The organism is Pedobacter sp. MR2016-19 (assembly GCF_014947265.1).
Taxonomy (GTDB): Bacteria; Bacteroidota; Bacteroidia; order Sphingobacteriales; family Sphingobacteriaceae; genus Pedobacter.
This window is the reverse complement of the sequence record NZ_JADCNK010000006.1, coordinates 1-57671: the sequence shown is the minus strand read 5'-3', so window position 1 is coordinate 57671 and position 57671 is coordinate 1. Positions and strand designations below refer to the sequence as shown.

58 protein-coding genes and 1 riboswitch (1 of these 59 running past the window's edge) are annotated in these 57671 nt (G+C 37.6%); of the genes, 26 read left to right on the top strand and 32 right to left on the bottom strand.

Annotated features, from left to right (window positions below; translation table 11 throughout):
- Window positions 1-459: the end of a glutaminyl-peptide cyclotransferase gene (locus tag IM793_RS10455; RefSeq protein ID WP_193421104.1), read on the top strand. 624 nt of this gene lie to the left of the window's left edge; 459 of the gene's 1083 nt are visible here — the last part of the coding sequence; its start codon lies off the left edge, out of view; it ends in the stop codon at window positions 457-459.
- Between the two features lie 105 nt (window positions 460-564).
- On the opposite strand, the gene IM793_RS10450 is transcribed toward IM793_RS10455, so the two are convergent.
- The 4 genes from IM793_RS10450 to IM793_RS10435 all read right to left on the bottom strand — a co-directional run bounded on the left by IM793_RS10450 (window position 565) and on the right by IM793_RS10435 (window position 2805).
- Window positions 565-1095, bottom strand: a complete 531-nt coding sequence (locus IM793_RS10450) for a DUF4251 domain-containing protein (RefSeq protein ID WP_193421102.1) — start codon at window positions 1093-1095, stop codon at window positions 565-567.
- A gap of 117 nt (window positions 1096-1212) precedes the next feature.
- Window positions 1213-1824: a carboxypeptidase-like regulatory domain-containing protein gene (locus IM793_RS10445; RefSeq protein WP_193421100.1), complete on the bottom strand. Its 612-nt coding sequence runs from the start codon at window positions 1822-1824 to the stop codon at window positions 1213-1215.
- A 91-nt stretch (window positions 1825-1915) separates the two neighbouring features.
- Window positions 1916-2257 (bottom strand): TfoX/Sxy family protein, encoded by a 342-nt coding sequence (locus IM793_RS10440; protein WP_193421098.1) that lies wholly within the window; start codon window positions 2255-2257, stop codon window positions 1916-1918.
- A complete protein-coding gene (locus IM793_RS10435; RefSeq protein WP_193421096.1) occupies window positions 2254-2805 on the bottom strand; it encodes a hypothetical protein in 552 nt (183 codons plus the stop codon). Before IM793_RS10435 ends, IM793_RS10440 begins: the two co-directional genes overlap by 4 nt.
- Before the next feature lie 138 nt (window positions 2806-2943).
- Between IM793_RS10435 and IM793_RS10430 the strand changes: the two genes are divergently transcribed.
- The 4 genes from IM793_RS10430 to IM793_RS10415 all read left to right on the top strand — a co-directional run bounded on the left by IM793_RS10430 (window position 2944) and on the right by IM793_RS10415 (window position 6909).
- Entirely contained in the window at window positions 2944-3552 is a 609-nt protein-coding gene (locus IM793_RS10430; RefSeq protein WP_193421095.1) for a ribonuclease HII, read from the top strand.
- 22 nt (window positions 3553-3574) lie between these two features.
- Entirely contained in the window at window positions 3575-4777 is a 1203-nt protein-coding gene (locus IM793_RS10425) for a glycosyltransferase family 4 protein (protein WP_193421093.1), read from the top strand.
- Window positions 4778-5036: 259 nt separating this feature from the next.
- Entirely contained in the window at window positions 5037-6116 is a 1080-nt protein-coding gene (gene gcvT, locus IM793_RS10420; protein ID WP_193421091.1) for a glycine cleavage system aminomethyltransferase GcvT, read from the top strand.
- A gap of 73 nt (window positions 6117-6189) precedes the next feature.
- Window positions 6190-6909, top strand: a complete 720-nt coding sequence (locus IM793_RS10415; protein ID WP_193421089.1) for a 2-phosphosulfolactate phosphatase — start codon at window positions 6190-6192, stop codon at window positions 6907-6909.
- Window positions 6910-7054: 145 nt separating this feature from the next.
- Here the strand turns inward: IM793_RS10415 and IM793_RS10410 are convergent, their stop codons facing one another.
- The 4 genes from IM793_RS10410 to gldB form a co-directional block, all read right to left on the bottom strand.
- On the bottom strand, window positions 7055-7972 hold the full coding sequence (locus IM793_RS10410; protein WP_193421086.1) for a hypothetical protein: 918 nt from the start codon (window positions 7970-7972) through the stop codon (window positions 7055-7057).
- A gap of 73 nt (window positions 7973-8045) precedes the next feature.
- The gene (locus IM793_RS10405; protein WP_193421085.1) at window positions 8046-8840 is read right to left on the bottom strand and encodes a M12 family metallopeptidase; all 795 of its coding nucleotides are present in this window, start codon (window positions 8838-8840) and stop codon (window positions 8046-8048) included.
- 314 nt (window positions 8841-9154) lie between these two features.
- Entirely contained in the window at window positions 9155-9925 is a 771-nt protein-coding gene (locus tag IM793_RS10400; RefSeq protein ID WP_108197491.1) for a patatin-like phospholipase family protein, read from the bottom strand.
- A gap of 109 nt (window positions 9926-10034) precedes the next feature.
- Window positions 10035-11069, bottom strand: a complete 1035-nt coding sequence (gldB, locus tag IM793_RS10395) for a gliding motility lipoprotein GldB (protein ID WP_193421083.1) — start codon at window positions 11067-11069, stop codon at window positions 10035-10037.
- A 30-nt stretch (window positions 11070-11099) separates the two neighbouring features.
- Here gldB and IM793_RS10390 point away from each other — a divergent pair, with 30 nt between their 5' ends.
- Both IM793_RS10390 and IM793_RS10385 read left to right on the top strand, forming a co-directional pair.
- A complete protein-coding gene (locus tag IM793_RS10390) occupies window positions 11100-11774 on the top strand; it encodes a porin family protein (protein WP_121284202.1) in 675 nt (224 codons plus the stop codon).
- Between the two features lie 48 nt (window positions 11775-11822).
- A complete protein-coding gene (locus tag IM793_RS10385; RefSeq protein WP_132398991.1) occupies window positions 11823-13463 on the top strand; it encodes an NAD+ synthase in 1641 nt (546 codons plus the stop codon).
- Window positions 13464-13677: 214 nt separating this feature from the next.
- On the opposite strand, the gene IM793_RS10380 is transcribed toward IM793_RS10385, so the two are convergent.
- From IM793_RS10380 to rsmI, 6 genes are all read right to left on the bottom strand, one after another.
- Window positions 13678-14094, bottom strand: a complete 417-nt coding sequence (locus IM793_RS10380; protein WP_132398993.1) for an OsmC family protein — start codon at window positions 14092-14094, stop codon at window positions 13678-13680.
- A gap of 88 nt (window positions 14095-14182) precedes the next feature.
- Window positions 14183-14701, bottom strand: a complete 519-nt coding sequence (gene lspA / locus IM793_RS10375) for a signal peptidase II (protein ID WP_193421081.1) — start codon at window positions 14699-14701, stop codon at window positions 14183-14185.
- Window positions 14702-14719: 18 nt separating this feature from the next.
- Complete coding sequence (locus IM793_RS10370) at window positions 14720-15232, bottom strand: hypothetical protein (protein ID WP_132398997.1); 513 nt, start codon at window positions 15230-15232, stop codon at window positions 14720-14722.
- Window positions 15217-16833: an apolipoprotein N-acyltransferase gene (gene lnt / locus IM793_RS10365; protein WP_193421079.1), complete on the bottom strand. Its 1617-nt coding sequence runs from the start codon at window positions 16831-16833 to the stop codon at window positions 15217-15219. Before lnt ends, IM793_RS10370 begins: the two co-directional genes overlap by 16 nt.
- 127 nt (window positions 16834-16960) lie before the next feature.
- A complete protein-coding gene (locus IM793_RS10360) occupies window positions 16961-17614 on the bottom strand; it encodes a PH domain-containing protein (protein WP_193421077.1) in 654 nt (217 codons plus the stop codon).
- A 35-nt stretch (window positions 17615-17649) separates the two neighbouring features.
- Complete coding sequence (gene rsmI, locus IM793_RS10355; protein ID WP_193421074.1) at window positions 17650-18363, bottom strand: 16S rRNA (cytidine(1402)-2'-O)-methyltransferase; 714 nt, start codon at window positions 18361-18363, stop codon at window positions 17650-17652.
- A 117-nt stretch (window positions 18364-18480) separates the two neighbouring features.
- Here rsmI and serS point away from each other — a divergent pair, with 117 nt between their 5' ends.
- Window positions 18481-19752: a serine--tRNA ligase gene (serS, locus tag IM793_RS10350; RefSeq protein ID WP_193421072.1), complete on the top strand. Its 1272-nt coding sequence runs from the start codon at window positions 18481-18483 to the stop codon at window positions 19750-19752.
- Between the two features lie 219 nt (window positions 19753-19971).
- On the opposite strand, the gene IM793_RS10345 is transcribed toward serS, so the two are convergent.
- The 5 genes from IM793_RS10345 to fabV form a co-directional block, all read right to left on the bottom strand.
- A complete protein-coding gene (locus IM793_RS10345) occupies window positions 19972-20286 on the bottom strand; it encodes a seryl-tRNA synthetase (RefSeq protein ID WP_029277363.1) in 315 nt (104 codons plus the stop codon).
- A 99-nt stretch (window positions 20287-20385) separates the two neighbouring features.
- Entirely contained in the window at window positions 20386-21072 is a 687-nt protein-coding gene (locus IM793_RS10340; protein ID WP_193421070.1) for an SIMPL domain-containing protein, read from the bottom strand.
- 432 nt (window positions 21073-21504) lie between these two features.
- Window positions 21505-21957 carry a cold-shock protein gene (locus IM793_RS10335; RefSeq protein ID WP_029277369.1) on the bottom strand — a complete coding sequence of 151 codons (453 nt, stop codon included), beginning with the start codon at window positions 21955-21957 and terminating at the stop codon, window positions 21505-21507.
- A gap of 392 nt (window positions 21958-22349) precedes the next feature.
- Entirely contained in the window at window positions 22350-22889 is a 540-nt protein-coding gene (locus tag IM793_RS10330; protein WP_193421068.1) for a GNAT family N-acetyltransferase, read from the bottom strand.
- A 153-nt stretch (window positions 22890-23042) separates the two neighbouring features.
- Window positions 23043-24236 carry an enoyl-ACP reductase FabV gene (fabV, locus tag IM793_RS10325; protein WP_193421066.1) on the bottom strand — a complete coding sequence of 398 codons (1194 nt, stop codon included), beginning with the start codon at window positions 24234-24236 and terminating at the stop codon, window positions 23043-23045.
- Between the two features lie 390 nt (window positions 24237-24626).
- Here fabV and IM793_RS10320 point away from each other — a divergent pair, with 390 nt between their 5' ends.
- Entirely contained in the window at window positions 24627-25334 is a 708-nt protein-coding gene (locus tag IM793_RS10320) for a DUF2490 domain-containing protein (protein ID WP_193421064.1), read from the top strand.
- Between the two features lie 85 nt (window positions 25335-25419).
- A complete protein-coding gene (locus tag IM793_RS10315; RefSeq protein WP_370629778.1) occupies window positions 25420-26310 on the top strand; it encodes a hypothetical protein in 891 nt (296 codons plus the stop codon).
- Between the two features lie 208 nt (window positions 26311-26518).
- On the opposite strand, the gene IM793_RS10310 is transcribed toward IM793_RS10315, so the two are convergent.
- From IM793_RS10310 to IM793_RS10285, 6 genes are all read right to left on the bottom strand, one after another.
- Window positions 26519-26965, bottom strand: a complete 447-nt coding sequence (locus IM793_RS10310) for a DinB family protein (RefSeq protein WP_193421061.1) — start codon at window positions 26963-26965, stop codon at window positions 26519-26521.
- Window positions 26966-26974: 9 nt separating this feature from the next.
- The gene (locus IM793_RS10305; RefSeq protein WP_193421059.1) at window positions 26975-27739 is read right to left on the bottom strand and encodes a hypothetical protein; all 765 of its coding nucleotides are present in this window, start codon (window positions 27737-27739) and stop codon (window positions 26975-26977) included.
- A gap of 589 nt (window positions 27740-28328) precedes the next feature.
- Window positions 28329-29060: a head GIN domain-containing protein gene (locus IM793_RS10300; RefSeq protein ID WP_193421057.1), complete on the bottom strand. Its 732-nt coding sequence runs from the start codon at window positions 29058-29060 to the stop codon at window positions 28329-28331.
- A 158-nt stretch (window positions 29061-29218) separates the two neighbouring features.
- The gene (locus tag IM793_RS10295; RefSeq protein WP_193421055.1) at window positions 29219-30871 is read right to left on the bottom strand and encodes a M1 family metallopeptidase; all 1653 of its coding nucleotides are present in this window, start codon (window positions 30869-30871) and stop codon (window positions 29219-29221) included.
- Between the two features lie 128 nt (window positions 30872-30999).
- The gene (locus IM793_RS10290; RefSeq protein ID WP_193421054.1) at window positions 31000-32865 is read right to left on the bottom strand and encodes a CocE/NonD family hydrolase; all 1866 of its coding nucleotides are present in this window, start codon (window positions 32863-32865) and stop codon (window positions 31000-31002) included.
- A gap of 130 nt (window positions 32866-32995) precedes the next feature.
- Window positions 32996-34867: a CocE/NonD family hydrolase gene (locus IM793_RS10285; RefSeq protein WP_193421052.1), complete on the bottom strand. Its 1872-nt coding sequence runs from the start codon at window positions 34865-34867 to the stop codon at window positions 32996-32998.
- A 458-nt stretch (window positions 34868-35325) separates the two neighbouring features.
- Here IM793_RS10285 and IM793_RS10280 point away from each other — a divergent pair, with 458 nt between their 5' ends.
- The 10 genes from IM793_RS10280 to IM793_RS10235 all read left to right on the top strand — a co-directional run bounded on the left by IM793_RS10280 (window position 35326) and on the right by IM793_RS10235 (window position 44850).
- A complete protein-coding gene (locus tag IM793_RS10280; protein ID WP_193421050.1) occupies window positions 35326-36159 on the top strand; it encodes a DUF6515 family protein in 834 nt (277 codons plus the stop codon).
- A 291-nt stretch (window positions 36160-36450) separates the two neighbouring features.
- Entirely contained in the window at window positions 36451-37611 is a 1161-nt protein-coding gene (locus tag IM793_RS10275; protein WP_193421048.1) for an esterase-like activity of phytase family protein, read from the top strand.
- A gap of 24 nt (window positions 37612-37635) precedes the next feature.
- The gene (locus tag IM793_RS10270) at window positions 37636-38301 is read left to right on the top strand and encodes an HAD family phosphatase (RefSeq protein WP_193421046.1); all 666 of its coding nucleotides are present in this window, start codon (window positions 37636-37638) and stop codon (window positions 38299-38301) included.
- 44 nt (window positions 38302-38345) lie between these two features.
- On the top strand, window positions 38346-38954 hold the full coding sequence (locus IM793_RS10265) for a DUF2306 domain-containing protein (RefSeq protein WP_193421044.1): 609 nt from the start codon (window positions 38346-38348) through the stop codon (window positions 38952-38954).
- Window positions 38955-38992: 38 nt separating this feature from the next.
- The gene (locus IM793_RS10260) at window positions 38993-39544 is read left to right on the top strand and encodes a Crp/Fnr family transcriptional regulator (RefSeq protein ID WP_193421042.1); all 552 of its coding nucleotides are present in this window, start codon (window positions 38993-38995) and stop codon (window positions 39542-39544) included.
- Between the two features lie 62 nt (window positions 39545-39606).
- On the top strand, window positions 39607-39963 hold the full coding sequence (locus tag IM793_RS10255; RefSeq protein ID WP_193421040.1) for a VOC family protein: 357 nt from the start codon (window positions 39607-39609) through the stop codon (window positions 39961-39963).
- 253 nt (window positions 39964-40216) lie between these two features.
- Window positions 40217-41623: a dihydrolipoyl dehydrogenase gene (gene lpdA, locus IM793_RS10250; protein WP_193421038.1), complete on the top strand. Its 1407-nt coding sequence runs from the start codon at window positions 40217-40219 to the stop codon at window positions 41621-41623.
- 199 nt (window positions 41624-41822) lie between these two features.
- Window positions 41823-41998, top strand: a riboswitch (TPP riboswitch).
- Between the two features lie 66 nt (window positions 41999-42064).
- A complete protein-coding gene (gene thiD, locus IM793_RS10245; protein WP_227256209.1) occupies window positions 42065-42883 on the top strand; it encodes a bifunctional hydroxymethylpyrimidine kinase/phosphomethylpyrimidine kinase in 819 nt (272 codons plus the stop codon).
- Window positions 42880-43533 carry a TenA family protein gene (locus tag IM793_RS10240; RefSeq protein ID WP_193421034.1) on the top strand — a complete coding sequence of 218 codons (654 nt, stop codon included), beginning with the start codon at window positions 42880-42882 and terminating at the stop codon, window positions 43531-43533. The genes thiD and IM793_RS10240 overlap by 4 nt, the downstream gene beginning before the upstream one ends.
- A 111-nt stretch (window positions 43534-43644) precedes the next feature.
- A complete protein-coding gene (locus tag IM793_RS10235) occupies window positions 43645-44850 on the top strand; it encodes an MFS transporter (RefSeq protein ID WP_227256208.1) in 1206 nt (401 codons plus the stop codon).
- 274 nt (window positions 44851-45124) lie between these two features.
- Here the strand turns inward: IM793_RS10235 and IM793_RS10230 are convergent, their stop codons facing one another.
- The 3 genes from IM793_RS10230 to IM793_RS10220 are packed head-to-tail and all read right to left on the bottom strand — an operon-like array spanning window position 45125 to window position 46389.
- A complete protein-coding gene (locus IM793_RS10230) occupies window positions 45125-45418 on the bottom strand; it encodes a type II toxin-antitoxin system RelE/ParE family toxin (protein WP_193421032.1) in 294 nt (97 codons plus the stop codon).
- Window positions 45418-45657, bottom strand: a complete 240-nt coding sequence (locus IM793_RS10225; RefSeq protein WP_193421030.1) for a hypothetical protein — start codon at window positions 45655-45657, stop codon at window positions 45418-45420. Before IM793_RS10225 ends, IM793_RS10230 begins: the two co-directional genes overlap by 1 nt.
- 45 nt (window positions 45658-45702) lie before the next feature.
- A complete protein-coding gene (locus IM793_RS10220) occupies window positions 45703-46389 on the bottom strand; it encodes a hypothetical protein (protein WP_227256207.1) in 687 nt (228 codons plus the stop codon).
- Window positions 46390-46816: 427 nt separating this feature from the next.
- Here IM793_RS10220 and IM793_RS10215 point away from each other — a divergent pair, with 427 nt between their 5' ends.
- Window positions 46817-48250: an ATP-binding protein gene (locus tag IM793_RS10215; RefSeq protein WP_193421026.1), complete on the top strand. Its 1434-nt coding sequence runs from the start codon at window positions 46817-46819 to the stop codon at window positions 48248-48250.
- Window positions 48251-48438: 188 nt separating this feature from the next.
- Here the strand turns inward: IM793_RS10215 and IM793_RS10210 are convergent, their stop codons facing one another.
- The 4 genes from IM793_RS10210 to IM793_RS10195 form a co-directional block, all read right to left on the bottom strand.
- The gene (locus tag IM793_RS10210) at window positions 48439-51633 is read right to left on the bottom strand and encodes an efflux RND transporter permease subunit (protein ID WP_132399049.1); all 3195 of its coding nucleotides are present in this window, start codon (window positions 51631-51633) and stop codon (window positions 48439-48441) included.
- Between the two features lie 64 nt (window positions 51634-51697).
- On the bottom strand, window positions 51698-52765 hold the full coding sequence (locus IM793_RS10205; RefSeq protein ID WP_132399051.1) for an efflux RND transporter periplasmic adaptor subunit: 1068 nt from the start codon (window positions 52763-52765) through the stop codon (window positions 51698-51700).
- Window positions 52766-52767: 2 nt separating this feature from the next.
- The gene (locus IM793_RS10200; RefSeq protein WP_193421024.1) at window positions 52768-54108 is read right to left on the bottom strand and encodes a TolC family protein; all 1341 of its coding nucleotides are present in this window, start codon (window positions 54106-54108) and stop codon (window positions 52768-52770) included.
- Between the two features lie 87 nt (window positions 54109-54195).
- Window positions 54196-54807, bottom strand: coding sequence for a TetR/AcrR family transcriptional regulator (locus IM793_RS10195; RefSeq protein WP_121284165.1), 612 nt, complete (start codon window positions 54805-54807; stop codon window positions 54196-54198).
- A 165-nt stretch (window positions 54808-54972) separates the two neighbouring features.
- Here IM793_RS10195 and IM793_RS10190 point away from each other — a divergent pair, with 165 nt between their 5' ends.
- The 5 genes from IM793_RS10190 to IM793_RS10170 all read left to right on the top strand — a co-directional run bounded on the left by IM793_RS10190 (window position 54973) and on the right by IM793_RS10170 (window position 57590).
- On the top strand, window positions 54973-55413 hold the full coding sequence (locus IM793_RS10190; RefSeq protein ID WP_370629777.1) for a sterol desaturase family protein: 441 nt from the start codon (window positions 54973-54975) through the stop codon (window positions 55411-55413).
- Between the two features lie 10 nt (window positions 55414-55423).
- Window positions 55424-55657: a hypothetical protein gene (locus tag IM793_RS10185; RefSeq protein WP_193420997.1), complete on the top strand. Its 234-nt coding sequence runs from the start codon at window positions 55424-55426 to the stop codon at window positions 55655-55657.
- Entirely contained in the window at window positions 55608-55874 is a 267-nt protein-coding gene (locus IM793_RS10180; RefSeq protein WP_193420995.1) for a hypothetical protein, read from the top strand. The genes IM793_RS10185 and IM793_RS10180 overlap by 50 nt, the downstream gene beginning before the upstream one ends.
- 41 nt (window positions 55875-55915) lie before the next feature.
- Window positions 55916-56932, top strand: a complete 1017-nt coding sequence (gene murB, locus IM793_RS10175; protein ID WP_193420993.1) for a UDP-N-acetylmuramate dehydrogenase — start codon at window positions 55916-55918, stop codon at window positions 56930-56932.
- Window positions 56933-57059: 127 nt separating this feature from the next.
- Entirely contained in the window at window positions 57060-57590 is a 531-nt protein-coding gene (locus IM793_RS10170) for an RNA polymerase sigma factor (RefSeq protein WP_121284155.1), read from the top strand.
- Window positions 57591-57671 lie beyond the last annotated feature (81 nt).

Sequence of the window (57671 nt, the reverse complement as noted above, 5' to 3'; positions counted from 1 at the left end):
GTTTATGATAAAGCTACGTTTAAAAAAATATCTGAATTTTCCTACACCACCGGCAGAGAAGGATGGGGCTTAGCTTTTGATGGCGATAAAGTATTGAATACGGATGGTTCCAACACGATCTTTTTTCTGAATAAGGATACCTATCAGAAAATTGGTTCGATTGATGTTTTTGATAATAAGGGGCCGATTCAAAATCTGAATGAACTTGAAATTATTGATGGTAAAATTTATGCAAACGTATACACAACCAATGAAATCATGATCATCAACCCAGAAACCGGCGCCGTTGAAAGCAAAATTGATTTATCTGGATTATTACCAGCTGATTACTTTAAAACTGAAGATGAAAAGGCCAATAATGTATTAAATGGAATTGCTTACGATAAGGCAGGTAAAAGGCTTTTTGTAGCCGGTAAAAAATGGCCACATATATTTCAGATCGAACTGATTAAGAAATAAGTATGGTCGTCATTGCGAGAAGGCTTTTTCAGCTGACGAAGCAATCTTTCTCGCCAGCATTGAAAGATTGCTTCGTCGTTCCTTCTCGCAATGACGATTTACGTATTAATCCTGTTTCTTCGGCTCGTCTAAATAACCATTAAAAATAATGGGCTGTTTATTCATGCTGCTGGCTGTTAGCGAAGCATAACCATTGGTCGAAATATTAATGGTAAATTGATAATTTTCTCTTGGTACATCCTTTGTATTAATCTGGATAATATAGGTTCCTTTTTTATTTTTCGATTCCTTGTAGGTGAAATTTTTTGAGGTAAATTTAATACCACCTTGTGTCGGATCCATCGGAGCAGAAAAAGATCTTCCAAAATAAGGAAGATAAGCAACAACACTGTCTTTAGTAACCTTTACATCGTATTGCGATCCCGACAGGTTTATTGAAGAGCCCCCCTGACTGCCTGGCATCATTGCTAATACTCTATTAACATCATTGTTTGACATCGGCAAGGCTGAGTTGGCAATAAAAGTATAATTTTTATCTGCAACGATTTTCACTGTAGTTTCTTTGTCAGTTTGGGCAAAAGAATGAAATCCTAACAAAAGAAATGCGATGCTCAATATTAAATTTAAACGTTTCATAATGTGTGTTTTAAATGTGTAACAATTTAAAGATGCACAAACTTGAAAGATTCCATAATAGTGCCAAAAAATGGAAAGTAGGGTGAATTTAACAATTTTAGTTTTTATATAAAGGATTTACCTTTTCAGATAACTTGATTTATACAAAGGATTACTTTTTTCAGTTTCCGAAGCACCCAGTATTGTGAATTTAAATAACCCTGCAGGAAGGTCATTCAGTTCTATTTCTCCGTTTTCGTTTGTCATTAACGTAATTAAACTTCCACCAGGATTTTTACCGCCTTTAACAATTATTCCTCCGATTGGCGATCCTGCCACCCTCGATTTGGGATTAGTTGAAGGTACTGAAATGATAAATTTATAATTCCCTATGCTGGCATTATTAAATTCTATTTCTCCATTTTGGTTGGTCACAAGTGTAATGGTGTTGCCCCCCGGGTTTTTGCCAGCTTTAACTACAATGCCGCCTATAGGTTGCCCTGCAACGAAACTTACCTCACCAGTAGTTACATCCAGTTTACCTTTAATAGCTTTCATAATGCAAGGGAAGTGAGATTCCGGGTAATTTAATTTACAGTAATCGCAATAATGTCCCTCTGGGGCCTGATTTCTTAAGGATTGCGTATTTGTTTCTTTCCTTTCTGTTGATGTACTGATTCTTTTAACCTGAGCCTGGATGGTGAATGAAATGCATAGCAGAAATGCTGCTATAATAGCTCGTTCTTTCATAATATTTGATTAGTTAATATAAAATTAATCAAAAAATATGGCTCTTGCTAGTTTTTGAACAGCGGGATTGGGCAATAGATTGTGTTTATGGTTATTTCTTTTTTGATGCTTTGGCATAGGGGTTGAAAGCCAGGGCACGGTCAACCCAGAAATCAAGCTCATCATTCCGGCTTAAAACATCTTCTGAAACCGAAATGTAGCCCTTCATAAGTATGCCGCCCATTACCATTTGTTGCCAACCGTCTTTATGCGATAGGTTTTCTAAAGTGGCTGGGTCAAGCCTCACCATGATGCTGTTCTTAGAAACACCAATGCACATTTTACCGTTCACCATAAAAATAAGTCCACCGAACATCTCTTTTTCCGTCACATCTTCTATGTGCATTAACCGTTCGGCCACTCGGAGTGTAAGGGCTTCGTTGTATATTCTCATAATTCATCTGTATGGTCTATTGAAACAAATTTGATTCCCTTTGAGATAAAGAAATCTTTAAGCATGCTAAATTTTTCCGTACAATTTTCACCTGTATTTATTTTTTTTGAGCTAAATTTCATACCCATGCAATCGAAGCAAATTTCGATATAAGCCATTACTTTTCTCTGATTGTTAAAGAATAAGATGGCATTGTGCGGATCATAGCAGGACATTCTTTCTACAATTACTCCATACTTTTTAGATCTGTAGCCATAGTTAAAAAGTAAATCTGTCAGTTTATTAATGCCTGCTTTGGATAGTCTGATTTCCTCCTTTACCATTCCGGCAGCTAAAATTCCTTTTTTAACTGGCAGATGGCTTGAAAATTCTGATATTGTATCTTGAAAAGATATTAAAGAAATGAGCGCTGTCTGGTTAAAAGGATAAAGCAGTTGCCTTTGGGAAGGACTATATTTATCTCTGTGTACACATTTAGAATTGTACTCCATTAACTTTGATTCCTCCTCTATTGAAAGATTTTTTAGAGGACCAAACTGTGCAATCACCGAATGACTGATAAATAACATCCATATTACGTTAAGAAATCTGAGCATATAGTAAGTATAAGGTGATGCAGGTTTAATTAAAACAATTTAATCTTTTAACATTCCTTTAGCAAAAAATAAATTAATTAAATTTGCAATATGCTATTAAACTGTTATCAGGAAGAACTGTTAGAGGCTGGATGTGATGAAGCTGGAAGAGGTTGCCTCGCAGGCCCTGTTTTTGCTGCAGCGGTTATTTTACCAAAAGGTTTTGTGTTAGAAGGATTAAATGATTCTAAGCAGTTATCGCATGAGCAAAGAGCGCTGTTAAGGCCAATTATTGAACAAGAGGCTTTGGCCTGGGCCGTAGCTTCTTGTGATCATGAAGAAATCGATCGCATTAACATTTTAAATGCATCATTTTTGGCCATGCACAGGGCGATTGAAAAATTACATACCCAGCCCCAATATCTGGTGATTGATGGCAATCGTTTCAAAACCTATCCGCAGATTCCGCATAGCTGTATTGTTAAGGGCGATGGTAAATATTTAAACATTGCGGCGGCTTCTATACTGGCAAAGACTCACCGCGATGAATACATGACCAATTTACATATCGATTATCCACATTATAACTGGATGCAGAATAAAGGCTATCCCACAATAGCACACCGTAAAGCCGTGATCGAAATCGGGTTATCGCCCTTTCACCGCAAAACTTTTAATGTAAGCGATCCTCAGTTGGATCTGTTTTCAAAAAACGCCTAAAATTTCGTAATTTCACAGCATTGTGAAAATTCTGTTGATTACCAAGCGGATTCCCTTTCCGCCAAATAGTGGTTACCCTATTGTGGTTTACAATACCATAAAAGGCTTACTACAACTTGGTGCAGATATCACTTTGTTTAGCCTCAACCCGACAAAAGGAAGGATTGATATCGAAGATATCTACGATCCTATTTTTGAACAGATTAAATACCATACCTGTGATTTAGATACCGATGTAAATGTATGGTCGGCATTTTTTAATATTTTCACCAACGAATCTTATAATGTTTCCAGGTATTATAGTGAAGATGCCGCAAGTCAGTTAGAAAACCTCTTACGCGAAAATGCATTCGATGTTATTCAATTTGAGGGACTTTTTGTTGTTCCTTATCTGGATGTGGTTAAGGCAAACAGTAATGCCAAGCTCATCTATCGGGCACACAATATCGAATTTACCCTTTGGGAACGTCTTTCTCATTCAGAAAAGTTTCTCATCCGGCGCAAGTATTTAGCTTTTCTAGCCCAGCGGCTCAAAGCATATGAGACCGATCAGATTAATCGTTTCCATCATATTTTTGCCATTAGTGAGCCCGATCGCCAAAGTATATTAAGGTTTGGTTGCGAAATTCCGATGTCGGTTTTTCCGGTTGCAATCGATTTAGAAAAATATAAAGTAGACAAAACCAAAACCAGTTTTCCTACGCTGTTTCATTTAGGTGCAATGGACTGGAGGCCAAATCAGGAAGGATTAGAATGGTTTTTAGATGATATCTGGCCCGATATTGAAAAACTGAATAAAGACCTTCGTTTTTATATCGCGGGGAAAAATATGCAGAAACATTTCTTCGAATATGATTCAGAAAACCTGATTGTAGAGGGAGAAGTTTTCGATGCGGTAGAATTTATGAATTCTAAAGCAATTATGATTGTTCCTTTAATTTCCGGCACCGGAATGCGGGTGAAGATTATTGAAGGCATGGCCATGAAAAAATGTATCATTGCCACCACTACTGCGGCTGAGGGAATTAATTGCAGGCACGGACATGATATTTTAATTGCCGATTCTGCAGATGAATTTTACCGGTCGATTTTACAGTGTATCATTAACCCAAAACGTTGGGTCGAAATAGGAGAGAACGCTCGTAAGACTGTCGAAAATGATCATGGTGTGCATTTAATCTCCAGTAAAATGCTGAAGATTTACGAAGAATTGGTGGGTGCATAGGTAGATTTATGAGTTGACAACTTTAATAGGCATTAAGAGTGAAAGTTGTCAACTCTGAAATGTGATAAGATAGATGCTAAAACAAGTTCAGCATGACGGATGATTAGAAAAATCATCTAAAAACTCCTTAAAATTAACCTCAAAATTTTGTCTTTTTCTTAGTACTTTTGCACCCCAAGAAGAATAACGAATAAAACTGTCATAATTCACAGAATATCAGCTATACTGGCTTCATTATCATAAAAAATAGAATTTACGGATGAAAAACACCGCATTAACAGAAAAACACATCGCTTTAGGCGCTAAAATGGTTCCATTTGCAGGTTACAATATGCCTGTTACGTATGAGGGTATTAATGCCGAACATGCAACTGTTCGTAATGGTGTAGGTGTTTTTGATGTAAGCCACATGGGCGAATTTATTCTTAAAGGTGAAAACGCATTGGATCTTATTCAACGTGTAACCAGCAACGATGCTGCTAAATTATACGATGGAAAAGTTCAGTACTCTTGCCTGCCAAACAAAGATGGCGGTATTGTAGATGATCTTTTGGTTTACAAAATAGATGATAAAACCTATATGTTGGTGGTAAATGCATCAAACATTGAAAAAGACTGGAACTGGATTCAGCAGTTTAATACAGAAGGTGTAGAAATGCATAATATTTCTGATCAAACTTCTCTTTTAGCCATTCAGGGACCAAAAGCGGCTGATGCTTTACAAAGCTTAACCGATGTTGATTTGGCTTCAATGGAGTATTATACTTTTGTAAAAGGTACTTTTGCTGGTATTGATAATGTGGTTATTTCTGCAACGGGTTATACCGGAGCTGGTGGCTTCGAGATTTATTTCGAGAACCAATATGCAGATCAGATCTGGGATGCTATTTTTAAAGCGGGTGCGCCATATAACATTAAGCCAATTGGCTTAGGTGCCCGCGATACTTTGCGTTTAGAAATGGGTTTCTGCTTATACGGAAATGATATTGATGATACTACTTCACCAATTGAAGCTGGTTTAGGCTGGATTACTAAATTTTCTAAATCTTTTACCAATTCGGAGGCATTATTAGCCCAAAAAGAAGCTGGTATTCAAAAGAAATTGGTTGGTTTCGAAATGATCGACCGTGGTATTCCGCGCCATGATTATGAAATTGCTGATGCCGAAGGAAATATTATCGGTAAAGTAACTTCCGGTACCCAGGCGCCTTCTTTGCAAAAAGCAATCGGTATGGGTTACATTGCAAAAGATTTCACTAAAGAAGGAACTGAAGTTTTTATTTTAATCCGCAATACGCCAATTAAAGCTAAAGTGGTTAAGTTTCCTTTTTATAAATAGATAAGTTGCCAGTATCAAGTAGCAAGATGGAATTTGTCTTGCTACTTGATACTTTATACAGGATACTAAACCTATGTCAAAAAAAATAGAAGTTTGTTTAACGCCAGCCTTGATCGATTTATATGATATCGAACAAAGTATTGTAGTGGTTATCGATATTTTGAGAGCTACCTCCTCTATTACTTATGGGATAGATAATGGTGCTGAAGCGATTATTCCGGTGGCCCAGGTGGAAGATTGTTTAAACTATCGCGATAGCGGATTTTTATTGGCAGCAGAACGAAATGGAGAGGTAGTTGCAGGCTATGATTTCGGCAACTCGCCATTCTCTTATACCCACGAAAAAGTAAACGGAAAAACAGTCGTTTTAACCACTACCAATGGAACCAAGGCCTTACATTTGGCGCAGAAAAGAGCTTACCAGGTTGTGATCGGATCATTCCTTAATTTAGATTCGCTTTGCGATTATCTGAGAAGCCAGGATAAAAATGTGCTTTTGTTGTGTGCTGGGTGGAAAGATCAGTTTAATTTAGAAGATACCCTTTTTGCCGGTGCCGTAGTGAATAATCTCCGTCAGAATTTTGAACATTTTGATGATTCCAGCGTGGCTGCTGAAGATTTGTATTCTTTGGCTAAAGCAGATCTGAGAAAATACCTTCACAAATCATCGCATAGCCATCGCTTGGCTCAGTTGAATATAGAGGAAGATGTTGTTTTCTGTTTGCAGCTAAATCTGTGCAAAACAATTCCGGTATTGGAAGGTGAACGTTTGGTGGCCTTAAAAACTAATTAATATAGTCCTCGTTTGTAACGAGGATTGTGGAGAACCACATTTGTAATGTGGTTGCATCAGTCACAAGAGTTGTTTCCTCTCGGCGATCAAATCGCCATTCTCTTTTATCCTCGTTTCAAACGAGGACAATGAGGTAGTCTTAAAATTAAAAGCTGAAATTTAGCCCTAATAATATTGCATTTTTTCTAAAATTTGCACCATTAAATTGAGTTTCCTCTGTTGCCCGGCTATTAAAATAAGCTTTATCTACACCAGAGTAAGTGTTGATATTATTGATCTTATAGTCAACTTCTACCTGTAAACTATTGTTCAATGGTACAGCAAGATTGATATCGCCACTTAACGAAAAGGAATTTGCCTTATGTGTAAAGCTTACAGGTTTTGCAAAATCGGGAATTAAATTCCAGTTGGCTTTTGCCGAATAAGTATAAAAACCGCCTAATACTGTAGCACCTATACTGAATTTCTGCATTTTAAGAACGAGTTCTGTTCCAAAATCGAATCCTTTATATCTTGCTTGATATGTAGAGTTTAAGCCTTTGCTGTCAGGGTTATTTGCACTTTCTAACAGATGGGATTTTTGTTGATGGTATGAAAGTCCAACAATTGGATTGATGTTAAATTGCCCTAATTTTAATAGTTGATAGCTGAACTGTAAATCGGCATCATATAAGTAACCTTTATTTGCGTTAAGGAGATCGTAATAAAAAGCATTTTGCCTGTTGTCATCTGCATAATCGGTATCCTCTGCCTCACCCTTTGTTATGCTGCTGTATTGGTTGGTGGCTTTAACATTGAACCGCCTGGTAATATTATATTTGATGTCCAGGCCAAAACCAGGCCCTTTAAGATTTTTCCAGATCAGTTCTGATAGTACATTTGGACTGGTTCCGGCCGCATTGCCGGCAATAGACCAATCGAATTTAGATTGCTGGAGACCGATATAAGGTTTTACGCTCCACCTGTGAGGGGTGTCTTGTGCCGATACGACTTTACAGGATAAGATAAGGATTGAGCAGGTTAAAAATTGTTTAAAAAAGGAAATCCGCAAAGCGATCTGCATATCTAATTTTTATTTTATAGCAGTAAAATACACATAGTGATCAATTATACCACTATGTGTAATTGTTTCATTTTTAAAATGGATATACTGTGGCAATAAATGTTTTATCAGTAGGAGATAGTACAGTATTCCATCCCACTTCGTAATCACCGATGGTTAATTCGTTTGGAACCGCATAGTGCATGATCGAATTTTTATCATAAGCACTATAATTGGTTTGGGTAGTAGTGTATTTTGCAAATAAGGCATTATCTACCTCTGCCTGGCTCCAGTAATTTGGAGCAGCTGCGTAATAAGCATAAACAGCAGGTTTATCCCAGGGTATAGCGACTAATGGGTGTTGGTGTTCATGGATCAATCCTAAGGCGTGGCCAAACTCGTGGATTACTACCCGGCTATATTCAGATTCTGCTGTGCTTGTAGTAAACCAGCCGTAGTTCATGGTAGCACCGGTGCTAGGCGTTGATTTCCCGATATAAGACCAGGATCCATCTCCATCTACAAAACTTACCCTGATTTTAGCTGTATTGTCGTTTGTTACAAAGTTGAATTTAATGTTGGCATATTGTTCCCAAGCCTTTGCGTATTGGATTACTTTAGCCCTGATGGCTGCTGTGCTTCCGTTTAAACTTACCTTGATTGTAGTTCCTGTAGTCCATTTTGTAGATTTTAGCACTGCGCCTCTTGGGGTAGTGCCATCTAAAGATCTTTCTGTGCAGATCTGAATATTACCAAGTGGATTCACGGTAGCTATTTCTGGTTTTTCTAAATCTGCAGTTTCTGTAGGCCTTTCTTTTTTACAAGCGTATAATACTGTAGATAGGGCAAGTGCGGTTAATAAGGTTTTATTTAATTTTAAAAATTTCATGTTTAGGTTGTTTTTAGGTTAATAATGATCTGATTTTTGACTGAAAGTCATTTAGAAAATAGTGAATACAGGAATTCTTCTTCTTTGGAAAAGAATAATTTGGTTGAAAAACATAATAGACATTTAGGTTAATTTCCTCTGCGTTTGCAAAGTACAATCCTAAAGTAAAGTAATATTATATCAACACCAAGAAAATTGTAATATTTTTATTGCGTACGTGTATTTTTTAAACTCAATAAAATAGATAATTTAATTTATTTTATTGTAGTTTTAATACTGCAAAAAGCAGGCGGTAGACCAGTAAATACGATCAATTACTTCGTGATCAGTTCAGAGATTGTAGGACTATTTTTAATCGTAATCAAGGCTTCTTCGTGCGCCAGCCAATAAATATCTTCAGCACGTTTCATATCAAACGTACTAATGGCCCCTAAACCTTTTGGTTCGATTAATACATTACAAAATTTAGCCTTTCTTTCCATATCGTGGTTGATCGACATGATACCTGCGCGGCCCATTAAATTGGTAATACCTGTAATTTTATCAACTGGCTTTAGGTGGTTACAGGATGAGCCTATAATGAAATCGCATTCATCCATTAAAGGTTCGACCGGGAAATTATTTAAAATGCCGCCATCCACATACATCTGACCATCAATCATAATGGGTTTAAAAATGCCAGGTATACAACTAGAGGCATGAATGGCTCTGATAAGCGGCCCTTTTGTAAAATAAACCAACCGTCCTTCACTAAAGTTTACGGCGGCAATGGTTAAAGGTATTTTTAGTTTTTCAATTGAATCTTCCGGAAAATATTCTTTTAAAATTAAAGCAGTATTCTCAATATTAATTAATCCCAAAGAACCTACTGCCGGGCGTACAAAGCGCCAGAGCTTCGTTTTGAGGAAAATATTTAACCCTTCTTCCGGATCTATACCAGCTGCAAAAAAGGCTCCGGCTATGGCTCCTGCACTTGTTCCACTAATGTGACTAAAGGTAATGCCCAAATTGCTAAAGGCTTTTAAAACCCCTAAATGAGCTATTCCCCTAATGCCTCCACCTGATAATACAATGCCAACTTTCATAGATTTAATTTAGTATGATTACTTAAAAGTTCAAATGATCAATTTTATTGCTTAATTGTTGTATTGTTTTGGCCTTTAAAACTGATAATTAAAAACAGCAAACTGATAACTATCGCTGTTGTTTAGGTTTATACTTCGATTGATTTAAAATCTTTTGCGCATCGTTATCTGCCATTAACTGTTGCAAAGTAACATCGGGATGCGCCTTCATGTATTTCTTAACAATTTGCCAACCCATCCATACACCCAATTTTGGTGCCGAATCTCTATTTTCGCCTAAACCCGGGGTAAAAGGTCCTTCAGATAAAAACACCTGGATTTTTTGGTAGTCGGTTTCATACAGGTAATTGTTCTCTAAAAAATATGCCCAAATATCACCCTCAAAATTTTGGACCCAGTCTAATTGTTGTTGAGTATATCCGATTTTGATAGAATCGCTTAAGTTTTCGGGCAGTACCTGATCTAAAAAATATAAAACCTTTCCCTGAAAGATCATTTTAGATAACAAGGTTCTATTGTCATCAGGCTCTGCAAACAGTTCTTCATGTGCATACGTCTCGGCTACACGTGGCACAATATATTCAGGTGCAAATCTCCTCGAAAGGTATAGGGGTACACTTTGTACAATCGCTCTATAAAATTTGCTGTCTTTGCCCAGAAACATGTCCAAGCCAATACCCAGATAGTTATCGCCTACTGGCATTTGGTAAGCAAAACCTGAAGCAAAAGAAATAAATTTTGGAATCTTCGCTTTTGGATAATAATATTTAATGTATTTAAAAGTCTCGTTTAATCCCTCTTCCTGTACTTTTAAGTTTGGGAAAACACTATCTACTTCTTTGCTTAAATCGGTATAGGCCTGATCTTGGTATAAATTGGTCAACGATTCGGTGTTGGAATATTTACTGTCTAAAATCCGATGGATAAAATCATCATAAAACACACCATAGTTTGAAGTTAGTTGTTTGTCTACATCAATCACATTTTTGTTTTTTCCATTAAACAGCTCTTTATCAAATCTTTCAATTTTAATGTCTACCTGTATATTGCTTACATCAGGTCTGTTGCTTTGCTTACAGGAAATAAATGTGATGGCGAAAAGAAAAATTAGATAAATTTGCCAGTGTTTAACGTTATACATCATGTACAACAAATATATATAAACACTGATAGCATGAAAAGAATATCAATCATTTTAATTTTGTCTGTTTTAAGTATTGGCGCATGGGCGCAAAATTTTCCTATAACCAATTATGGCTTTAGGTTAGGTCTAACTGCTACCCCAACTTTTGGTTGGATTAAGCCTGAACAGGGAAAAACAGATGGAATAGCTTTGGGTTTTTCTTACGGATTAATGGGCGATTTTAATTTTGCTCCTAATTATAGTTTTTCTACCGCTTTAACCATTACATCTATTAACGGTAAAAGTACGGAGGCGAACGTGCTGCCTTATTATGCAACGAGTAGTAGCAGTACCCCAAAAGCTTACGATTTAAAATATAAGTTACAATATGTAGAACTGCCTTTAACCATTAAATTAAAAACAGTAAAGGCTGACGGAAAACGCTGGTATGGTCAGTTTGGTTTGTCTAATTCATTCAATATCAGCGCTAAGCAAGATGCAGTTACAGGCGGTATGGTTGTTGGGGATAATTTAAACGTATCTGATAATATCAAACTTTACCGTGCCGGATTAATCATCGGTGGAGGTGGCGAATTTGATATTTCTGGCAATACGAGTATTGTAGCGGGTTTAACTTTTAATAACGGTTTCACTAACATTGTAACAGATAAAGCCAGGGATGTTAGAAATCATTATCTGGCACTTAATTTCGGTGTATTTTTTTAGCCGCGCAATAGTCTTGATACTCAATTCCTAATACTTGATACTACAACCATGAAAATAGCACTAGCACAACTTAATTACCACATTGGAAACTTTGAAGCCAACACAAAAAAAATAACGGAAAATATTCAATTGGCTAAAGATAAAGGAGCTGATCTGGTTGTTTTTGCCGAACTGGCTATCTGTGGTTATCCCCCAAGAGATTTTTTAGAGTTTGATGAGTTTATCGCCTTGTGCGAAGGTGCTGCCCAGGAAATAGCCAGACATTGTACAGATATTGCCTGTATTGTCGGTTTACCGGTTAAAAATGAGATCTTACAGGGAAAAGACCTGTATAATGCAGCGTATTTTATCGAAGAAGGAAAAGTTAAAGCAGTTGTTAAAAAAGCATTATTGCCTACGTACGATGTGTTTGATGAATACCGTTATTTCGAACCTGCCACAACATTTAACTGTATCGATTTTAAGGGAAAAAAAATTGCCTTAACCATTTGTGAAGACCTGTGGAATATTAACGATAATCCACTATATGTTTCTAACCCAATGGATGAGCTTATTAAGGAGCAACCTGATGTGATGATTAATATTGCGGCATCTCCTTTCTCATATACCCATGATGATGAACGTATAAAAGTTTTAGCAGATAATGCAAAAAAGTATAACCTTCCGGTATTTTATGTAAACCAGGTTGGTGCGCAAACTGAAATTATTTTTGATGGCGGTTCTTTGGTTTTCGATGCTGATGGAGAGATGAAAGCAGAGATGAAGTATTTTGAAGAAGACCTCCAGGTTTTTGACCTGGAAGAGGTAGAAAGTGTGCGTAACAAATACCCTAAATCGGAAAGATTAACTGATATTGAGCAGATTCACGATGCATTGATTTTAGGCATTAAAGATTATTTCAGGAAATCTGGTTTTAGTAAAGCGGTTTTAGGTTTATCAGGCGGAATTGATTCTGCCGTGGTATGTGCACTGGCTTGTCGCGCGCTAGGTCCGGAGAATGTAATGTCCGTTTTAATGCCTTCTAAATTTTCTTCCGATCATTCCGTTCAAGATGCTTTAGATTTGGTTAATAATATTGGTTGCATGCACGAAATTGTGCCAATTAAAGAAGTTGCAGAAGCATTTGATCATATACTTGCGCCAGCTTTTAAGGGTTTGCCTTTTAACCTTGCTGAAGAAAATATCCAGGCCCGTATCCGTGGTATTATTAATATGGCGATGAGCAATAAATTTGGTTATATTTTATTGAATACCTCTAATAAAAGCGAATGCGCAGTAGGGTATGGTACCTTGTATGGCGATATGTGTGGCGCAATTGGGGTAATTGGCGATGTATATAAAATGCAGGTTTTCGAGCTGGCCAGGTACATCAATAAGGAAAGGGAAATTATACCGGTTAATACTATTGTTAAACCACCTTCAGCAGAATTGAGACCTGATCAGAAAGATTCAGATTCGTTGCCTGAATATGAGATCTTAGATAAAATATTATATCAGCATATCGAAAAGAAACAGGGCTCAAAAGCCATTATTGCCCAGGGTTTTGATGAGGCATTGGTGTTGCGTATTTTAAAGATGGTAAATATTGCCGAATTTAAACGTTACCAAACGCCACCTATTTTAAGGGTATCGCCTAAAGCCTTCGGTATGGGAAGAAGAATGCCAATTGTAGGGAAATACATGGCTTAGCTGTTTAAGGTTTAATTGTTTAATTGTTCAATTGTTGAGATTGTTAAATTGTGAATTGCCAATTGAAAACTGTTTACTTGTTTAAACTGTGAACTGTAGACGGGGCGTCATCTCGACTGAAGCTCAGCGGAATGGAGAGATCTATCCAGACAGATTTCTCGACTGCGTTGCACTACACTCGAAATGACGATCTATTACCGGTCCGCCATCACAATTAAGCTAAAGTAGCATCAACTGTAATAGTTGTATTTAATAATTTAGAGATCGGGCAGTTTTTCTCTGCATCGGCTACCAGTTCATCAAATTTTTCTTGTGTTAAATCAGGTACAGAAGCGGTTAGGGTTAAATGTGATTCTACAATTTCACCTTTAGATGGATCAAGGTTAATTTCACATTTAGTTTCCAGTTTATCAGCTGTAAACCCTGCTTCAGTTAAGTTAGCAGATAGTTTCATGGTAAAGCAGCCTGCGTGTGCAGCAGCAATTAATTCCTCTGGATTTGTACCAACACCTTCTGCAAAGCGAGAATTAAAAGAATATTGAGTATTATTTAAAGTGGTACTTTGTGTAGTGATGTTACCATTACCTTCTTTAATAGAACCTTGCCATACGGCCGTTGCATTTCTTTTCATGATTGGATTTTATTTTTAGATTGTTTAACACCTAAAGATAAAAATATGTTTGTTTAAACGAGACAATCTTTGTTAAGAAATAATGTGATTATTCAACCTCTTCTATTGGTTCTTCTTTAACCATCTTGCTTCTTAACGATTGAAAAAGCAATATACCAACACCTATCATAATCGAAATATCAGCAAAATTAAAAACACCTGTTTGGAAGAGGTAAAAATCCATATGCATGAAATCGGTAACCGACCCATGTACAATCCGGTCGTATAGATTGCCAATACCGCCACCTATCAGAAAACACAAAGCAATTTGCATCGTCATTGGTAAATTGCGTTTGGCAAAAAGAAAATATAACCCGTAGCCCAGAAATAATAATGGTAAGCCTGTTAAAATAATCAGTCTGAAAATATAGGGCATATTATCACCTAGACTTAAAAACGCACCACTGTTTTCTACTTTGGTTAAGGTAAAATGATCTTTTATAATGCTGATATGTTCGTAATCGCTGATCTCATTACGCACAATTTTTTTAGAAATCTGATCGCAACCAAAATTTAAAGTAAGCAGTAATAATAAAACAGACCACCTAAGGTTTTTAAACTGTTGCATGTTTTTGTAATTAGAAGTTTAATGATATGTTAATTCCATTTCTGGAATTATTAAGTCTTTACTTATCTCTGGTATTAGTTTTTTAAGGTATGCTTCTTTTTCCTTATTGGCATTTATGAAATACCAATTTTTACCGGAATTGTAAGATATGCAAAGGAGATAATTTGTAGCCTTAGCTTTTTTATCTTTAATTTTCACTTCAGAAATTTGCGGTAGAATACATTGAAATACATTTGCTGATTTAAGCATTTGTTGAGGAGTCCCGGTGTTAATATTGATATATGATACGCCTTTATCTGCAACGAAATTCATTCCTTTTCTAAGAACTGTTTTTGCAGAATCAATCCCACCCATAAGTACAATAATTTTGGGATGTGTATATTGTAATAAAGTTTGGTAATCATTATTGTTAAAGGCGACTAACATCGCATTTGATTGTTTATTCAAACTATCTAAATAAAATTGTGCTTTAACTTTAAATCCACCAAGCAAAAGCAGAAAGAAAATGAGTATTTTTATTTCTTTACCCATTTTCTATAAGGAATAATCAGGGCTAAGATAACTGCTAAGAGACTCAAGATTTTTGCAATAATATCTCCACTTTTTACATAAAAGGTAATCTCGTCGTTGAGGTTGATGTTGGCTTTTAGTGCAGTCCTGGTCCACCATTTGGTGCTTTGTGTTACATCGCCACGTTGATTGATGAAACAAGATATGCCCGTATTTGCAGAACGGGCTACATCGCGGTGGGTTTCAATTGCCCTAAGCTTTGCGTACATCATGTGCTGATCTTTACCTGAGGTATTTCCCCACCAGCCATCATTCGTAATAATAGCAATAAATTGTGCGCCATCTTTAACCTGTTGGCCAATCCATTCGCCCCATAAGCTTTCGTAACAAACCACTGGTGCAGCACCGATGCCGCTTTGTGCATAAAGTACGCTTGGTTTTTCTTGCCAGCCCCAGCCACCAACTGTTCCACCTAATTGAGCAAAAACACCGTCTAAAAATGAAAATACTTTTGGGAAAGGCATTTTCTCTACCCCGGGAACGAGCTTAGATTTATGGTAAAACTGGACATTAGCAGAGTTTTCTACCTGCATCGCTGTATTAAAATTGTCGAAATAAAGGCCTTTCTGATTATCAAATTTAGCTGTTATTGTTTTTTTGTCCTGATAAATTTTAATGCTTTCTATACCTGTGATCAATGTTCCATTTTTATACTTTGATAAAAAGCTTTGCAGGTTGATGAAATCATTATTGCTTCTGATCCTATCTTCATCTGCGTAATTTGGAATGGCAGTTTCCGGCCAGATAAAATATTCTGTGTTGGATTGCCCGATTGAATCGGATAAATGGGTTAAAATTTTAATTTGTTCAGCAGGCGGAATATTCTCCAGTTTTTGATAAGGATCAATATTAGGCTGAACCACTACAACATTACTCGGTGTACCTTTCTGTTCTGCTGTAAAGTATTTGGTTAGTGAAATGCTGATGGGTATAATCACCACCAAAGCCCAGATTCCTGCAGTTCTAAATCTTAAATAGCCAGTTTGGGACTTAAATTTTTTATAAGCCTCAAAGGCTAAAATATTGCTCAATAAAATCCATAATGAACCTCCATAAATACCGGTATAATCGTACCATTGCGCCAATTGGTGCATTCCAGCCAATCCATTTCCTAAAGTCATCCATGGGAAGGCTAAATCCCAGGTTTGCTGCAGATATTCTAAAGCGATATAAAAGGCAATTAAGCCAAGATAGGCGATCTTTTTATTTACGTATTTACCCAACCTGTAGTATAACCAAAAAGCAAAAGTCATTAAAAGTGCACCTAAACCGTAAGGGATTAAGGAAACGGGTAGTGCTACTGCCGGGCCATTATAAGCACTAATCGCATTATATACCCAATAAATTGACGCCGTATTCCAGGCTAAAAAAGTTAAACCTGCCGTTAAGAAAATTCTTTTTCCCTGTTTTTTTTCTGCATTACCTGAAATGGAATCGAGCGCAATAAACAAAGGAACCAGGCCGATTAACAACAAAGGTGTGGTAAAAGGCATTGGTGGCCAGGCTAGCCAAAGCAAAAATGCACTTAGGAGGGCGAGGAGGTAAGTTTGTTTAGATTTCATATAAAATTACTTGTCATTCTGACGCAGGAAGAATCTCTAAGCGACAAAGAACTGACTTTGTTTTGGTTAATGTAAGTACAGTGCAACTGTGTTAGGGATGCTTCGTGCCTCAGCATGACAGTATGAATTACAAACTATCTAAAATATCTGCTTTTTTAGCTTCGTATTCTTCCTGAGTAATCAGGTGTTTATCGTACAAAGTTTTAAGCTTGCGTAATTTTAAAGTGGTTTCATCTTCCGGCTCTTCTACAACTTCAGCTATTTGAATAACAGGTTCTACTGGTTCAGGAGTTGGTTCGTAAGCCGGAATTTCGGTTAAAGGCTGCGCATTTAAATTAATGGGAGAGGCCGTTGCGCGGTTTTCTTCCAATTTTTGCTGACGGAGAATCTCTTTATATTCTTCTAACTGTTGGTTTGCCGCCTGGTGCAATTTACGGGCTTGTGCTTTTGGAATATATTCTGTTACAATATTTTCACCGCTCTGTGGTACACAGATGAACTTAGAGGTAAAAAAATCTTCTTTGAACGAAACTTCTTTAATGTTTTTCCATGAAATATCTTTAAAATTCATGGTTAGGCCTAAATTACCCGGCTCGCAATAAAAAATGCGTTTATTAGAGATCGCGATGCTATCCGGCATTAAATTTACTGCGGGTTTTTTCTGTACCGCTAAATATAAAAGTTCTTCGCCGGTAGTTAATAGGTCGTTTAATTTTCCAATAACTTTTTCAATCGCTTTTGGGTCTTGCTCGTCACTCAGAAATCTATCTATGCTAATCATAATATTTTAAATTGTTGTGTGGTTACGTTTTAATGCTATTCTTCAGCATCTTCATATTTGTTTTTGCTTTTAACATTGGGTTTCCCCGCTATGCAAATTACAAATTCTCCTTTTAAAGTATTGTTTTCAAAATGTGATTTTATTTCTACCAAAGTTCCGCGAACGGTTTCTTCGAACATCTTGGTCAGTTCTCTGCTTACTGATGCCTGCCTGTCGGCACCTAAATACTGTGCAAACTCCTCTAAAGTTTTTAATAAACGGTGCGGACTTTCGTAAAGTATAATGGTGCGGTCTTCTTCGGTCAATTTTTTAAACTTTGTTTGTCTGCCTTTTTTAACAGGTAAAAAACCTTCGAAACAAAATGCATCTGCAGGTAAACCCGAATTAACCAAAGCAGGTACAAAAGCTGTTGCGCCAGGTAAACACTCTACGGCAATATCATTTTTAATGGCTTCGCGTACCAGGAAAAAACCCGGATCGGAAATGGCTGGTGTTCCGGCGTCAGATATAAGGGCAATTTTTTGTCCTTCGTTCAAAAACCTGATAATTTCTGAAGTGGCTTTGTGTTCATTGTGCTGGTGGTGTGAGAAAACTCTTTTATCAATCCCAAAATGTTTGAGCATCGGGGCACTGGTACGAGTATCTTCAGCGAGAATCAGATCGCATTCTTTTAATATACGGATTGCCCTAAAGGTCATATCCTCTAAATTGCCTATGGGCGTTGGTACGAGAAATAGTTTGCCATCCATATTTTTCTGTGTCCGTCATTGCGAGAAGGAACGACGAAGCAATCTTTTTGTGGAGAGATTGCCGCACTACGTTCGCAATGACGACTTAATTATTATCTTTGCTTAAAAAATTAAATAATGCTGCAAGTTAACTATATCCGCGAAAATAGAGAGAAAGTTTTAGAACGTTTAAGTATCCGTAATTTTAAACAACCAGAACTGGTAGATGAAATCATTAAAATCGATGAAGACCGCCGTTCTACACAAACTTCCCTGGATAATATTTCTGCTGAAGCGAATGCAGCTGCCAAACAGATTGGCGATTTAATGCGTACTGGTAAAAAAGAAGAAGCCGAGGCGATTAAAGCAAAAACTGCTTCTCAAAAAGAAAATATCAAAAACCTGAGCGATAAATTGAATGAGTTGGAAACTGCTCAACACAATTTAATTGTTCAATTGCCTAATTTGCCTTATCATTTGGTAAAACAAGGCTCTACTGCAGAAGAAAATGAGATAGTTTTAACGCATGGCGAACCTGCCCAATTACCAAGTAAAGCTTTGCCGCATTGGGAATTGGCCGCGAAATATGATATTATCGATTTCGAATTGGGCGTAAAAATTACTGGTGCTGGTTTTCCGGTTTATAAAGGAAAAGGAGCAAGATTACAACGTGCATTGATCAATTTCTTTTTAGATCATGCTACTGCGGCAGGTTATAAAGAAATGCAGGTTCCTCATTTGGTTAATGCGGCTTCAGGTTTTGGTACCGGACAGTTACCTGATAAAGAAGGACAGATGTATCATTCAACTGTTGATGATTTATATTTAATCCCAACAGCTGAAGTTCCGGTAACCAATTTATACCGTGATGTAATTGTTAAAGAAGAAGATCTCCCAATTAAAAATACTGCTTATACCCCTTGTTTCCGTAGAGAAGCGGGCTCTTATGGTGCTCATGTACGTGGTTTAAACCGTTTACACCAATTTGATAAGGTTGAAGTAGTGCAGATTACGCATCCGGATAAATCTTACGAAACCTTAGAAGAGATGAGCAATTATGTTCAGTCTTTATTGAAAGAACTTGGGTTACACTATCGCGTATTGCGTTTATGTGGCGGCGATATGGGCTTTACTTCTGCTATGACATATGACATGGAAGTATGGAGTGCAGCGCAAGAACGCTGGTTGGAAGTTTCTTCTGTTTCAAATTTCGAAACTTACCAGAGTAATCGTTTAAAACTGCGTTTTAAAGGAAAAGAAGGTAAGGCGCAACTGGCACATTCATTAAACGGAAGTGCGTTGGCTTTACCACGTATAGTGGCTTCGATTTTAGAAAACTACCAAACTGAGAATGGAATTAAAATTCCGGAAGCTTTGGTGAAGTATACTGGGTTTGATATGATTGATTAATCTTAGATAAATCGTCATTGCGAGGCAAGAAGCAATCTTAATGCTGTAGCAAAACCTTTTGGTATTTGGCGATTAATTAAAGAAAACGAAGTTTCTCTTGTAGTAAGATTGCTTCGTCGGCTGAAAAAGCCTTCTCGCAATGACGATATTTCTAATAAAAAAAGCTTTGCATTAATGCAAAGCTTTTTGTTTTTATAGATAGATGTGTTTTTTGTATGATTATAAAATCAGGATCAACAATAAAATGATGATAATGATTGCACCAACTGAAAGATAAACACCTCCAGAAACAGCACGAGCCTGACCTTTTAATTCTCTTAACTCGCTACGTAAAGCTTTACGTTCTGCTCTTGTTAAGTTTGATTTATCCATGTCTCTGATCTCTTCAACACGGGTTTTGATTCTTTCCAGTTTCACTGCTTGTTCTGCAGTTAATTCTGTTGGGTTTTTCGCAGGTTTATCAGCAGCCTGAGCTGAATTAAAACTAATACCTAACGAGAATACCAAGGCTAACGTGTAAATGAATTTTTTCATAATATCTAATTTTTTTAGTGTTCAACCAATACTTAACAAAAAACCTACCAAAATGTTCTGGTAGGTTTTGAAAAGCATTAATTTAAACTATTAAAATTCTTATTTAATCTCGAAAACAGCATTTACTGTGAAATTCAGCTTGATTTTTTTGAAATCAATTTCAGGAGCGCCAGCAGCATCCGACATTTCAGCTTTCATCGCAAAAGTTCTATAAACCGGTTGTATTACATTATCTCCGCCATCCTGTATTTCAATTACACTACCTAATTTATCGCCTAATGCTTCTACCATGTAAGTTGCCTTCTCTTTTGCCGCCAATAAAGCTTTAATTTTAAGTTCTTTTTTCAAACTCTCAATTTTAGAATAATCGTAGCTTTCAATGTTTGTATTGGCAATTCCTTTGGCATCAATTGCTTCTAATATTGCATTGAATTTGTTCAGGTCGCTCACTTTTAAACGGTATTGTTTGCTGGCTAAAAAATCAGGATTTTTCTTTTTCTCTGTTTCATAGTTCCAGCTGCTTAAATTGCTGATGGTTAAGTTTTCTTTTGCAATGCCCGCTTTTTGTACAGCGGCAAACAGTTGTTTTTCCAGTTCCGTAATGTCTACTTTTTTCTTTCCGTTTAAATATTCTTTTAGTGAAATACCGATATAAATAATATCTGGTGTTACTTCTGTTTCTGCAGTTCCGCTAACATTAATTTTTCTGCGTAAATCTACTTGTTGAGCCATCGCTGACGATAAACCTAAAAATGCAACCAGTGCAAGTGTTATTAACTTTTTCATATCTATTTTTCTTTGTGTGTACTGTAATGATGTAAAGCGTACACAAATTCCACACCGGGATTATATATTTTTTATTTCATAAACGATTATCCTTACCCAAAGGCTACAGTTTTTCCTTTTAATAAGCCTATTCGGTTTATTTACAGCACTATAAATTATCCCCTGCCGTGCTGGGGAAAAATAAATTAGAATGCAATTAGATATATAAATTTTGGAATAATTCTAAGATTCTATTTTTAGAAGCGAATTCTAGCAAAATTTATCAGCCTCTATTAAGGGTAGAAATAAGAATGAAGAAAATTATGCGCTAGGTTTTATGCTTAAATAGACGGAATTATATAGGATTATAAAACCTGGCGCAGCAGAGTTTTCTGCAGAATTTTAATCATGTTTTGCAATTAGGAACTGCAAAAAGAATTGAATTTTTGGCTGTTAAACCTTTGATACTTTAACAGCAGTTGGTCCTTTTTGACCCATTTCTACTTCAAACGTAACTTTATCACCTTCTTTAATCTGGGTGATTAAACCGTTTGCGTGAACGAAAATACTGTCTTGTGTTTCAGTGTTTTTAATAAAACCGTAACCTTTACTGTCGTTAAAGAAAGTAACTGTTCCTTTTTTAACAGGATTTTCATCGATGATATCCTCTTGTCTTGAAATACCAATCTGAATATCTTCTGTATTAATTACTTTCTTTTTCTTCGGATCTGGTGGAGTAGAAGAGATGTTTCCGTTTTCGTCAACGTAAGCCATCATATCTTCAAGTGCTAAACCTTTTTTGGCATTAGCCTGACGCTCTTCTTTTTTCTCTTGTTTGTCTTTTTGTTTTTTTAATCGTTTTTTTTCGTTCTCTTTTTTACTGTATGTTGCCTGAGATTTAGCCATATTTTATTTAATTGTTTTGAAAGGTGAGTGGAATGGAGAATTATACAAAGATAACAATACTAAAGCACAAACACGATTTTATTCGGTTATGCTCTTGTCATTATGGATAATGTTTGACATATAAACACAGATGGATCCTTCGACTACACTCAGGATGAATCATGAATGGGAGGTAGCTCGTATAGGTGACGATGATATATGTGGTATTGTAGTGGTCTTAGGTATAGATCCTTTGACTACTGTTAGGATCAAGTAACGAATAGAATATAAGCGATGCAATACTCCGTGTTTCTGTGTTTCCGTGGCATTGTTTCTCTATTATTTTTTTACCACAGATGAAAAGGATGAACGCTAATAGGGAAAATAAATCTGTGTAAATCTGTGGTTTATTTTTATGATGCCCTGTTTAGCCATTTTTGTTTATCTGCCTGATAAACAAAATTCCATTTTAAGGGCTCACCATAATAGGCTACCTCTAATTCAGCGATTTTAACAGCACCTAATTTTTCTGTAGCTTTTTGTGAACGGAAATTAGTAGCACCGATATGTAAAATTACTTTATCCACAAATTGAAAAGCATAATCAAACATTAAAGCTTTTAAAGCCTTATTATGTCCTTTGCCCCAAAACTCGCGGGATATAAAAGTGTAGCCAATCGCAACCGAACTGTCTGCTTCGTTTAGCTCATAATACCTGGAGCTACCTACAATTTTGTTGGTTTCTTTTTCATATACAATAAAAGCACCCTTCGATTCTATAGCGCCTTTAAAGAAATTTTCGAAAACCTCTCTTTTATAGCGGTCTTTATTGGGGTGTTGTTCCCAGATTAACGGATCGGAAGCTACTGCAAAAAGCGCTTCGAAGTCAGACTCTTTTAAAGGAACTACTTTAATTAAATCGTTTTCTAATTTGGGCTGTAAATCGAAATTCATTTTATCGGGGAATAAAAACGGCCGGCTTTAAGGCCAGCCGTTTGTAATTGTGTTTTAAAATTCGTCATTTCCACGCAGGTGGAAATCTTAAAGCTTTTTGCATTACGATTCCCAATCAAGTTGGGAATGACGCATCTCTTATGAATTATTTATTTAATTTACTAACCCTTCAATTTCTACTACTTCCTGGGCATCTTTTTGATAGTCTACTTTATCAATTTCGAAACCGAACAAGCTTAAGAAATCAGATCTGTAACCTGGTAAATCACCTATCGCTGGTAAAGTTTCGGTAGTAGCTTCTTTCCAGAGTTCGGCAACTTTAGCCTGGATATCCTCACGCATTTCCCAATCGTCGATTCTGATTCTTCCTTTTTCATCAACAGGAACAGGATTGCCGGTGTATAAGCGGTCAGCATATAAACGTTGGATCTGCTCAATAGTACCTTCATGGACGCCTTCAGCCTTCATCACTTTATACAACAAAGAAATGTAAAGCGGAATTACCGGAATTGCAGAACTCGCCTGTGTAACCAATGCTTTATTAACCGATACATAAGCTTTACCATCAATATCCTTTAATTTATCGGCTATTGTAAATGCAGTTGCTTCTAAATCATCTTTAGCCCGGCCAATGGTTCCTTTACGGTATACTGGCTCGGTTAAAGCTGGGCCTATGTACGAATATGCTACTGTTGTTGCACCTTCTGCAAGCAGGTTTTCTGCTTTTAAGGCATCAATCCACATGGCCCAATCTTCGCCACCCATTACGGCTACAGTGTTTGCAATATCTTCTTCAGTAGCAGGTTCGATAGAAATCTCGCTTACGTTACCCGTGTGGAAATCGACCGTTTTATTGGTGTACGTGCCTCCGATAGGCTTTAAAGTTGAACGGTGTAATACTTCTGTGTCTGGATGTTTTCTTACCGGAGAGGCAAGGCTATAAATCACCAAATCAACCTGGCCTAAATCTGCTTTAATCGTTGCTAAAGTTTTTTCTTTTATTTCTTTAGAAAATGCATCACCATTTATGCTTTTTGCGTACAAACCAGCTGCATGTGCTTCTTTTTCAAAAGCGGCACTATTGTACCAGCCTGGTGATGCTGTTTTACCTTCGGAAGGTGCCTTTTCGAAAAATACGCCAATTGTAGCAGCCCCTGATCCATAAGCAGCAGTAATGCGCGATGCTAAACCAAAACCGGTTGATGCACCAATTACCAATACTTTTTTAGGACCATCTATAGCTCCTTTAGATTTTACATATTCAATTTGATTCTTTACGTTTTGCGCGCAACCATCAGGGTGTGCAGTTAAACAGATAAAGCCCCTCATTCTAGGTTCGATAATCATTTTTGTTCTTTTTTACGTTTTGTAATGTTAAAAATAAGCGCAATTAAGATGTCTTAATGCCCAAATCTTTAACGAAGATAAATTTTTAATCGCTTAACGTTAAATGAAATTTTAATAATGAAGGTTTTTTAACCGCAAAGGAGGCAAAGTTTTTCGCAAAGAAACGCAAAGTATGTCATGCTTTTTGCCACAGAAGATATTGAAGTATACAACAAGTTTGACGTTTTACCACAAAGATACTAAGAACCCCATATAGGTTGGTGTGTGATAGGCAATTTGAATATTGGACTCTGACCACTGATTTTACTAACTAATTGATAAACTCTCTTTTCACTTTGCCATATTTTCTTTTAATTTAGCGCCACACAGGTAAAACCGGTTTATCTTTTTATGAAAAAAATATTATTATCTGCCACGTTGGTTCTCATCATGGCTGCTGGAAAGCTATATGCACAAACCCAACATCAAAATTCGGGTTGGTTTATGTTTTTAAATAACACCAAATTTAATGATAAATGGGGATTGCAATTTGATGTTCAGGTTCGTTCAGCCGACGATTGGAGTTATGTTAGAAATACTTTGGTGCGCCCTGCGCTGCAATATTTTATTAACGACAAACATAATGTGGCTTTAGGTTATTTGTGGCAAACTACTGATATGAATCTGACAGGCGGCAATAACAATCTGTTTCACGAACACCGTATTTTTGAACAGTACATTTATAGTCATAAAATCAGCTCGGTATTTGCCAGTCATAGGATTAGGTTAGAACAACGTTTTATCGGTCGTTCGGGTGAAGATGTGTTTTCGCAGCGCTTCCGTTATTTCGTAAGGTTAGTCCAGCCATTGCAAAAAACTCAGCCAACGTTTACAAAAGGTCCATTTTTGGCTTTGCAGAACGAGGTGTTTTTAAATCTTCAGAATAAGGATAAAATCAACAATAGTGTTTTCGATCAAAACAGGTTATACCTTGCTGCGGGTTATCGTTTTTCGAAGCAGTTTGATCTGGAAGCCGGGTATATGAACCAGGCTACACATGGTGTTTCAAATAATACGGTAAATAACATTATTCAGCTGGCTGTTTACACCAGGTTTTAATGTTTCAAAGTCATTTTTTGGGCAACAACTCTTACAAAATGTTAAACCTGTTGTAAATGACTGGTCTTTTTGCTCAATTTGCCGCGTGAAAAGATTTACCATTCTATTTTTAGCACTCTTGTTTGGCAGGCGGATGCAGGCACAAGAGATTAAAGCCTCTTCAACCAATAATACACCAACTTCAAAAAGCTTATTCAATCCTGAACATAAAAGGAATTTTTCGCGTAAAGGCGATTTCTTTTTCCACTGGGGCTACAACAGTTCGTGGTATGGAAAAAGTGATATCAGGTTTCAAGGCCCCAACTACGATTTTACTTTAAAGGATGTTGTTGCACACGATAGACAATCGAAGCTAAGCTGGGCTTATTTAAATCCGGGTTTAATCACTGTACCACAGTACAATATCCGTGTAGGGTATTTTATCAAAGATAATTATAGTATTTCTATTGGTTGGGACCACATGAAATATGTAATGGATATTCCACAAACTGTTGCCATTACCGGACACATAGGAGCTAATATTACTCCTGAAAATGTAGCTACTGGTGCATTGGCAGGCGATTATAATGGACAACTTGTAAATGTTAAAGAAAGCATGCTCACTTATGAGCATACCGATGGTTTTAACTATGCCAATATTGAGATAGAACGTTATGATGATATCTGGGTAGCACCCGGTGGAAATACTTCGTTAACTTTAGAAACGGGTTTAGGTGGTGGAATCATGGTACCACGTTCTGACGTACGTTTATTTGGTTTAGGCAGAAACAATCACTGGAACATTTCTGGATATGGCGTTTCGGCTAAAATCGGACTTAAGTTTTATGTTTGGAAAAACGTTTATTTACAGAATACCACCAAATTTGGCGCTACCAATTTAACCAATGTGCATACCACAGGATGGGATGAGTATGATCATGCCAGTCAAAAGATTAACTACATTGAAAATATGTGGCTGATTGGGGTCCAGTTTTAAAAGATATTGAAGGAGGCTTAAGCCTCCTTTTTTGTTTTGGGTGCCATTTAAATTGGCGCAGAAACACGGGAGACACAGAGAAGGCTTTTTCAGCCAACAGCCTGCCCCGATTATCGGGGAAGCAATCTTTATAGCAAGGATCACTAGTATGAAAGATTGCTTCACTCTTATGCTCGGTCCTACGCTTCTGTTCGCAATGACGGTCGAATTAAGCATCCAACAACCTTCTGTGGTAATTAATTTGCCCCAGGTGATAAGTTAAATGTGTGGTGAGGTGAACGAGTAAAAATTCAGTAGATGTTTTTTCTTCAAATACCAGTATTGGATACTCGCCATCCATCTGCTCGTTGCTTACCCGATCCAAAGCTTCGTTAACAACGCTTATGGTTGCTTCAATCATTTTAATCAACTCTTTTTTCGGAATATCTTTTAAAGAAAATTCCAGTTCTCGGTTCCGTATATAATCGGTACCGCCTAAGGTCGCACCGATGTAAGTATTTAGGTTCCCGATGAGGTGCAGGCAAAGGTTCCCGGCCGAGTTTGCAATGGTGCAATCTATACGCCACAGATTCGCCTCGTTTTGGTAAGCTTCGATTTCGGATTTCAGCCTGGTAAGATCCCGGTTAAAAAGTCTTTTTAGTGTTTCGGTAAGCATCTATTTCAATTAAAGAGTGATTTTTTTCGCAGGTTGTGATAGTATTTCTTTTCCATCTTTACTGATCACCAATTGAGCAGGAGGAGCACCTTTTTCGCCCATCACTGTGATGAAACAGGTGTATAAACGGTCGCCGCTTTTAAATTGGTAATTGTGGTTTCCACCGCTACCATCAGGTGTAAATTTGCCATTGGTTAAAATTAATTTGGGCTTATCGCTCATTTTACTTTTTATAGGCCATGAGGCATAGCGGTAATTGTTGTTGCCCATGTCATCAATCCTGATCCGGTACTGAGCCGTTTCGAAAACAAGAACTGGTTGTGCAAAATTGCTGATTGAGGGGTGAAGGCTGCTTTTTTCAACATTTATCAATCTGGCCTGTTCTTTGGCTTCTAACCTCGATTGGTGATTAACGGCAATTAATTTTCCATCGGTATCAAGCCATAATTCTCCGTGTAACAACATAATGCCACGCCAGCCAACGTCATTCCAATCGGTTTCTATTTTAGCATTAATGATCTTTTTGGTTAAATTATCATCAAAAACTTCTTTGTACCGCTTTACAAATTCCTGTTTATTTTTAATCGGCGGAATAGGATATGTTCTGTTTAAAGGGTATTTGATTTTGCTACTCAGCTTTTCTATATTTCCGCTTTTAACAGCATTTGTAAAACTGATCACTATCGGACGGTATTTTTTATCGAGCGTTTGATCCTGCGCATAAGCAAGGCTGATGCTACTGATTAATAGAAAGGCTAAAAATATTTTTTTCATGGGTGAGGTGTAGATAAACGAAGATAATTGTTTCAAATCAAAAACAGATCAATATGTTTTTTGTGTGTTAAAGAAAACATTTTCTTTGGAGCAGTGCTTGTGCATAACATTATATTTCTTCCTGTTTTACGCTTCAATCCCCGGGCCTTGGTCGTTGCAAGTTACCGCTAAGCCATTCGGCACAAGCAAAAATAATTTAACCACAGATAGAAAGGATGCACATAGATATGAAAATCCGTGTTTATCTGTGTGCATCTGTGGTTAAAACTCTTAGCTTAATGATGTTAGGTGCCGCTTTAACTGGGGCTAGGTAAGCAGAGCAGTAATTCATTTTTAAGGTTGCGGAGCACAAGCCTCTGTTCCTAAACCTGATTGGAATGGAAAGCCCACAGCGTAGCGAGGACTTGGAATGAAAAGCAGGGCTGAAGACCGCCAAATGCTGTTAATGGTCATTTTCTGTATATATAGATTATACACTAAGAATTGTGGTTCGTGGAGACACGAACCATGGCGGTTGTTAAAGAGATATTAAAAAAAAAAATGCCCCAAATTTCTTCGGGGCATTCCTTGTATGATGATGAATCTGATTTTACATTTTCCTTACTCCACCTGAGCCAATAATGGTTTTGTCGACAGTTGGATTACCAGAATAATTTACGTTTCCTGATCCGCTTATTACAGCCCTGATGCTTTCGCTAACGGCAATATTTACGGTTCCTGATCCGCTAATGGTACTGGTTAATGTTTTTGTTGAAAAAGATTTACCGGCAAATGTACCTGAACTGCTGATTACCACTTTAGTACGATCGGCACCGCCAGTGATATTTATGGATCCTGAACCGCTAATTACACCACTATAATCATCTACATCGGCTGTTGCTTTGATGTTACCCGAACCGCTTACGGTTGTCGTTAGGCTACCCGTGCTGATTTTTCCATTTACGGTTAAACTTCCATCACCACTAACAGTTAAACTTGCCAATTCTCTGGCTGATACATAGGCTGTGATTTTTTTACCTTCATATTTTCTGGACCAGCTGGTAATGCTGGTTTGCGGACGGATGACCAAAACACGGCCTTTTACTTCGGTAACGATTGAAGCAATTGCCTCTGCATCGCCTTCTAAACGACAACTTTCGCTATTCCCCAAAGTTACAATTACATTTATGGGACCTGCTGCAGCAACGCCGTTGAAATTTTTCACCTCTCTGTCGTCACCATTGTTTTTTGAAGTGCTGATGCTGATCTGATCTTTGGCAATTACGTTAATGCTAGCGGTTAAGGTTAATGATGCCAATAATATTGCAAATACTTTTTTCATGGGTATAGATTTTATTTTTTTTAGATGAATAGTGGTCTTTTTCTTATAAGACGGTTGAATTTAAGAAAAGTTGCACAAGTTGAAAATTATCGTTCTTAGCCGACTTCCGAAGTTAGCTGAGCTATCGGGCCAGGGAAACTTCGGAAGTCTGGACGGGATTAACCTTTTTTGAGGTTAACATAAAACAGCGGATCCTGTTTAAAGTTATCTGTATTTATACTGGCATCTACTTTAATGGTTTTCCAATCGTTTGTGGGTTTAATTAAAGTATAGGCTCCAGTTTTTAAGGTTACACGTACAGGCATATCGAAACCTTTAACATCGGTTACCCAGCGGTAAGAAAGGTTGCCATTATCAATTTTATATTCCAGAACCGGGATTTTGGTAAAACGTAAATACTGGTCGAAAATCTTATCCAGTTTTAAACCACTTTCTTTAGCAATGTAATTTTCGATCTCGGCAGTGGTTACGGTTTTGTGATAGAATGTTTTGCCTAATCCCCGCAGGATTAGCCTGAATTTTTCATCGTTATTGATGAGTTGGCGAATGATACTGACCAGATTTGCACCTTTTGGATACATATCGCCTGAACCTTCTTTGTTTACGCCATAAGGACCAATTACCGGTTCCTCATTACGGATGATTTTCTGTAGTCCGATTACATATTCGTCGGCAGCAGCTTTGTTCTCGCTACATTCAGTAAACAACACTTCCGAATAATTGGTAAAACCTTCATGAATCCACATATCGGCGATATCTTTTGAGGTGATGCTATTCCCGAACCATTCATGGCCGCTCTCATGGATGGTGATGAAATCCCATTTTAAGCCATGGCCGGTGCCGCTTAAATCTTTACCCAGATAACCCGGTTTAAATTGATTGCCATAGGCTACTGCACTTTGATGTTCCATACCTAAATGTGGTGCCTGAACGAGTTTGTAGCCATCTTTGTACCATGGGTAAGGACCGAACCAATATTCGAAACATTTTAGCATGGGTTTAACATCAGCATCCCAATGTGGGCGGGCTTTGGCGCTATCTGTTTGTAGCGCCCAGTAATCGATACTCAGTTTGCCGTTTTCGCCATCATAACTGTCTTGCCAGTGGGCATATTTACCAATGTAAAAGGTTACATCGTAGTTGTTGATGGGGTTAGCGACAAACCAATTGTATTGTTTGTAACCATCGGGTTTATCTACCGCATTCCTCAGTCTTCCGTTAGATATTTCCTGTAAAGTTTTAGGGACAGCAATGCTGATGAGCATACTGTCTACCTCATCACTCTGATGATCCTTATTTGGCCACCATACACTTGCACCTAAACCCTGGCAGGCCACAGAAACAAAAGGATTGCCTGCTGCGTCTTTTTTAAAGATAAAGCCACCATCCCACGGTGGAGTTTTGGCCACAGTAGGGTTACCAGAATAAAAAACAGTGAATTTATCTTTGCTTCCTTTTTTTATCGCTTTTGGGAAGGTTACAAAAACAGCATTATATTCCCTTTTGAAAGGTAAATCAGTACCCTTATATACTACTTTTTCTACTTTGAGGTTGTCAAAAAGATCGAACTGTAATTTATTAAAATCCTGCGTAGCGGTAAAGGCAAATTCATTACTTCCGGTGATGGATTTCTGATCAATATCGATTTTTACGTCTAAGTGGTAATAGTTAATATCGTAACAGGTACGTAAAGGGGTAAGTGTTCCACGGAGGCTATCGGCACGGGAGTTTACCTGGTTTTTAGCCAGCATTTGTGCCTTTGCGGCTGGAAGGCTGAAAGCAAGCGCGAAAAGGATAAATAGTTTTTTCATTTGTTTCGTTATTGACCGTTGGCCTTCGGTTCGTGGGGGCATGAACCGAGGCATGGAAGTTTTTTATGAATCGTTAAAAACGATTGGTTATTACACGCTCGTTTGGAAACGAGCGTGAGCGATTAAATTTATTTTATCACGTCAACTTCGATAAAACTATCATTAAAAACCGTTTGTGTGGCTTTAATATAATCTGTTTCAGTTGCTTTATAAGGGTTTTCTACAAATTTTTGTGGATTACGGGCAAATAAGGGGAAAGCTGTGCTCTGCACCTGGATCATAATCCTGTGGCCTTTTTTAAAGGTGTGCAATACATCCTGCAATTGGAAGTTTATAGCTGTTTTTTGATTGGCGACCAAAGCTTCCGGTTTTTCAAAACTATTGCGGAAACGGGCCGGCATTACTTCCGAACGTACCATTTGCCAGTAATTACTCAATGTAATGTTTTTGTTTGGCATATAAGGATTGTTAGGTTCATCAGCTGGATATACATCGATCAGCTTGACAATAAAATCGGCATCGGTGCCGGTAGAAGCAATTTTAAGGTGCGACATGATTTCGCCACCTAATGTAATGTCGTTATCCAATACATCAGTTTGGTACACCAAAACATCTGGTCTTCTGCCTGCAAAACGTTGATCTTCGCTCATGTAATTATGCGGGGTAAAACCCAGTGTAGTGGTTAAATCTTCTGTATAAGGAACTGGTTTTAAAGGATCACTAATGTAGTTAACAGAACCTGCAGCTGATGGAGCGGTCATGCTTAGTTTACCATCGGCACCCAGGTATAATTTTTGTTTACTTGCTTTTTCTGTTGGCCATTTGCTAAAAGTTTCCCATTGTTTTTTGCCGGTATCAAACATATACGCTTCGGGCAGGCCTGAGTTTTTATCTCCATTGCCCTTTAAGAAATGGTTAAAGAATTTAGCTTCGATTTCTTTCTGGTAAAAAGTGGCAATGCTATCACCGAAATAAATATTGCTGTGCATGGTATGGCCGGTTTCGCGACTCCATCTGCCATGTCCGAAAGGGCCCATAACGATGATATTGTAAGCGTTAGGGTTTTTCTTTTCGATGGTTTTGTAAATGTTTAATGGTCCTGATAAATCTTCCGCATCGTACCAGCCACCTACTAACATTATTGCTGGTTTAACAGTATTATAATGTTTTAGCAATCCACGTTTTTGCCAAAACTCATCATAGTTTGGATGGTTAATGGTTTCTTGCCAGAAGAAATTATCCTTATAATATTTGTCTGCATTGGTTAAAGGGCCCAAGTCTAAAGCAAACTGATAGCCGTCTTTTGTTTTTGGTAGAATTAACTGGTTATTGTACCAGGCTTTAGAAGTTGTATCCGTTTTCTGCACACCAAATACCGGAAAGGTCATAAAATAACTTTGCAAAAATGATCCATTGTGGTGGAAATCATCAAAAAAGAAATCGGAAATTGGTGCCTGCGGCGAGGATGCTTTTAGTGCAGGATGATTGCTTAAAATCCCGGCTGCGGTATAAAAACCTGGATAAGAAATGCCCCACTGACCCACTTTGCCATTGTTATTGGCCACATTTTTAACCAACCAATCTATTGTGTCATACGTATCAGAACCTTCATCAACATCCTTTTTCGATTTTTTATTGTCGATTACTGGTGTCATGTTGGTCCATGTACCTTCACTTTTCCAGCGGCCGCGTACATCCTGCATCACCACGATATAACCTTCTTTCATCATCAGTTCGGATGGGCCTAAACGTGTCGGAAATTTGTCTTCGCCATAAGGGGCAACACTATAACAGGTGCGCTGCATAATCATCGGATATTTTTTATCCTTTGAGGCATCTTTTGGGGTATAAATGGCCGTGAAAAGTTTGGTGCCATCACGCATAGAGATGTACACTTCTTTTTTGGTGTAATTTGTTTCTGGATATCCTGAGTCGCTTTGCGCAAAAGCTGAAGAGGCTGAAAACAGGATGATGAAGAGTTTAAAGTATTTCATTTTTAAGAATAATAAGCTAAGAATTTGTTTTTAATGTTAGGCGTCATTCCCGCGCAGGCGGGAATCGTAATGCATTAAGATTCCCAATCAAGTTGGGAATGACGAACCGCATAACGACGCGCTTAACATTTTATTTTAACACCGAAACGGTAATGAACGAACTGTTGTGTACATCGTGATAAATTTTGTGTGTTGCTTTTTGAAAGTCCTGTGGCTCTGCCTGGTAAATATCCATAAATTTCTGCGGATTGCGATCGGCCAAAGGGAACCATGAATTTTGGATCTGGATCATGATTTTATGTCCTTTTTTAAAGGTATGCGCGATATCTGGCAGCGGATAATTTACTTTGGTGATTGCGCCAGGAACAAAAGCTTCAGGTTTTTCGAAACTGTTGCGGTATTTACCACGCATAATTTCTCCACGAACCAACATTTCGTAACCACCCATAATTAAGTTTTTTGGGTTAGGAACCGGGTTTGGTGCATCTTCAGGGTAAACATCAATTAATTTAACTACATAATCGGCATCTGTGCCGGTGGTGGATACCACAAGATTGGCCAGCACTGGTCCGGTTAGGGTAATATCTTCTGTTAAGGCATCAGTCTGATAGGTTTTAACATCCGGGCGACGGGCGGCAAAACGCTGATCGTCGATCATGTACTCGCGGGTACGTTTGGCTTGAATTCCATCCTGGTAAGGTACAGGATTATTCGGGTCGCTCACATATTCGTCCCAGCTATCGGTTCTGCCCACTTTCTCAAAACTGAGTTTTCCGTTTGGTTGTAAATACAGGTTTTTGCTTTCAACTTCTTGTGGCGGCCAGGTGTTGAATTTTTTCCATTCATTACTTCCGGTTACAAAAATATTGGCTTCTGAAGGTTTAAAATCGCCTTCGCCTTTTAAATAATGTTTAAAGAAAGGCAGTTCGTACTGTTGCTGATAATCGATGCTCGTGGTTTTACCGAAAGGGATGTCGCCGAAGTAAGAACCATCACTACGCACCCAGCCGCCATGGAACCAGGGACCTGCAACCAGGATATTATTGGCGCCAGGATTCTGTTTCTCGATGGCTTTGTAAGTGTCAAATGTTCCATAAGCATCTTCTGCATCGAAAAAGCCACCCACTACCATTACCGCAGGTTTTACATTGGTTAAATGCGGGGTAATTAAACGTGCTTTCCAGAAAGTATCTAAGTTGGGATGTTTAAATAAATCGTTCCAGAATTTAATGCTGTCTGCAAAATACCGGTCTTTAAGGTTCTTAACTGATCCGGCTTCTAAATAAAAACGATAATTGTCTTGAATGGGGAATTGAAAACCTTTAGGTCCTTTATCCGGTGTAATCGGTTTAGGCCTCGGCACACCGAAACTGCCCATAAAACTGAAAGCATCCATTAGGAATAAAGTACCACGGTGGTGGAAATCATCACCTAAATACCAATCTGTAACGGGGGCCTGCGGCGATACGGCTTTTAATGCGGGGTGCGCATTTGGCAACGAAGTGGTAGAATAAAACCCTGGGTACGAAATACCATAAATCCCTGCGTTTCCGTTATTGCCCTTTACATTTTTTATTAACCAATCAATGGTATCGTAAGTATCCGTACTCTCATCAATTGCTGTTTTAGATTTTTTACCAGTTAGTTGAGGGCGGATATCGGCAAAAGTACCCTCACTCATCCAACGGCCACGTACATCCTGGTAAACAAAAATAAATCCTTCGCGCATCATGGCTGGAAAATTGCCGAGGCTAAGCTTATATTTATCCTCGCCGTAAGGGGCAACAGTATAAGGCGTACGGTTTATTAAAAATGGATATTTTTTGGATTGATTTTTGGGTATGTATATGGAAGTGAATAACTTAACTCCGTCACGCATGGGGATTTGGCGTTCTATTTTAGTGTAATTTTCTCTCACATAAGCCGAATCGGTTTGTTGAGCAATTAATTCATTAGAAATAAACAGACAAAATAAAAGACTGAAAATTCTGGTAAGGTTCATTTAAGCTGGTTTTTAGGAATAAAATTTAAATATAGGTGATTAAGATTGATAAGAAAAAATAGCTCGTAAAAGGTTTGTTAAAGATGTATAATGGAAGATGTGTGATGGATAATGGGAGTAGTCCGAAAGTTGTAAGACGGAGATCAGAAGCTAAGTATGCAAAAAACGTTGTGTCTTAGCGGTAAACGATGTAAGATGTGTGATGAATAATGGAATAGTCCGAAAGTTGGAGACCGAGGTCAGAAGCCTGGCGTGCAAAAAGAACTTTGTGTCTTTGTGGTAAATAATAAAAAATGGGGAATGGATGAGGTATTTTTTTCGTTTGCAAATTTCATACAAACTGATATTTATAACGCTGTCTTCGTCATCACTTTATCAAAATTTAGTTAAATCTTGTTAAGGGATAATCTTTTAAGAATTTTAACCGTCATATTGATAATCGAATTAAACACAAAAAAATGAACAGGTTATTAAATAAAGGATTGGTTGTTTTCGCTGCAGCAGCGATGATCGCAACCTTGAGTATCGAAAGTGTTTCTGCACAGCGGCCAAGTAGGAGCGGAGGAGGTGGTGGTTCTTTCGGCGGAGGCAGATCGGGCTCAATTGGCTCATCAAGAGGTGGTGGTTCTATTTCCCGTCAGCCATCTATGCGCGCGTCAGGCAGAGGGGGCTTTTCTGCAAGTATCCGTTCTGGCAGACCAGGTTATGGTTATAACAGGCCAGGTTATCGCCCAGGATATGGTAGACCAGGTTATGGTTACAGATTTGGTTACGGAAGACCTTATTACAGGCCATATTACAGTTATTACAATTTTTACAGACCATTTTTAGGTTTTAGGATCGGTGTATTGCCTTATGGTTATTATCCATTTTATTATGGTCCGAACCAATTTTATTATTCTGGTGGATTGTTCTATCAACAAAACAATGATCAATATGAAGTGGTAACGCCACCAGTAGGCGCTGAAGTTCCGAATTTACCATCTGATGCCAATCAGGTAACTATTAATGGGGTTGATTATTACGAATACAAAGGCGTTTATTATACCCAAAAAGAAAATGCCGATGGTAAAACGGTATATGTTGTGGCTGGAAAAGATGGGGTTTTAAATACGACTGATGGTCCGGTTGATACGCACAACATTGGTGATATTATTAACCAATTGCCTGAAGGATGCAGAGAAGTGACCATTAAAAATGAAAAATATTTTGTTTCACCTGATGATGTGTACTATGAAGAAATTGTGGATGGAACGAATATTACATACCGCGTTATTGGTAAGTTGTTTTAATCTTAGTTTAATAAGTGTCAGATGGTAACATCTGACACCACGTATATTCCCAGTAAATGTGCAGTTGGATGTTACCATCCGACTGTACGTCATACTGAACTTGTTTCAGTATCTGTATTCAATTTTTGTCAGATCGGAATATCCAACGCCACTGAGTTTCCAATTGTGGCAAATTGCTTACAGGAAGACTTTGATCCGTAATGAAGTGGAAAGCCACGTATTGAAATAAATTCAGTATGAAATATTGTGAGTAGCCAAAATTCCATATTTTTACGGCTTAAACATTTCGATTTGAAACCTGTATCGCAGCTCCTCTTCGTTTATTCAGTTCTTGCCATTGTTCTTTCATCTTGTTCTGCCACTAAGTATGCTGCAGTTAAGCAACATGAAACCAGTATTTCGTCTATAAAGTTTCTGGATGAATACATCATGCCCTTAAATCCGATTTTCCAAAATTCTGTAGTAGGTGGTTTATCGGGAATTGATTACGATGCAGCACAAAACCAATATTACCTGATCAGTGATGATCCCTCGCAATTTAGTCCGGCGAGGATTTATACCGCACAGATCGATCTCAAAGAAAATAAAATCGATACCATCAGAATTACAGGAGTTACGTATCTCTTACAGGAAAACGGAAAACAATATCCCAAATATGGAACGGATAAAAGTGTAAAACCAGATGGAGAGTCCGTCCGTTATAATCCGGTTACCAAACAATTGATCTGGAGCAGCGAAGGAGAAAGGTTGTTTAAAAACGGTGATACTACCATTGTTCAACCCGGTTTAACTTTTATTTCTACCACCGGAAAATTTTTAGATACCATTCCGCTGCCAAAAGGTTTTCACTTTACCAAAACGGAGAGCGGTCCACGGAAAAATGCATTGTTTGAAGGCTTAACCTATGCTGATCAGTACAAAACATTGTATGCCAGTTTAGAAGAGCCACTTCACCAGGATGGCCCTCAGGCTGCTTTTGAATATGATAAAGCCTTAACGCGGATTTTAAAATTCGACGTAGCGACTAAAAAGAATGTTGCACAATATGCCTACAACCTTGGCGCTTTACCTGTTAAACCCACAGTAGACAATGATTGGAATGTAAATGGAATTTCGGAAATACTAGCCATTAACAATCACACTCTTTTGGTTATGGAAAGGGCCTGGGCAAAAGGGCACGATGACCATGCTTTTTTAAAACTTTACCTGGTTGATTTGAACGGTGCAGAAAATGAGATTGATAATGTATCTTTCCTTAAAAATCCACCAAAGCCGCTTAGTAAAAAACCACTTTTCGATTTTGATACCTTAAACAGGCACATCGATAATTTTGAAGGGGTAACTTTTGGTCCAAAACTTGCAAACGGACACTATTCTTTAATATTTTGTGTGGATAATAATTTTGGAAAATCGCAGGTGCAGCAGTTTTTCCTTTTCGAGATAATCCCATAAGCTAATTTTAGTTAAAAATTTATAATGAATAAAATAAAAGCCCTGCTTTTCGATTTAGATGGTACATTAATTGATTCGGAGAAATTTCATTTCGATTGTTGGAATACGTTTTTATACCCCTATAATGTGAATATCGAATTTAAAGATTGGTTAAGTAATTATGCGGGGATCCCGCTGCCAAAAAATGCAAAAACGATTATAGACCGGTATAAAATTGATGAAGATTTAGATAGTTTTATTGATAGAAGAGAAAAGATAACTTTTGATGGTTTTAGAACAACTGATATTGAGTTGATGCCTTATGCCTTAGAATTTGTGCAGTTTGCTTACGAAAAAGGACTTACGCTTGCAGTGGTTACAGCCAGTCCTAAAATTGATGTTGAAGCTGTTTTTGAACGCAATGGTTTGGCCAAATATTTCAGTTTGTTTATCACCCGTACAGATGTAAGCAAATCAAAACCTGATCCCGAAAGTTACAATCTTTGTGTGGAGCGGTTGGGGATAGCGAAAGAGGAGTGCATTGTTTTTGAAGACACCCTGAATGGTGTTAAATCGGCTATGGCTGCCGGTATTACCTGTTACGCTATACAGAATAACGTGCGTGCAGATCAAAAACTAAAAATCGCTGATGAGCTTTTCCTCAGTTTTGCCAATGCCAAAGAATTTATGCTGCAAAAGGAATTGATTTAGTTCTTGAAAATTAACTAGCTTAGCATAAAGCAACAGAACTTAATATGGTAAAAAAAGGATTATGGATTTTATTCGCAACTTTTGCATTGCTGATTGGACTCTATCCAATGATTTATTTTTTGATCGATAGAAAATTTGGGTTATTAAATTCAAAGTCGGTTGAGCTGTTAAGCAATACTTTCTGGAACATTGGTTTTTATACGCATATCATTTTCGGAGGAATCGCTTTATTAATCGGTTGGACACAATTCAGTTCGAAAATGAGAAACAGGCGAATGGCATTACACCGAAAAGTGGGGAAGGTTTATGTGGTTGCTGTGCTGCTTAGCGCATTAGCTGGTATTTATATTGGTTTTTTTGCAACGGGTGGATGGATTTCATCCGCTGGATTTATTTGTTTAGGTATCATTTGGTTTTACACTACTTTAAAAGCTTATTTACATATTAAAGAAGGAGAAGTTGAAAAACATCAAAAAATGATGGTTTATAGTTATGCCGCTTGTTTTGCTGCGGTAACATTAAGGATCTGGCTGCCAATTTTGACCATTATTTATGGCGATTTTTCAAAAGCCTATCTGGTTGTTGCCTGGCTGTGCTGGGTTCCAAATTTGGTTGTTGGCTATTTAATTACCAGAAAAGCCGCCAACCAATAAGTTGTTTTGATATTTCATCCTCTGAAATAATTTAGTTTATGCAGTCAGCTCAGGAAATTTTAGCCGATGTCGGAACATTTTCATCTCATGATCTGCTTCTTTTTGAAGAAAAAGCCCTGCTAAAAATATTTAAGAAAAACGATAGGGTATTGCACCATGGTGAGATTTGCCAATCTGTCTATTTCATCCTATCTGGATCTTTTGTTCAATTTCAGTCTGATGGCATAGTTGAAACAATCATTGATCTGCACCTACCCAAAGAATGGATGTTTAATCACCCGAGTTTGATTGGACAAATGCCATCAGATACTACGATTAAAGCATTTGAGGATGCAGAAGTAATTGAATTGAGTTTAATTAACCTGCACGAGCTGATTGCCAGGTCACAGTCTTTTTTACAATTGGGAAGAATTTTTGATCAGGCTAATTACCGGACTTACCTTTTCGACAATGCATTAAGCCCTGTCCAAAAATATAATTATATAAAAAATGTAAAGCCACACATTATACAGGTTTTCCCTGTTAAAATGATTGCTTCATATCTTAAAATAGCTCCTGAAACACTAAGCAGGGTTAGAGCGAACTATTGAATTTCATGATTTCGATCAAGTGCTGCTTTTGAGAAAATTCCTCATTTTTGAAATAAAAAAATATGCTAACAGAAATCAATCCGAAACTTCCAATGCGTGATAAAGAAATCACCAGAGATTTTTATGTGAATAAATTAGGCTTTAAAGATATTGGGGTCGACAATTTTAAGGATTACCTCATGGTGCAAAAAGATCATGTTCAGATTCACTTTTTTTTATTCGAAACACTTGATCCGAAAGAAAACTATGGACAAGTTTATATCCGTACAGATGATATAGAGGGTTTATACAAATGGATGCTGGATACTAAACAAAGCATTCATCCGAATGGGCATTTGCAAACAAAACCATGGGGGCAAAAGGAATTTGCTATGCTCGATCCCGATAGTAATTTACTCACTTTTGGGCAAGGGGTTTAAGAGGTGGCATTAGTTTCATTGGGTTAGATTAAACATTTTATCCTTTTAAAGTAAAATATTTTATACGCTCAGCAAGCTATGGACTTTTGAACTTTTATAGAATATCCTATTGAGCCTTATAGTGAACCATAAGCTAATGCTATAAGCCATAACTGATAAACAAATGACTAATAAGCAATTTCTATAGCCTAATCTACTTTCAGCTTTCCGCCTTTTTTCCCTACATTTGGCTAATCAAAATTCTCAAGAAATTATGCAATACGATGTCGTTGTTATCGGTTCAGGGCCGGGCGGTTATGTTGGCGCAATCCGTTGTGCTCAGTTAGGTTTAAAAACTGCAGTAGTAGAAAAATATAAAACTTTTGGAGGTACTTGCTTAAACGTTGGTTGTATCCCGTCTAAAGCCTTGTTAGATTCATCAGAGCATTTTCATAATGCTGCTCATACATTTACTACTCACGGTATCGATTTAAAAAGCCTTAAAGTAAATATGCCACAAATGATCGCCCGTAAAGACGATGTTGTTGCACAAAATACGGCCGGTATTACTTATTTGTTCAAGAAAAATAAAATCGATTCTTACGAAGGCGTTGGTTCTTTTGTCGATAAAAACACAGTTTTAATCACGAAGACTGATGGTTCTACGGAGACCTTAACCGCTAAAAATGTAATCATTGCTACGGGTTCTAAACCTACAACCTTGCCATTTTTGCCAGTTGATAAAAAACGCATCATTACTTCAACAGAGGCTTTAAATATTAAAGAAGTTCCAAAGTCGATGGTTGTAATTGGCGGCGGAGTTATCGGTTTGGAGTTAGGTTCTGTTTACGCCCGTTTAGGCACAAAAGTTTCAGTAATTGAGTTTTTGCCATCCATCATTGCAACAATGGATGCAAGTTTAGGTAAAGAACTTCAACGCGTATTGAAGAAAAACCTGGGCATGGAATTCTTTATGAATCATAAAGTTACCGGTGCTACAAATAATGGTAAAACAGTAACGGTTACTGCAGAAAATGCGAAGGGTGAAGCCGTAAATTTCGACGCTGATTATTGCATTGTAGCTGTTGGTCGTACGGCCTATACCGAAGGTTTAGGTTTAGATAAAATAGGGATTACAGTAGAAGAAAGAGGAAAAAAAGTTCCTGTAAATGAGCATTTAGAAACTTCGGTTGCTGGTGTTTACGCCATTGGTGATGTAATTACTGGTGCAATGTTGGCGCACAAAGCCGAAGATGAAGGCACTTATGTCGCAGAAACCATCGCAGGACAAAAACCACACATCAACTATAACTTAATTCCGGGGGTTGTTTACACCTGGCCTGAAGTTGCATCTGTTGGTTTAACAGAAGAGCAACTGAAAGAAAAAGGAACAAAATATAAAGTGGGTTCATTCCCATTTAAAGCTAGTGGACGTGCAAAAGCCAGCATGGATACTGATGGTTTCATTAAAGTTTTGGCTGATGCTGCAACTGATGAGGTTTTAGGTGTGCATATGATTGGCCCGCGTGCTGCTGATATGATTGCTGAAGCCGTTATTGCAATGGAGTTCCGCGCATCTGCAGAAGATATTGCACGTACTTGCCATGCGCACCCAACGTATACCGAAGCGTTAAAAGAAGCAGCTCTTGCGGCAACTGATAACAGAGCAATACATATTTAATTATTATCCAACCGTCATACTGAACTTGTTTCAGTATCTGATTGGTAAACATATATTATTAATCCCGGTATTTATATCGGGATTTTTTTTTGGAGTTGTCAACTTTATTAGGCCTTTTGCTGTTAAGTTGACAACTCTTTGCATATAATTCATTTCTATAAACAAAGAATAAAAACTAAGCCCTATATTGCGATACAAAATAAAACTTTAGGGGTGCCTTCAAATAAGTTGGCTGAGAATATACCCATTTTATAGGTGAAGGATAAGGTAAAAAGGCAGAAGGTTAAACCCTATGCCCTACGCCTCAAACCCTATGCCTTATAAATGAACCTGATCCGGATTATGCCGGCGTAGGAAATTAGTTTGTCTGCAATAATTGCATAAAATGCCTCTGCATTTGAAGACTCCTGAAGTTGTACAACAAAAATGAAGTCTTTAGCAATGAATTATATTCATGTATTAACAATAGCAGGCTCAGATAGTGGGGGCGGGGCTGGTATTCAGGCCGATTTGAAGACCTTTTCGGCTTTGGGCTGTTTTGGTACATCGGTAATCACGGCGGTAACTGCACAGAATACATTAGGGGTGCGTTCAGTGCATGGTATTCCCGCCGCAATGATTAAAGATCAGTTACAGGCAGTATTGGATGATATAGCGCCAGTGGCCATTAAAATTGGGATGATTAACCGTGCCGAAGTGGTACAGGTGATTGAAAAAGAACTAAAAGCTTACAATCAATCTGTTCCTGTTATTTTAGATCCGGTAATGGTCGCTACCAGCGGTCACCGCTTAATCGAACCCGATACCGTTAACCAATTGGTAGAAAAATTATTCCCCATCGTTAGTTTGGTTACACCAAATATAGATGAGGCCATAATCCTTTCGGAACAAGAAATCAATAACCTCGATGATATGATTGCGGCAGGGGAGAAAATCATCGAAAAAGGTGCAAAAGCAGTTTTGGTTAAAGGAGGCCATTTAACGGGGCCTATGATTTATGATGTTTTTATTTGTGGGAAAGATGCACCTGTTGTGTTGGAAAGTGCCTTTATTGCTTCTAAAAATCTACATGGAACGGGGTGCACACTTTCATCAGCTATAGCTGCCGAAATGGCGAAGGGCAACAATTTATTATCCGCAATTAAAAATGCAAAAAACTACATCAGCCAGGCTTTACAAACTGGTAGTGAAGTGAAAACAGGTGAAGGTAATGGGCCATTAAACCACTTTTTCGAACCTTTAAAATTAATTATCCAATGAAGTGGAGCGACGATGTCTGGGAACGGGTTAAACCCATTTATAATAAAATTTTAACCATGCCCTTTAATACGGAGCTGAGCAATGGTACCTTACCAAAAGAAAAATTTATTTTCTATTTAGCACAGGATGCCTATTACCTTTTAGAATTTGGGCGGACGCTAAGCACCATTAGTGGGCGTATGCAAGATGCAGATTTGGTAATGGCTTTTGCCGGGTTTTCTACAGGCGCTATTTTTGCCGAGCGTAGTTTGCACGAAAGTTACTTTGTAGAATTTGGTTTAGCAAGCGAAGTGAAACCCACTCCATCTACACTTTTGTACACCAATTATATTCTTAGTCAGGCTGCATACGCCAATGTAGAAATAGGAGCAGCGGCTGTTTTGCCATGTTTTTGGATTTACAAAGCAGTAGGCGATCATATTTTCTCACAACAGACCAACGATCAAAATCCCTATAAAAGATGGATTGATATGTATGCAGGAATCGAATTTGCAGCAGCAGTAGAAAAAGCAATTGATATTACAAATCAACTGGCGACACAGGCTAATGCCGCAACTCAACAAAAAATGCTGGATGTTTTCGAAATGGCGACCCGCTTAGAATGGATGTTTTGGGATAGTGCATATAAATTGGAAAAATGGAAAATCTAATATTTTAACCCTTTGTACTGCAAATATTTTGATATAAAGTCAAAAAATAGTCGGTATTTCCAATAGATTTAAGGAACTTTGCAGCTTAATCTATTATTTAAAATATCAATTTTGGAAGAAAGTACGCAAGGCAAGGAAATTTTAGTTAACAAAGAAAATACACCTGTATTTGCACAAAGCTCTCCAAAACAAGTCCGTTTAGCCATCTCAGCTTTTTACTTTATGCAAGGGGTCTGTTTTGCAAGTTGGGCGAGTAGGATTCCAACTTTTAAAGCTTTAATGGGTTTAAATGATGCAGAATTAGGTTCTATACTTTTTGCATTACCTGCTGGACAGATCATTACCATGTTTTTTTCTGCAAAACTGACCACACATTTTGGCAGTAAAAAAATGCTCAGGGCAACTGCACCATTATATGCAATTGCCTTAACTTTTTTAGCATTAGCCACCACTGGTTGGCAATTGGCTGTTTTTTTGGTTTTTTTCGGCATAACAGGTAATCTTTGTAACATCGCTTTAAATACACAGGGTGTTGCCGGCGAAAACTATTACGGCAAACCTATTATGAGTTCTTTTCATGGCGCCTGGAGCATCGGGAATTTAACCGGTGCATTAATTGCGCTCGGTTTGGTTAACTTAAAATTAGGCATGTATACCCATTTTTGGATTATTGCCCTCATATCTTTAACCAATGTAGCCCTTAACTGGAAAAAGTTGCTAAACTATAATAAGCCAGATACCGTAATGGAAAAGACAAAGTTTTTTACCATGCCTCAAGGTATTTTAGTGTTATTGGGGGTTATTGCATTTTGTAGTATGGCTACAGAAGGTACAATGTTCGATTGGAGCGCGATTTATTTCGAAGATGTGGTAAAGTTACCTCATAATAAGGCAATTATAGGTTATGCATCGTTCATGTTTATGATGGCAAGCGGAAGGTTTTTGGGTGTATATTTGATCGGTAAATTTGGACGGAAAAACCTGTTGCAGATCAGTGGTGCCATTATATCCATAGGTATGGCACTTGCCGTAATATTCCCGAATCTGATTGTTGCCATTTTTGGCTTTATGCTTATTGGTCTTGGCGTTTCTAGTATTGTACCTATGGTATATAGCATAGCGGGCAACAATAAAAAAGTACCTGCTGGTAAAGCCATAACCATGGTTTCGAGTATTGGTTATTTTGCTTTTTTGTTTGGCCCACCATTAATTGGTTATGTTTCGCAACTATCCAGCCTGCGTTATTCTTTCGGGATCATTTCTGTTTTTGGCTTGCTGATTACTTTTTTGGTCATTAAAATAAAAGCTATAAACTAGGGTTTCATTCCTTAAAAAATATATCGAATATATTTGGAGCGCAAGTTCAGTGCATAACAAAAAGTTTCATCCCGTTTTACGCTTGTACGCTTCGCTTCCTCATGCCTCGTTGCTGCAGGGTACCACTTCAACCGGGGCTAATTGGCCATAGTAGTACTTAATTTAGTGACTGCTTGGTATATTAACGTTAAGCCTTATTTAATGAAGGGAACCTAAATTATAATTTCATTTGCATTGTTGAATGCCAATATGGATTTACGGTTATTCTATGTTTTTAACGTGTAAAGGGCCTTCTGCTAGAATGTCTGACCCTGAGAATTCTAATTTCTTTATTCGTCTTTCTAAAAGATATTCTGTAGCGGTCAATTTCGAAAGCAAAAAAACTGGCGTCGTTATTTTTCTTTAATCTGTCTTTTTGGAATGTATCTGGATGGTTTGGAATCGACTTGATTTTTGATAAAATTTTTATTTCAATTTTTTCAGCGTAATCAATAAGGCCATTGTCTTCTAAATACTGGATAATTTCTAGTAATTGTTTTACAGCAAGTTTATTCCATTTAATTTCCATTAAATAAGCTTACGCCTTTTTTCAAAAAGTTGTTCTACATCTTCATGAGAAATAAAGTTGCCAGATTCTATTTCTTTATCTGCTTTATCTATTTCCTCATTATATTGATTTAAGAATGCTGCTTCAACTTCTGTTGGTTCGTCATTAATATCAGATTGATATTTATAGTCTAAACTATCCAAAAAGGCAATAAGGACTTTTTCTTCCTGCTCATTTTTTGTGTTTACAAATACGCTCATATTCAAATTTAACGAAATTTAACGAAAATAAATATAGGCTATTACCTATTCTTTCTTCACCAATCCATGTTCCTTCAGCGTAGCAACCGCGAGTTCGATCAACCTGAAATTTTCTTCCAAATGCCCATGCTGCACTTCTACATTGATGTAAGGAATATTATTTTGCATGGCATAAACTGAAAGGGAGCCATCATTGGAAACAAATTTAGATTGAAGAATTACATTCACATTTGCTTTTTTTAAGCTGCTGAATAATCTTGGCTCGGTTACGTAAACAAGATCATCGCCATCCATCTGGAAGTTGATGTAAACAGAATCAGCGGTGCTGGCTAAATCGTAACCTGGTAAATAAGAAGAAATACCAAAACCACCATCGGCATTGTTATGAAGGGTTAAAAAATAACCAGTAGCTTTTGGATCGTAAAAATCAACAATTTGCTTTCCTGCATTTAATATGGCTTTTTCAACTTCGTTAGAGCTGAACTGGTTTTTCTTTAACCTGGTATTAACTCCCACTTCGGTGTAGATCGCATTTGGGTCTATACGGTACTGGTCGTCCATATAGCTGAAATAATAATCTCTTACTGCTCCATATTGACTGTCGATCAGTTCGCCCCCGTACCACCGGATATAATCAAAACCAGCCTTTACTCCAGTATCTTCATTATCATGTACCACCAAAAACTTTACGCCATTGGGCTTATAGCTGTATTTTACTAAGGTAATATCCAAATTACAGAGTTTAATAAAGCTCGAATCGGTACGCATTGCCGCAAAAACAGGTGGATGTTGAGCTTTTACTAGGAGTGTAGAACAGATTAGGAACAGGCTAAGAATGATTTTGAACATAATCCCTAATATACAACGTGAGCGCATAATTTGTTTGGATACAGGACTGTAGAATTATCTGCGCATGGCTCAGAGCAATTAATTTAAATATAGCTTTCTGGGTTTCTCCGTGGAAAAAAACAATAGGTTTTCGACGAAACCAGAACAATTTTATTAAAATAAAATCTATTATCGGTAGCCAAATTAGTGCTTTTTTAGATGTTTTGGCTGTGGATAATTTTTTATCTGCAGCCAAAACTATATATTTGGGATATGTTTTGGCTGCAGATAAAATTGTTTTAATCTTTAACCATTAAAAAGGAGGAAAAAAATGGAATTGCTCATTGGAAGAATAGCTGAGAAAAAAATACTGTCAGAGGCACTTGCCTCGTCTTCATCAGAACTATTGGCGGTCTTTGGCAGGAGAAGGGTAGGAAAAACTTTCCTGATCCGCTCAGTCTTCCATAAACAGCTTATTTTCGAACTTTCGGGAGTTCACGATGCGAATGCTACCGAGCAACTGCTCAATTTCAGCAAGGCTATTGCAAATGCGTTAGGTTCTCAATTAACTCCCGCAGCTCCTAAGAATTGGACAGAAGCCTTCTGGCAACTCAGAGAATTTGCAGCACCTATACTTAAAAAAAGAAAAGCTGTAATTTTCTTTGATGAGTTTCCTTGGCTAAGTTCGCATAAATCAGGTTTTCTTTCTGCGTTTGAATATTTTTGGAACCAGTGGGCCTCACAGCAGCCAAATCTGATAGTTGCAATCTGTGGATCTGCTGCCACCTGGATGATTAAAAAAGTTGTTAACAGCAAAGGAGGTTTGCACAATAGGTTGACACGTAAAATACGCCTGTTACCTTTTACCTTGCACGAGACAGAACAGTATCTAAAAAGTAATAATATCCATATTGACCGTTACCAGATACTGAACATTTTTATGGCAATGGGCGGTGTGCCACATTACTTAAAAGAACTTAAAAAAGGAGAAAGTGCTACGCAGGCTATTGACAGGCTTTGCTTTACCAAGGATGGCCTCCTTTCAACAGAATTCGCAAACCTTTACCGCTCGCTGTTCGAAAACGCAGACAGGCACATTTCCGTAGTCAAAGCACTCGCAGACAAACCGTCGGGATTAACAAGAAACGAAATCATTGCGGCATGTAACCTGCAGAGTGGAGGAACTACCAGTCTATTACTCGAGGAACTTGTGGAGTCTGGTTTCATTACTCCGCACCTGCCTTTTCAAAAGAATGCCAATCAAAGCATTTACAAACTCAGCGACGAATACAGCCTTTTTTATCTTAAATTTATCGAACATTCCCGCGCTACAGGTGCAGGCACATGGCTTAAAAAATCATCGACGTCTTCCTGGAAGAGTTGGAGTGGCTATGCCTTTGAAGGGATCTGCATGAAACATACCAATAATATTAAGCAGGCACTAGGCATTTCAGGGGTGTTTACTGAAACATCAGCTTGGCGGTATGCTTCAAAAGGCGGAAACGGTGCACAGGTTGATCTGTTGTTAGACCGGCAAGATAATGTGATCAGTGTATGTGAAATGAAATTTTCGAACACTGAGTTCGTAATAGATAAAAGCTATGCTGCAGAATTACATTACAAACTTGATGTATTCCGCGGGCAGAGCAAAACTAAAAAAGCACTATTTCTAGCCATGGTTACAACCTATGGTATTAAAAATAATGTGCATTCTATTGGGCTGGTACAGAACGAAGTTACCATGAATGATTTATTTTTGCCTTAGCACAGTAATCAGGAGCGTTCAACGCGCTACTTTTATCAGTTTGTCATACCCCACCGAATGCATTTGGTTCAGGAGGGTCAAATCAATAAGATCTGTGACATTCACTAAACCACGTCCCTGATTTTTAACTCCACAAAAAAGCCCCGATTTGGGGTCGGGGCTAAATTGATTGTTAATATGGATGTTTATTAATGTTTTAGATCTACATCATATTCAAGTACATCTTTATGATCGTATGGTTCTACCATTAGCTCATCAATCGTTTTTCCTTTTTTGTTGAAACCTAGTTTTTCCAATATAATATCGAAAATTAAGTAAACAACTGGTACAACGATCAAGGTTAAGAATAGCGAACTGGTTAATCCACCAACGATAACCCATGCCAAACCGTTTTTCCATTCAGCACCTGCACCACTTGCTAATGCAATAGGAAGCATACCAAAGATCATGGCGATCGTAGTCATCAAAATTGGACGTAAACGTGCATGGTTAGCTAAGATTAACGCTTCTATGGTGGGTTTACCTTCTGCCTTCATGTGGTTGGTAAAATCGACTAGAATGATCGCATTCTTCGCCACCAATCCCATTAGCATAATAAAACCTAAAATAGTAAAGATACCGATAGAGTTATTAGTTAAGGCTAGTGCTAAGAAAGCTCCAATTAAAGCCAGTGGTAGCGAGAACATCACCACAAATGGATAAACAAAACTATCATAAAGCGCAACCATAATCAGGTAAACCAAAATAATCGAGGCCAATAAAGCAATACCTAAGGTACCGAAACCTTCACTCTGGTTTTCCTGATCTCCAGCCCAGGTATAACTTACACCAATTGGTGCTTTTAGCTTACCATTTTTTTGCATTTCCTGAAGTTTCGTTTGAAACTCAGCAACCACGGTTCCTGTTGGCCTACCGATTGATTGTGCCTGAACGGATACCGAAGTAGATTTGTTTAAACGCTCTAGCTGACTTGGTCCTGAACCTTCGGTAATGGTTGCAAATTGCGATAGCTTAATCTGTTTGCCATCAGCATTTACAAAAATGAGGTTACGCACATCGTCAATATTTTTTCTGTTAAAATCCTGATATTGAATGTTGATGTCATATTCGTATTCACCTTTTCTGTATTTACCGTCGGTGTTGCCTGCAAAAGCGGTTTGCATGGTAGAACCTACAGTTTGTAGCGTTAGGCCAACTGCCGACATCTTATCGCGGTCTACCTGAACGTTAATCTCTGGCGTTCCTTTTTCTACCGATAATTTAATCTCTGTTGCTCCTGGAATTGTTTTAAGTAGCTTTTGAGCACCTTCTGCATATTTTAAAGCACTATCCAGGTTAGAGCCCATTACCACCAAACTGATAGGTGCATTTTCTGCAATACCCAAAATACTAATCGGTACCGTTTTAACTTTCGCACCAACAAGTTCTTTTGCTAAAGCACGGCTCATTTTTGTTGCGAAAATATCTGAAGACATGCCTTTGCGTTTATCACGCTCTACCAGCTTAACATTTATTTCTGATTTATATGCTGTTGCCTGGGTTCCTCCAAAGTCACCACTGGCCTGACCAACTGTTGTAATTAACTGTACAATTTCTGGCTGTTTATCTAAGTAAGCTTCTGCTCTTTGGGTGAAGAAGTTGGTTTGTTCTAAAGGAGCATCCTTAGGTAATTCAATTTGAATCAGGAACTCACCTTTGTCTGATTTAGGGAAAAACTCCGATCCGATAAAACCTGCTCCAGCCAACCACATTGCCGCAATAAATAATACTACTACCGCTGCAATGGTACGTCTTTTATGATTTAATGACCATGTTAAGATGCTGGTAATCCAGATCGTAAATTTCTTAAGCTGTTTCTCAAACCAAAGGATAAAACGGCCGAATATGTTTTTGCCTTCTATATGCTCTAACTTTCCAAAACGTGAGAAAAGTAATGGAACAATGGTAAATGAAGCCACTAACGATAGCAATGTTGCAATGATTACCACTACACAAAACTGACGTAAGATGTTAGATACCAAACCAGAACTGATTGCAATAGGGAAGAATACCACCACAATTACCAACGTAATCGATACTACGGTAAATCCAATTTCTCTTGTTGCATCAGAAGCTGCCCTTACTTTGTTTTTACCCATCTCCATGTGTCGCTGGATATTCTCCAGTACCACAATCGCATCATCCACCAGGATACCTACCACGAGGGAAAGTCCAAGTAACGACATTAAATTCAGCGTAAAACCAAATAAGTTGATACCAATAAATGTTGCAATTAACGATGCTGGGATTGAAACCATTACAATTAGCGCATTACGTAAACTGTGCAGGAAGAAAAGCATTACAAAGGCCACCAAAACAACCGCTAAGATTAAATCATGGATAACGGCATCTGCAGATTCTAAAGTGAAAATCGAGCTATCATTAACAATTTTAATATCAAGGTTGTTGGCTTTATATTCATCCTTAAGTTTAGCAATAATGGCATGGGTACCTTTACTCACCTCTACCGCATTTGCATCACTTTGTTTAATAATCTGAATTGCAATAGATGCTTTGCGATCAACACGTGCCAGTTTTTCGGTTTCTTTTTTCGAATCCTGAACATCTGCTACATCCCCTAAACGAATTTGCGCACCATCTTTCGAGGTGGTTAAAACCAGATTTCTTAATTCTTCAATGCTTCTGTATTTACCTGATAAACGAATTAAAACATCCTGATTTTGTGTTTTAACACTTCCGGTAGGGAAATCTAAGTTTGAAGTTAAAATCAGTTGCTGAACCTGTGGAACAGAAAGGTTATAGCCCTGTAATTTATCAGCATCTAATGAAACCTGAATTTCACGTTCCGAACCGCCGATTAAATTTACCTGAGCAACACCCGTTACCCTCGAAATTACCGGGGCTATACGTTTATCAATTAAATCGTAAAAAGTAATATCATCCATATTTGCCGAAGCTGTCATGGTGATTACCGGTAAATCATCTAACGAGAATTTACTTAACGATGGTGTTTTTACATCCTCTGGCAATTGAGAAAGAATGGCATTTACCTTACGTTGAGCATCATTCATTGAGATATCGATGTTGGCCTTATCTGTTAAGGTGATGGTAACTGTTGATAAACTCTCAAATGATACAGAGTTGATCTTTTTAATATTTTCCATCGATGATACCGCATCCTCAATTTTTTTGGTTACGGTATTTTCAACCTCATTTGGCGATGCACCAGGGTAGATGGTTGAAATAGATACTACGTTGTTAGAGAATTTTGGAAGTAATTCATAACCCAACGAAAAGTAACTTAGTAGCCCAAGCAAGGTAAGTGCGGTAAACACCACAATAACCAGCGAAGGCCTTTTTATAGATATGTCTGTTATCTTCATTTTAATTAGTATTGCGTTTTGCGATTGATGTACCGCGTTTTAAAAGCCGAAAAATCTCTCTAACTTATTTTACGATACTTACTGCAGTACCTTCAGCTAAATTAATCTGACCGCTGGTAATTACAGTTTCACCTTCTTTTAAGCCATCAAGAATTTCAACATTATCTCCTAAAATACGGCCTGCTACAACATTGCGGGTTTTAGCAGTATTGTTAGCTTTATCCAATACGAAAACCTGGTTGCTGCTTACACTACCCACAAATGATGTGCGTGGAATAAGGATACTAGGCGCTTGTTTAGGAAACTTAAATATTGCAGTTCCGTACATACCGGCTTTTAAAGTGTTTTTGTGGCTGTTCTCTACTTCAATTTCAATAGGGAAGTTTAGGGTTGCATCAGCTTTAGCAGCAATGAAAGTTACCTTTCCGGAGAAATTATCAGTTGGGAAAACCGAAGATTTGATCTCGATCTGATCGCCGATTTTAAGGTTGGCAACCTGTGATTCGTTAACGTTTACTTTCAGCTTTAATTTGGAAACATCAACTAACTCAAACAATTGTGTACCCTGGGTATTTACAAAAGCACCAACTTCGATGTATCTTTTGTTTACAATGCCGTTAATTGGCGATTTAATGTTTGCATCACTTAGTCTTCTTTGCGAAGCCTGTAAGCGCAATTTTGCATTTCTCGTGGCCAATTTAGCCTGATCTAACTGTTGTTGTGTAACTCCGCCAGTTGAGAATGAACTTTGGTATCTGGCCTCATCTCTTACTGCATTCTGGTAGGTCGCTTCAGCAGTTTCCCTATCTGTATTGATGATTTCAGCGTCAACGCGGGCTAAAACCTGTCCCTTACTTACGCGGTCGCCTTCATCTACATAAATAGCCTTAACACGACCAGCATTTTCTGATAAGAAGTTAAGTTCTTGTTTAGGGATAAAGTTTCCGTTTGCACTGAAATCTAAATTTACAGCTTTACGCTCTACCTGAGCAACACGAACGGCAACGGCACCACCACCTTTAGCAATGAAAGCAGTTTTTTCTTCGTTCTTCTTTTTATTGTTACTTAAAACATAAGCTATTGCACCAAGTGCAACAACAACTACGATGATTATGGTAATTACTCTTTTCATTTCTATTGTACTAGCGATTTAATATTTCCGTTTGATTTGATTAATTGTATTTCGGCGATTTTATAATTTAATAAAGCCTGTGTATAGCTGTTTTGTGCCGATGTAAGCGCATTTTCCGTGTCCAAAAGATCGGTTAATGAAGCTAAACCATTATTATAGTTATTTTGGGTGCTTGTGTAAATTTCCTGAGCTAAATCAGCATTTTTACGCTGCGATTTTATAGTATTGATGTTGTTGCGCAATTGAATCTTTGCATTTTCATAGGCAAGGTTTAAAGAGTTTACAGATTCTTTTCTGCTTTCTTTTGCTTTTCTGATATCAACATCTGCCTGGCGGATTTTCGAGCGTGTTAAAAAGCCATTGAAAATAGGAATTTTTAAGGTTAAGCCAATTGCTGATGCCCCGTAACCAATTGCTGCTGCATTAGATTTTAAAAAGTCGAAACTATCGCTCTGACTGGAGTAAGTATAATTGCCCGTTAAAGCCAGCGATGGATAATATTCGGCAACATAGGCTTTTCTTTGCAGCGATAAAAGTTTATCCTGGTTATCCAAAAGTTTTACCTCAGTTCTGTTCGCCAAATCAATAGAATCTGTAAAAACAGGTAAAGTAGTTACTTCAGTTAATTCGGTATCAGGTAAACTGATCGGTGTAGAAACCGGCATCCCCATCGAAAATTTTAACTGATTTTCCAATTGGGTAATCGCATTAATCACCTGTTCACGTTGGGTGTTCAGGTTGGTTAAATTAACATTAATCCTGTCTACATCGATTTTTCTGGCCAAACCGTTTTTATATTGGTTTGAAACAATTTTCTCTACAATGTTAACATTTTTAATGTTCGTATCAATTACGTTTAGCTGCTGTCTGTTTACCAAAACCTGGTAATAATTGTTGGCAACCAATTCGATAATCTGCTCTTCTGTGTATTGCGAAGTAAGGTTGTAATATTCCTCGCTGGAACGTGCAGCTTGCAGGCCGGTAAAAACCTGTTGGTTAAACAATTGCTGCGAAAGCTGAACACCTGCAGTCGAATTCCAGTTCTGACCTAATTTAATTGCCTGTGTTTGGCCGCCAAAGTTAGCAACCAATTGGCCGATAATTGGGTTATAGGTTAAGCCTACGTTTCCTGTAAGCTGAGGTAAGGCCTGAGCCCTAACTTCTTCTACCTTATACCGCCCGCCTTCAATATCCAGTTTCGCATTCCGAACCTTGGTGTTGTTTTGGAGCGCAAAGGTGAGCGCATCTTTTAAGGTAATTTGCTGCTGAGCAACTACCAACTGCGGTAAAGCCGAGCCGATAATAAGTATGAGCATTAATTTTACCATTTTTACTCTAAGCATAATGTATTGTTTTTTTGTTTTTGGGTTCTTCTCTGTTTTTTCAGCCTTGTTAATTTTAGGCTGTTTATTGATGCTAACGTCACGCTTTTAGTCTACACACCTTAAACCTCTTATAAATATGGTTGTCAGATTTTTTTGCTTTAACGTCATTTTATTTAATGCTTTTTTTTCGGGGAAAAGGTCCTTGCCGGTTTCCATAATACACATGGTACAAAGGCCCATCAAACTTTCCAGGTATAATTCGGCAACATGTGCTGTGTCATCATGCTCAATTTCTCCTTTTGATTTAGCCTGGCTAAAAATCTCTGCGAAAAATTCCTTTTCCGATTCTTTTAGCGAATGCAGTTTGCCTTTAATCACCTCGTCGTTTAATAAATCCGGAATGCCCTCCGTAATGCGGAGCATGTAATATTTTTGGAAAAATGTGTTCCGCACATCAATGGTATTAAAAAGAATTTCCTGGACAGGCAAATCAGGGTTGTATTTCTTTTTAATCAATTCAAAGAAATCGTTAAAGACTCTTTCAATCACTCCCACAATCAAATGCTTTTTATCCGGAAAATAATAATAAAGAGATGGTTTCGATACGGATAGATCTTCTGCAATATCATTCATCGTGGTTTTACCAATACCAAAATGGATAAAGCGTTTTATAGCACCATCAATAATTTGCTCTCTCTTTTTATCAGCTACAATCATTTTACTTTTCTACTTTCTGACTTTTTTAATATTTTAGTCAAAAATAGTGCTAAAAAATGATTTGTCATGAAAAGTTTGTTAAAAACAATATTAAGCTTACAGTGTAATGACATAATTTTGCATCTTTGACTGTTTATATCTTTACAAACCAATAATTTAGAAAAATTGTCTGTATTCATTAACATCCTTATTTTACTATTTACCATTATTTTTATGGAGTGTTTATCGTGGTTTATACACAAGTATTTATTCCATGGGCCACTCTGGTTTATGCATAAAAGCCATCACCAAAAGGCAAAATCATTTTTTGAATGGAACGATCTGTTTGCGGTGTTATTTGCCGGAGTATCACTTTATTTAATGTACACCGATCGGGATGGCTTTGGCTACCGGTTTTTTGTGGGCTTAGGCATTACTTTATATGGCCTGATTTATTTTGTAGTGCATGATTGGTTTGTACACCGTCGTTTTAAAACCTTTAAAAGTAATAATGCTTATTTGCAGGCTGTCCGGAAGGCACACAAAATTCATCATAAAAACAGGAGTAAAGAGAAGGGAAAGGCTTTTGGATTGTTGTTTGTGCGGAAAGCAGTATTAAAAAGCTAAATTATACTAAATGAAAAATTATTATCAGTTCATTCTTCTTGTAATTATTTCTTCAACCTTATATTCTTGTGGCAAAAAGACTAATCAAGACCGCGCCATTGCACTTGTGGAATCGAAATACGAAACCAGTAACCAGGATTTGAATTTTGACGGTTCAAAATTGGACAGTCTGTACAATATTTCTCCCCAGGCTTATGCCGATAGTATCAAAAAAGGGAAACGAGTTGGATATTACCCTGGCTGAATTAGAAAGCCAGATTGAGCATTTGAGTCAGGCAGAGTCGGATAGCGTAGGGTTAATCAGTGCCAGATTAACTAAAGAGCGATACCATTTGTTGGAGTTGGCTAAAACTAAACCTGCTTTTATTGGCTGGAAACTTTCTGGTGTAGTTGTAGCCGGAGATAAGCCTGAAATTTTAAGTTTTAATTTTGATAAGGAGATTACCAAAATAGTTCCTTAATTATTTTTTATTTTACTTTTGCAGCATAACCCAAAATCAATATGCTTCAAATCCAGGAAAATATTTCTCTAAAACCATATAACTCATTTGGTATAGATGTTAAGGCTAGTTATTTTGCTGAGATATCCTCTGAAGCAGATCTGGTTAGTTTATTTAAAAACGAGCTTGTAAAATCTCAGCAGCTGTTAGTGATAGGCGGAGGTAGCAATGTATTATTTACAAAGGATTATGATGGTTTAGTGATTAAAATCAGCATCAAGGGCATTCAATCTAAAGTTATTGATGATAAAGTTTTGGTAACTGCTGGTGCAGGTGAGGTTTGGAACGATTTTGTAAACTATTGTGTTGAACATCATTTTGCGGGGGTAGAAAATTTAAGCCTGATTCCGGGTACAGTTGGTGCTTCGCCTATACAGAATATTGGTGCTTATGGCGTAGAGTTGAAAGACGTTTTCGAAAGCTGTGCCGCATTTGAAATTAAAACCGGAAAAATGAAAACCTTCGGTTATGCCGATTGTCATTTCGGCTATCGTGAAAGTGTCTTCAAAGGCGAGTTGAAGGGGCAGTATATTATTGCATCTGTTACTTTCCGTTTGTCTTCCGAGGCAAAAATTAATACTTCTTACGGTGCAATTGAAACCGAGCTGTTGAACAGGGGGATCGAAAACCCAAATATTGCAGATGTTTCGTCTGCTGTATCGCATATCCGTGTGAGTAAACTGCCCGATCCATCAACTATTGGTAACGCTGGCAGTTTCTTCAAAAATCCCGTGATCGAAAAACATGAATTTGCTGATATTGTAGCTAAACACCCCGATGTGGTGCATTATCCTACAGCTGATGATAAAATTAAACTGGCGGCAGGCTGGTTGATTGAACAGTGTGGCTGGAAGGGTAAAGTGGTTGGCCAAACTGGTACCTGGAAAAATCAGGCTTTAGTTTTAGTTAACCATGGTCACGCAACTGGCACAGAAGTGTATAATTTTTCTGAACAAATAATAGACAGTGTGAAGTCTACTTTTGGAGTCACTTTAGAAAGAGAAGTAAATATTCTGTGACGAAGGCTGACTATTAAGTAGTTGGACGCTTTTAACACCGTGCCAGAAAAGTTTGGTATTAAGTTTGTTTGAGTTTAAGCGAATGAACAATAATTGATTTGTTTTTAATCTCCTAAAGCTAAATATCATGACAAAATTTGAATTCAATCATCTGGTTAATCATCACTCGGTATCACTTAGATCTTATGCTTTAAATTTTACGAAAGACGCAGAAGACGCAAATGATTTGGTTCAGGATACGATGCTGAAAGCGATCACTTATTACAATAAGTTTAAAGAGGGTACGAATTTAAAAGGCTGGTTGTTTACCATCATGAAAAATACTTTTATTAACAACTATCGCCGACTGGTTAAAACAAATACTTTAATTACCCAAAGCGAGGATATTTCTTCTGCGAACCTTTCATATAGTGCAACGAAAAATCAGGCAGAAAGTAAATTTGTTTTAGGTGATATTGATAAAGCATTATCTCAATTACCTGAAGAATATTATGTGCCGTTTATCCGCTATTTTGAAGGTTATAAATACCATGAAATTGCAGATATGTTAGAAATTCCAATTGGAACAGTAAAAACACGCATCCATGTAGCAAGAGGTATATTGAAAAAATACCTTAAAACTTACTCAAAAGAAATTGCCAGTGTAGAATTGGTTTAAGATACATCTATTGAAAAACTAGGGGCTCAGATTTATCTGGGCCTTTTTTATTGTTCTTATGTCTCGTTGTTTCGAGCGGTT

Bases quoted from the DNA above. Each gene is read 5' to 3' on its own strand.
- IM793_RS10285 (WP_193421052.1), bottom strand. From the start codon at position 34,867: ATGAACCTTACCAGAATTTTCAGTCTTTTATTTTGTCTGTTTATTTCT.
- IM793_RS10240 (WP_193421034.1), top strand. From the start codon at position 42,880: ATGAAGTGGAGCGACGATGTCTGGGAACGGGTTAAACCCATTTATAAT.
- IM793_RS10290 (WP_193421054.1), bottom strand. From the start codon at position 32,865: ATGAAATACTTTAAACTCTTCATCATCCTGTTTTCAGCCTCTTCAGCT.
- IM793_RS10170 (WP_121284155.1), top strand. From the start codon at position 57,060: ATGACAAAATTTGAATTCAATCATCTGGTTAATCATCACTCGGTATCA.
- IM793_RS10370 (WP_132398997.1), bottom strand. From the start codon at position 15,232: ATGGGTAAAGAAATAAAAATACTCATTTTCTTTCTGCTTTTGCTTGGT.
- IM793_RS10200 (WP_193421024.1), bottom strand. From the start codon at position 54,108: ATGCTTAGAGTAAAAATGGTAAAATTAATGCTCATACTTATTATCGGC.
- IM793_RS10335 (WP_029277369.1), bottom strand. From the start codon at position 21,957: ATGGCTAAATCTCAGGCAACATACAGTAAAAAAGAGAACGAAAAAAAA.
- lnt (WP_193421079.1), bottom strand. From the start codon at position 16,833: ATGAAATCTAAACAAACTTACCTCCTCGCCCTCCTAAGTGCATTTTTG.
- IM793_RS10390 (WP_121284202.1), top strand. From the start codon at position 11,100: ATGAAAAGAATATCAATCATTTTAATTTTGTCTGTTTTAAGTATTGGC.
- IM793_RS10295 (WP_193421055.1), bottom strand. From the start codon at position 30,871: ATGAAAAAACTATTTATCCTTTTCGCGCTTGCTTTCAGCCTTCCAGCC.
- IM793_RS10400 (WP_108197491.1), bottom strand. From the start codon at position 9,925: ATGAAAGTTGGCATTGTATTATCAGGTGGAGGCATTAGGGGAATAGCT.
- gldB (WP_193421083.1), bottom strand. From the start codon at position 11,069: ATGATGTATAACGTTAAACACTGGCAAATTTATCTAATTTTTCTTTTC.
- IM793_RS10410 (WP_193421086.1), bottom strand. From the start codon at position 7,972: ATGCAGATCGCTTTGCGGATTTCCTTTTTTAAACAATTTTTAACCTGC.
- IM793_RS10440 (WP_193421098.1), bottom strand. From the start codon at position 2,257: ATGAGAATATACAACGAAGCCCTTACACTCCGAGTGGCCGAACGGTTA.
- IM793_RS10345 (WP_029277363.1), bottom strand. From the start codon at position 20,286: ATGAAAAAATTCATTTACACGTTAGCCTTGGTATTCTCGTTAGGTATT.
- IM793_RS10385 (WP_132398991.1), top strand. From the start codon at position 11,823: ATGAAAATAGCACTAGCACAACTTAATTACCACATTGGAAACTTTGAA.
- IM793_RS10445 (WP_193421100.1), bottom strand. From the start codon at position 1,824: ATGAAAGAACGAGCTATTATAGCAGCATTTCTGCTATGCATTTCATTC.
- IM793_RS10300 (WP_193421057.1), bottom strand. From the start codon at position 29,060: ATGAAAAAAGTATTTGCAATATTATTGGCATCATTAACCTTAACCGCT.
- IM793_RS10255 (WP_193421040.1), top strand. From the start codon at position 39,607: ATGCTAACAGAAATCAATCCGAAACTTCCAATGCGTGATAAAGAAATC.
- IM793_RS10450 (WP_193421102.1), bottom strand. From the start codon at position 1,095: ATGAAACGTTTAAATTTAATATTGAGCATCGCATTTCTTTTGTTAGGA.
- IM793_RS10225 (WP_193421030.1), bottom strand. From the start codon at position 45,657: ATGAGCGTATTTGTAAACACAAAAAATGAGCAGGAAGAAAAAGTCCTT.
- IM793_RS10430 (WP_193421095.1), top strand. From the start codon at position 2,944: ATGCTATTAAACTGTTATCAGGAAGAACTGTTAGAGGCTGGATGTGAT.
- IM793_RS10360 (WP_193421077.1), bottom strand. From the start codon at position 17,614: ATGATTAGCATAGATAGATTTCTGAGTGACGAGCAAGACCCAAAAGCG.
- IM793_RS10280 (WP_193421050.1), top strand. From the start codon at position 35,326: ATGAACAGGTTATTAAATAAAGGATTGGTTGTTTTCGCTGCAGCAGCG.
- IM793_RS10195 (WP_121284165.1), bottom strand. From the start codon at position 54,807: ATGATTGTAGCTGATAAAAAGAGAGAGCAAATTATTGATGGTGCTATA.
- IM793_RS10260 (WP_193421042.1), top strand. From the start codon at position 38,993: ATGCAGTCAGCTCAGGAAATTTTAGCCGATGTCGGAACATTTTCATCT.
- IM793_RS10305 (WP_193421059.1), bottom strand. From the start codon at position 27,739: ATGAAAAAAATATTTTTAGCCTTTCTATTAATCAGTAGCATCAGCCTT.
- IM793_RS10215 (WP_193421026.1), top strand. From the start codon at position 46,817: ATGGAATTGCTCATTGGAAGAATAGCTGAGAAAAAAATACTGTCAGAG.
- IM793_RS10405 (WP_193421085.1), bottom strand. From the start codon at position 8,840: ATGAAATTTTTAAAATTAAATAAAACCTTATTAACCGCACTTGCCCTA.
- IM793_RS10330 (WP_193421068.1), bottom strand. From the start codon at position 22,889: ATGAATTTCGATTTACAGCCCAAATTAGAAAACGATTTAATTAAAGTA.
- serS (WP_193421072.1), top strand. From the start codon at position 18,481: ATGCTGCAAGTTAACTATATCCGCGAAAATAGAGAGAAAGTTTTAGAA.
- IM793_RS10180 (WP_193420995.1), top strand. From the start codon at position 55,608: ATGCCGATAGTATCAAAAAAGGGAAACGAGTTGGATATTACCCTGGCT.
- IM793_RS10265 (WP_193421044.1), top strand. From the start codon at position 38,346: ATGGTAAAAAAAGGATTATGGATTTTATTCGCAACTTTTGCATTGCTG.
- gcvT (WP_193421091.1), top strand. From the start codon at position 5,037: ATGAAAAACACCGCATTAACAGAAAAACACATCGCTTTAGGCGCTAAA.
- IM793_RS10210 (WP_132399049.1), bottom strand. From the start codon at position 51,633: ATGAAGATAACAGACATATCTATAAAAAGGCCTTCGCTGGTTATTGTG.
- IM793_RS10310 (WP_193421061.1), bottom strand. From the start codon at position 26,965: ATGCTTACCGAAACACTAAAAAGACTTTTTAACCGGGATCTTACCAGG.
- lpdA (WP_193421038.1), top strand. From the start codon at position 40,217: ATGCAATACGATGTCGTTGTTATCGGTTCAGGGCCGGGCGGTTATGTT.
- lspA (WP_193421081.1), bottom strand. From the start codon at position 14,701: ATGCAACAGTTTAAAAACCTTAGGTGGTCTGTTTTATTATTACTGCTT.
- thiD (WP_227256209.1), top strand. From the start codon at position 42,065: ATGAATTATATTCATGTATTAACAATAGCAGGCTCAGATAGTGGGGGC.
- IM793_RS10340 (WP_193421070.1), bottom strand. From the start codon at position 21,072: ATGAAAAAGTTAATAACACTTGCACTGGTTGCATTTTTAGGTTTATCG.
- IM793_RS10205 (WP_132399051.1), bottom strand. From the start codon at position 52,765: ATGAAAAGAGTAATTACCATAATCATCGTAGTTGTTGTTGCACTTGGT.
- fabV (WP_193421066.1), bottom strand. From the start codon at position 24,236: ATGATTATCGAACCTAGAATGAGGGGCTTTATCTGTTTAACTGCACAC.
- rsmI (WP_193421074.1), bottom strand. From the start codon at position 18,363: ATGGATGGCAAACTATTTCTCGTACCAACGCCCATAGGCAATTTAGAG.
- IM793_RS10380 (WP_132398993.1), bottom strand. From the start codon at position 14,094: ATGAAAAGAAATGCAACGGCCGTATGGCAAGGTTCTATTAAAGAAGGT.
- IM793_RS10270 (WP_193421046.1), top strand. From the start codon at position 37,636: ATGAATAAAATAAAAGCCCTGCTTTTCGATTTAGATGGTACATTAATT.
- IM793_RS10320 (WP_193421064.1), top strand. From the start codon at position 24,627: ATGAAAAAAATATTATTATCTGCCACGTTGGTTCTCATCATGGCTGCT.
- IM793_RS10230 (WP_193421032.1), bottom strand. From the start codon at position 45,418: ATGGAAATTAAATGGAATAAACTTGCTGTAAAACAATTACTAGAAATT.
- IM793_RS10415 (WP_193421089.1), top strand. From the start codon at position 6,190: ATGTCAAAAAAAATAGAAGTTTGTTTAACGCCAGCCTTGATCGATTTA.
- murB (WP_193420993.1), top strand. From the start codon at position 55,916: ATGCTTCAAATCCAGGAAAATATTTCTCTAAAACCATATAACTCATTT.
- IM793_RS10185 (WP_193420997.1), top strand. From the start codon at position 55,424: ATGAAAAATTATTATCAGTTCATTCTTCTTGTAATTATTTCTTCAACC.